Raw genomic sequence first — 57,115 nt, forward strand, 5'->3', positions numbered from 1 at the left:
AATCGTTCCACTATTTTTTATTTCTTCCAACAAAACCGATAGCGAATTTTCTTGCCTCCCCTTTGATTCATACTCATTTCTATGTCCGACACCAAATGCATATTTTACAGGAAGAAAATTACCATTCTTTATTAACCCAGGTTCAACCATCCAAGAATAGTTGATTTCATTTTTTTCATTACTTCTATCATTAATAATCCATATTTTTTGATCTTTATCAATGATTTGAAAACTGGCTACAAATTTCTTTGAATCTACGCCAACCAAACATTCTGGCTCTCGATTTTCAATATCTTTGGCGTACGATGAAGAAAAATTCAAACAAATAGCAAATACATAAAATAAATATTTCATCGTCGAGTGCCTCTTGTTCTAGTCCTGATTTTTTGCATCATTTCCAATATATCGTCCGTATCTGCTGTAGGAGCGGTGCCTGGCCCGGTGGGGTCGCTCTTCAGTCGGGATTTATTGCATTTTTCGCCAACTGGCAAAGGCATTGATTTAGGAGTGGAAGGAATACTATCGTGGCTTCTTGTCAGTGGATTTGAGGGATAGGTGAAGAAATTTACCCCACCCATCAACCCGATCGGATCCTGATTCACATAAATCCCCACCACCGGATCGTAATACCGATGCCGGTTGTAATACAGCCCCGTTTCCCTGTCATGGTGCTGCCCCGGCAGCCGGATCGCCTGGTGCAGGCCCTGCGGGTTGTACTCCTGCAGCACATTGCCCCAGGGGTCCAGCTTTACGGCCCAGGCCACCTGGCCGGTCTGGTCCGTCAGGGCCATTGGCGTGCCCAGTGGGTCGCAGTGGTAGTGGGATGGCGATGCGCTGTTGCCGCTCCTGTTCCTGCAGTTTTGCCTGCATGCCGCTCAGTAGGCGTGTGGCCCCCTCGGCCTGTTCGCCTAGGATCGCCTGGGCGCTGGGCTGCAGGCTGTGCGCATGGCGCTCAGCATAAAATCGCCCCATCTGGCACATTCAAATTGGTTTATTTTTTATTTCAAATATGACAAAAATCATAGACGAAATGATGCCAGCAAAAAAACCAAATATCAGATAATAAAAATCGAGAAGATCAATTGCCAAGGATAAATTGAAAAATAATTTCTTAATTGTGATGACTGCAAGTGCTCCAATAGTTGCAGAGATACAGAAATAGAAAAATATGCCGTATTTGTTTTTTAAATGCCCAAGAAATAATTGAAACAAAAAATTAAGAGGCAGCGAAATTAGAAAAACGAATAAGAAAAAATAAACATAAAGCGATTTATAATCTTTATCCGTCATTAACCCCGTAAAGAGAAATCCAATAATTACAGATGAAACGATGCTTGGCTGTATTAACTTAATCATTTGCAGCTTTCCGCATATTCGAAGACATTTTTATCAACTTGGCCCCAAAGTGTGTCTGCAAGTGCACTGTTTATTCCACCCATAGGACCAACACCTTCCCCGAACGTATGCACTGTCACCTCAGTTGCGCTTTCTGAGACCCAACGGCGTACTATTCCTGGGTAGAGTAGGTGCGAATTTTCCGTAACGTTAACGACCATTGTACGATCTGAATTAACTACATGGCTCACGGGGCCCACAGGAATTGCGAAACCGCGCTGGCCGTTTTGTATAGGCTCCCCTTTTGCACCTGGAGCTGGATAACGCATTAGTCCTTCGGATACGTTTTTAAGAGTGCAGCCACTTGTACTCTTCTTGCAAGAATTCCTCGTGTTGTAACTGTGAAAGTCGTTGTTGCCTTCATCAAAAAGCATTACTCCGTTACTGTCTTCGCCTAGCAATCCGGGGTAGCTCTTTCTATTGTTGCTTAAATAGCCCCGTTGCGCCATTGTTCCTGGCTCAAGACCAAGCGGGTCGGCCAAATTAACCGGCGAATTTCTAACATATCCGTAGGGGTTAGTCCCACCCATCAAACCAATCGGATCCTGATTGATATAACTCCCAACCACCGGATCGTAATACCGATGCCGGTTGTAATACAGCCCCGTTTCCCTGTCATGGTGCTGCCCCGGCAGCCGGATCGCCTGGTGCAGGCCCTGCGGGTTGTACTCCTGCAGCACATTGCCCCAGGGGTCCAGCTTCGCGGCCCAGGCCACTTGGCCGGTCTGGTCCGTCAGCGCCATGGGCGTGCCCAGGTGGTCGCAGTGGTAGTGGTGGATGGCGATGCGGGCGTGCTGTTCTTTTTCCTGTTCCTGCAGCTTTGCCTGCATGCCGTTGAGTAGGCGTGTAGTGCTGTCTGCCTGTTCGCCCAGCATGGCCTGGGCACTGGGCGGCAGGCCATGGTCCAGGGTATGGCGCAGGTGGCGGGCGGCGTCTTGTTGCATGTCGCGCGGCATGGCGCTGAGCATGGTTTGCATGAGGGCCAGGGCCGGCGTGTGGTTGGGGTCGTCCTGGTCGGGCAAGCCTGCGGTGATGGCCTGCACCAGCAGGTGGGGCTCGCTTTGCGGGTCGCCGCTGGCCGTGGTGCTCAGGCGCACCAGGGGGGTGAAGCTGCCCGGTTCGTAGATGGTGTGCTCTATGTGGCGCGCGTCGTCGCCATGCTGCAGGCGTTCGGTGTGGATGAGGCGGTCGCCGTCCCAGCCGTAGTAGTGGGTGTGGGTGGATTCTGTGGAGTCCGCGCTTTCGACCTGCTGCTTGAGCCTGCGGCCCAGGGCGTCGTAGGTGTAGCGGCTGTGGTGGCGCAGTTGCTCGGCGTTGCCCTGGATCTGGCTGCTGCGCACCGCTATGAGCTGGTGGGCTCCGTCGTAGTGCAGTTGCTGCTGGCTGTGGTCTGCCTGCATTTGCGCGATGCGGTTGCCGCAGGGGTCGTAGCGCCAGACGCAGTCTTCGGTGAAGCCGATGCGGTTGTCTTCCCAGCGCTGCACGGGGCCTTGCCGCTGGCCTGCAAGGTGGGCCAGGCCCATGAGGTTGAAGTCGGTGTGCCGCCAGTGGGCGTGGACCTGGGCGGCCCAGTTGTCCTGGGTGTTCGTCTGGCACGGTGCACCGGGTGCTGGCAGGCGGTTGCCTGCAGGGTCGATCTGCCAGCGGGTGGTGGTCTGGGGGTCCTGGCTGTCGGTGGCCGCTCTGAGGCGCCCGGCGCTGTCGTAGCCGTAGCGCAGCAGTTGTGCGGCCTGGCCCGGGGCGCCGGCCTGTTCGATGGCAACGAGCTGGCCCAGGCTGTCGCAGTGGTAGCGACGGCCGAGGATCTGGCCTATGAGGGGCTGGACCAGGTGGTCCCTGCCTTCCGTGCTTTGCAGGCCCGTGGTGCCAAGGGCCGTGAGGCGGCCCAGGCTGTCCCATTGGCGTTGCACCTGCAGGGGGTTGTGTGCGTCTGCTGCAGAGGTGGGTGAGTGCAGGCTGCGGCGGACTTCGCGGTGCAGGTTGTCGCGCTCGAAGTCGATGAGGCTGGCTCCGTTGAGCTGCAGTCCGTGCACATGGCCTGAGCCGTAGGTGAGCCAGGCGATCTCCCCCAGGCCTTGCAGCTGGCTGTGCTGGCGTGCGCCCAGCGCGTCCAGGCTGTGGGCGATGCGGTGTTCGTATTCGATCTGCTCTGCGCCCCCGTTGCCGCCCCCGTCCTTGCCTGGGCGGTACAGCTGCTGCACTTCTGCGGTGATGCGGCCCAGGGCGTCGCGCTCCAGTGCTATGCGGCTTTGCAGTTGGATGGTGTTCTCTGCGGTGTTCTCGCCGGTGTGCTGCCATACGCTGGCCGCCGTGAGGCGCCCGGCGGCATCCCATTCGTAGCGGTGGGTTTGTGCGGGCGCATGGGGCGTGGCGGGCAGCTGGCGTTCGGCGAGGCGCCCGCCTTCGTCCCAGCGGTAGTGGCTGCTGCTTTGCTGTGCGGCGTTGCCGTCCGTGGCTTCGAGGAGCTGGCCTGCCGCGTCCCAGCGGTAGCGCTGCAGCCGTTGGTCAAACCCTTCTTCCTGCACGAGCCGGTCCAGTGCGTCCCAGGCAAAGCGGCTTTGCGCTCCGTTCTCGTTGACGAGGCGCAGGAGGCGGCCGGCGCTGTCGTATTCGAAGGCCAGGGTGAGGCCGCCATGTGTTCGCTGGACCAGCCTGCCCCAGAGGTCGTAACGCAGGTGGATGCTGGGGTCGGCGGTCTGGGTTTCGCTGGAGGTGCCGGCAGGCTGGGCCGGATCGATGCGCGTGAGGTGGCCTGCACTGTCGTAGTGGTAGCGCTCGATCTGGCCGTTGGGCAGTTCGCTGGCCACGATGCGGCCCTGGCCATCGCGCTGGTGGCGTTGGCGCTGGCCCAGGGCGTTGTCCACTTCGATGAGCGCGCCCCAGCGGTCGTAGTGGTAGTGCGTGCTGTGGCCCGAGCAGTCGGTGTAGCTGAGCAGTTGGCCCGCGTCGCTCCAGGCCAGCTGTTTGCTGCCACCCTGGGCGTCTTCGATGCGCCGGGGGCTGTCGCAGGTGAGCGGCGCTTCCTGGGGGTCGGGGTAGTGGTAGCGCTCGGTGCTGCCATCGGCCTGGGTGATCTGGATGAGACGGCCCCAGGCGTCGTATTGGTAGCCGGTGGTGGCGCCTGCCGTGTCGGTCGCGCTGAGCAGGCGGCCGGTGGCTTCGTCGTGTTCCTGTTGGGTGCTGCGCCCGTCGGGCAGTTGCACGCCGAGGAGCCGGCCCTGGCCGTCGCGCCTGAGGTGGACGCTGCGCCCCAGCGGGTCGGTGCGCGAAGCCAGCCGGCCGAAGCTGTCGTAGGCCTGCAGCCAGCGGCTGCCATCGGCCTTGTGGTGGGCAACGAGGCGCGACAGGCCCGCCTCGCCTTCGAAGTAGTAGGTCTCGATGCGATCCAGGCTGTCGCTGACGCGGGTGGCGGCGCGCGGCTGGCCGTCGGGGTCCGGGGGCTGGGCGAGGTAGTCGAAGCGGTAGGACAGGCCTTCCTGGTTGCTGTGCTCGATGACGCGGGCACCGGGCTGGGCGCTCTCGTAGCGGTAGCGGTGCCAGGGGCCGCTGGCATGGCGGTGGGCGCTGATGCGGTGGTGGTCCCATTCGAATTCGCGCACGAGCTGGCCTGCGCGGTCGTGGACGGTGATGAGGTCGCCTGCGTTGCTGTAGCCGTAGCGCACGAGGGCGATGGGGGTGGACAGGGGATGCAACGGGTCCTGCACCAGATCCACGCCTGTGACCCGCCAGCCGTCGTCGGTTCCCCACAAACCCAGCGCATCCCTGCCGCCATGGATGCGCTGGTGCAGCAGCCGGTAGCGGCGGCCTGTGCCGTCGCTCAGCGAGACCAGGCGCCCTGCGGGCACAGCCTCTTTGCTGGCACTGTGGCCGGCCTCGGGCGTGGTGCCGTCGCTGTAGTGGTAGAGCTGGCGGCGCCCGAAGCGGTCGATCTGGGCCATGAGGAGCCAGGGACCGTCGACAGGTCCACCGGGCGCAGGACCAAAGCCCCAGAGTGTGTCGCCATCGCCGCTGACCGCGAGGATGGCTTGCGGGTTGCGCACCAGCGCCTGCTCCACATGGCTCCAGCGTGGGTTCGCCGCCCAGGGGGCGGTACCGCCGTCCGGCTCCGTGCTGCCGCCGCGCAGCAGCCAGATGTCTTCGCTGGCACTGTGCAGCTGGCCGCCCGGCACCAGAGGCTGGTCGAAGGTGATGACGCGGCCGCTGGCATCCAGCAGCAAGGTGGCCTCTTCCTGCAGGCGGATGCTGAGCTCCTGCAGCAGGTGCCAGCCATGGCCCAGCAGGCCGCAGGCAGCGCCGTGCTCGGGGTTGACGTAGCTGCTGTACTGGCGCTGCCAGGCCACAGGCAGCGCAGCCGATGGCAGGGCGAAGTCCAGGTCTTGTGCGCCCAACAGGACCTTGGCGCCCAGCTGGGGGTTGACGGGGGAACTGACGGTGATGCCACCTGGGCAGACGGAGCAGGCCAGGCCCCCCTGGCTGCCGATGAGCACGGTGAGCGAGCCGGTGACGATCTTGCCCTTGACGACGCTGTCGGTGATACGGGCTGCGGGTTGGCCACTCATGCGAGGCTGCTCCTGGAGAGGTGAGAGAGAACGGGACGGCGGATGCGGGGAATGCAGGGGCTGCAGGACATGCGGGCCTCAGCAGTTGAGCCGGTCCGTGGGCGAGAGAATCTGGATGTCGCCGGGCGTGATGCGGATGGTGCTTTCGCCGCAGGTCAGCAGGATTTCCTGCTGGGCTTCGAGCCGGATCTTGGCGGCGTTGAGCTCAATGCTTTGCCCATCCATGGTGAGCTGGGAGGCCTTGCCGCCTCCACCGCTGCCGCTGTCACCACCGCCACCGCCACCGCCACCGGGCGCCGTGATGTTCATGGCCATGCCGCCTCCCGCGCCACCACCGCTGCCGCCACCACCTCCGCCACCACCGCCCACGGTCAGCGAGTACTGCGAGCCCACTTCCGTGCTTTGCTTGCTGCCGACCTTGACCTGGCGCTCCTGCCCCACGGTGAGGTTCTGGCTCATGCCGACCGTGGTCTGCATGGCCACACCGATGTTCTCCATGTAGTTGACGCCGATGTTCATCATCTTCATCACACCCACGTTCTGCATGTAGGCCATGCCTATGGTCTGGGTCTTGAGCAGGCCGACCGTGACGTGCCAGTTCTGGCCTATCTTGTCGGTCTCGGTCTTGCCGATGGTCTTGCTGCGGTTCTTGCCGATGGAGATGTTCTCGTCGATGCCGACGTCTTCATTGCGGTTGTCGCCGATGCTGATCTTCTCGTTGTGGTCCACCCGCTCCGTGCGGTTGTTGTGCACGGTGATGGTCTCGTCGCGGTCCACGGTCTCCGTGCGGTCGCGGTGGATGACGTTGGTTTCGTCACGGTCCACCGTCTTGCGCCGGTCATTGCCCACCCATTTGTCCTCGTCGTTCTCGACTTCGGTGAGCTGGTCCTTTTGCGCGTGCAGCCACAGCTGTTCGGCGCCGGCCTTGTCCTCGAAGCGGATGGCGTTGGCGTCGCCCGGGCCGTTCTTCATGCCCGCGCCTGCGGCACCGCCCTTGCTCGATCTGGTCTTGATGCCCGATTGCGTGGCGTTGGCCGGCAGCGCCCAGGGCGGCATGTTGGCCGCGTTGTAGACGCAGCCCGTGACGATGGGGTAGTCCGGGTCGCCGTTGAGGAAGTCCACCACCACCTCGTGCCCTATGCGCGGGATGGAGATGGCGCCAAAGCCCGGGCCGGCCCAGTTGGTGGCCACGCGGATCCAGCAGCTGGAGTTCTCGTTCATGCCGCCCAGCCGGTCCCAGTGGAACTGCACCTTGATGCGGCCGTATTCGTCGGTCCAGATTTCTTCTCCGGCCGGGCCCACGACGACGGCAGTCTGCGGGCCGGTGGTGCGCGGCTTGGGCGTGGTGCGCGCGGGCGTGTAGGCAAGACTCGTGGGCTGAGCCTGCAACTCGTAGCGCTGGAAGGAGCCGTCTTCCGCGGCGCTGCCCTTGGCGCCCGGAGCCACGGCACTGACGCGGGGGTTCTCCTTCAAGTGGTAGCTCAGGCCCGTGATCAGGTACTGCTGGTTCTGGTCGCCGCGCGGGTAGTTGTAGAGGCTGAAGGTGTAGCCCGTGGCCAACGCCCGGTGGCAGGACTGGCCCCGCACCCGGCTTTGGCCCGTGAGGCTTTCCTTCAGGCGCACGCGGATGTAGTCCTCACCGTCGCTCAGCTGGGTGTAGCCGCCCGGCCATTCGTAGATTTCGTGGCCGTCATGGGCGTGGCCCGGTGGGTCGCGCCGCAGGTGGGTGAGGTCGGCCCGGGGTTTCTTGAAGTCGTAGTCGTCGCTGTAATGGCGGCCCGATTTGATTTCCTGCTCCAGCTGCCAGGCGTGGATGTTTTCCTGATCGCCTGCGGCGGCTTTTTCCGGGGGATAAAAGGGAATGGAGGCGCCCCCGGGCAATACGCTGTGCGAGGCAATGATGTCGTCGCACAGCACCAGGGTGTGCTGGCCTGAGGCATGCTCGAAGAAGTAGTAAATGCCTTCGTGCTCCATCAATCGCGATACGAAGTCGCAATCGCTTTCGTTGTATTGAACGCAGTAGTCCCAGCTGCGATACGCACGCGTGAGTTTCTTTTGCAGGGGATGGCCATAGACGCCCAATACCTGCTCGATGATGTCGGGCACGGTCTGGTTCTGGAAGATGCGAAAGTCGCTCTTGCGCGTGGCCAGCCACAGCCAGGGGCTCAGGCGCGCCTTGTAGGCGTAGTGGCGGTGGTCCTGGCCCTGCATGCCGAAGCGGGTGACGATGCCGTCAATGAAGCGCCTGCCGCCGCCCTGGGTTTCTATTTCTATGGTGGCGTTTTTGCCCAATAGGGCCTTGGGATCGATGCTTTCGCTTTCGCTGAGCATTTCCACATCGAGGCTGAAGAGCTGGCTGATGTTTTCCTGGCCGCGCAATTCACGGAAATGCAGCTGCTCGCCCAATGGCGTGTGTATGGTGACTCGGCGTGTCATAGTGCGCGCCGCCCTGGGGGCGGCCTCCCTGCTCTTGGTGAGCGGGGATCATAGACAAGCCGATGGCCATAGGGCAATCAAATGCAGGGCCGGATACATCCTGTAAATGTAAGCAATTGCCTATCTTGGATACAGGCCTGTATTTGAATGGCATGCCACCCATTGATCTTCAATGCCATTCAACCCTCCATCGCGCCTTGAATTTCGCCTTGAACCGCGAATGCATTGCGCGTGCTCACACTCCCAAATACCGTTCCCACAGCGCTCGATCCCCATCCAGCGCGGCCGAGTCTCCGCTCCACACGACCTTGCCGCGCTCCAGGATGAGGTGGCGGTCAGCCAGGCCCAGCAGGCGCTCCACGTATTTGTCGATGACCAGGATGGTCTGGCCGGCGGCACGCAGCTGGGCCAGGCAGGACCAGATCTCTTCACGGATGCGGGGGGCCAGGCCCTCGGTGGCTTCGTCCAGGATCAACAGGCGCGGGTTGGTGACCAGGGCGCGGCCTATGGCCAGCATTTGCTGCTCGCCGCCTGACAGCTGGTTGCCCATGTTGGCGGCACGCTCGCCCAGGCGGGGAAACAGCGCGAACACGCGCTCGGGCGTCCAGGGCTCGGCCGCACCGGGGCTGCCCGAATTGCGATGGGCCACAAAGGCCGTCAGGTGCTCACGCACCGTGAGGTTGGGAAAGCACTGGCGGCCTTCGGGCACGATGGCCACGCCGGCGCGGGCGATGCGGTCGGTGGCCCAGCCGGCGATGTCCTGCCCGGCAAACACCATCCGGCCGGCGCGCAGGGGTAGCTGGCCCAGCAGCGTGCGAAGCAGCGTGGTCTTGCCCATGCCGTTGCGGCCCAGCAGGGTGACGACCTGGCCTGCCTCGATGCGGAGATCCACGCCGAACAGCACCTGGCTGGGTCCGTAGCCGCTTTGCACGGCCTGCATTTCGAGCATCACGCGCCCTCCTTCACTTCTTCGTCGCCCAGGTAGGCCTGGCGCACGTCGGCGTTGCCACGTATCTCGTCGGGCGTGCCGGTGGCGATGATGCGGCCGTAGACCAGCACGGAGATGCGGTCGGCCAGGCGGAACACGGCCTGCATGTCGTGCTCCACCAGCAGCATGGCGGCACGGCCGCGCAGGGATTCGATCAGCTCGGTCAGGCGCAGTGTTTCATCAGGCCCCATGCCGGCCATGGGTTCGTCCAGCAGCAGCACGCCGGGGCGCGCGGCCAGGGCCAGCGCAAACTCCAGCTTGCGCTGCTCGCCATGCGGCAGCGTGCCTGCGGGGCGCTGCAGCAGGCTGGCGTCAATGGCGCATTCGCGCGCCAGCTCGCGGGCCTGCTCGTAGAGCGCGGTCTCGGCCGCGCGCGAGCGCCAGAAGCTAAAGCTGCTGCCCGCATGCGCCTGCACGGCCAGCACCAGGTTGTCCAGCACGCTGGACTGCTTGAAGATGTTGGTGATCTGGAAAGACCGCGACAGCCCCGCCGCCACGCGCTGGTGGGCGTTGAGCGCGCTCACATCGCGCCCGGCCAGTGCCAGGGTGCCGGCGTCGGCCGCCAGCGTGCCGGACAGCAGATGGATGAGCGTGGACTTGCCCGCGCCATTGGGGCCGATCAGCGCATGGATCTCGCCAGGCGCCAGCGACAACGAGACATGGTCGGTAGCCAGCAGCGCGCCAAAGCGGCGCACCAGGCCCTTGGCTTCCAGGGCCGGGGTGGGAATGGAGATAGGGTTGGCCGCGCCCCTCATGCCTGCCTCCCGCGTGCGGGCCACAGGCCCATCAGGCCGCGCGGCGCACCGAACACCACGCACAGCAGCAGCAGGCCCAGCGGCAGGTGCCAGTACTCGGTCCACATGCGAAGCACTTCCTCCAGGGTCAGCATGACGACGGCGCCGGCCACGCCGCCCCAGCGCAGGCCCACGCCCCCTACCAGCACCATGATCAGCAGGTTGGCCGACTGGGTCCAGTGCATGAGGCTGGGGGAGATGAACAGGTTGTGGTTGGCCAGCAGCGCGCCCGCCAGCCCGGCCACGGCGCCGCTGAGCACAAAGGCTGCCAGCTTGATGCGATAGACCGGGTAGCCCAGCGACTCCATGCGCGACTCGTTCTCGCGCACGCCCTGCAGCGCCTTGCCGAAGCGCGAATCCACCAGCCGCCCGAACACGGCCATCAGCACCGCGAACAGCACCAGCACCACGTAGTAGAAAGAGACATCGTGGCCCAGGTCCAGCCCGGGCAGCACGGAATGGCCGGGCAGGTTGAGCCCGTCCTCGCCGCCGTACTGGCGCAGCGAGATGAAGATGTAGAACAGCATCTGCGCAAAGGCCAGCGTGATCATGATGAAGTACACGCCGCGCGTGCGCAGCGACACGGCGCCCGTGGCGGCGGCCAGCAGCCCGGCCAGCAGCGCGGCGGCCGGCCAGGCCACCAGGGCCGAGGTCACGCCGTTCATCGCCAGGATGCCCACCGCATAGGCCCCCGCACCGAAGAAGGCCGCATGCCCCAGCGCCACCATGCCGCCATAGCCCAGGATGAGGTTCAAGCTGGTGGCGGCTAGCGCGTAGATCAGCACGCGGCGCACGAAGGAGATGTAGAAGTCCAGCCCCAGCGCCGGAGCCACCAGCGGGAAAATCGCCAGCGCCAGCAGCGCCAGCACGGTCCAGAAGAACCGGGCCTGGAACCTGCCTTGTAATGTGCTGTGTTCCATGCTCAGCCTCGCGCGGGGAAAAGGCCGGAAGGCCGGTACACCAGCACCACCGCCATCAGCACATAGATGGAAATCGCCGCCAGCGTGGGCCCCACGCTGGATGCCACGGCCGGGGAGAACACCTGGCGCAGCAGCATGGGCAGAAAGGCCCGCCCCGCCGTGTCCACCATGCCCACCAGCAAGGCGCCAACCAGGGCGCCGCGTATGGAGCCTATGCCGCCGATGACGATGCACACCAGCACCAGGATGAGGATCTCTTCCCCCATGCCGACCTGCACCGAAGTGATGGGCCCCAGCAGCGCCCCCGCCACCGCCGCCAGCATGGCGCCCAGCGTGAACACGCCCAGGAACAGCAGCGGCACGCGCACGCCCATCAGCGTGGCCATCTGACGGTTGGAGGCGCCTGCCCGCACCAGCACGCCGGCGCGCGTGCGCGTCACGAACCAGTACAGGCCCAGCGCGGCAGCCAGGCCGAAGACGATGATCATCAGCCGGTAGGCCGGGTACATGAGATCGGGCAGCAACTGCACGGGCCCGGACAGCGCGGCCGGCATGTTGAGCATCACCGGCGCCGGGCCCCAGACCATCTTGACCAGGTCATTGGCAATGAGGATGACGGCATAGCTGCCCAGCACCTGGGCCAGATGGTCACGCACGGCCAGACGGCGTATCAGCACCAGCTCCAGCACCACACCCGCCACGCCCGTGGCCACGGCAGCCACCAGCACGGCCGCGGTGAACGAGCCCGTGCGCTGCATGGTCTCGGCCGCCACATAGGCGCCCGCCATGTACAGCGAGCCATGGGCCAGGTTCATGATGTCCATGATGCCGAACACCAGGGTCAGCCCGGCCGCGATCAGAAACAGCATCAGCCCGAACTGCAGGCCATTCAGCAATTGCTCCAAGAGCAGCGTCCACGTCATCCACACGCCCCCTGCCGCAGGCGCAGTGGCCCGCGCGCGGTCAACAAATCATCCGGCTTTGAAAATCAAGATCAAGGCACGCCGCGCCCGACGGGGGCGCGGCGGCGGGGTCACATCTTGCAGTCGTTGACGTAGACGTCTTGATATTTATCGAACACCTTGCCCACCAGCTTGTTGGTGATGCGGCCGCTGCCGTCCTTCTCGATCACGCGCTGGTAGTAGGCCTGGATGGGATAGTGGTTCTTGCCGTACGTGAAGGGGCCGCGCACCGAGGCGTAGTCGGCCTTCTCCAGCGCCTTGACAATGGCCTGGCGGTCCGAGGCCTTGCCGCCGGCCTGCTTGACCGCCGCATCCATGGCCATGATCACGTCATACGCCTGGGCCGCGTAGACCGAGGGGTTGCGGCCCTTGTACTCCTTGCGGAAGGCCTCGACGAAGGCCTTGTTCTGCGGCACGTCCAGGTCATGCGCCCACTGCGCGGTGTTGACCATGCCCAGCATGGGCTCGCCCACGGCCTGGATCACGTCCTCGTCGGCCGAGAAGCCCGGGCCGATCAGCTTGACGCTTTGCGACAGCCCGGTGGACACGAACTGCTTGACGAAGTTGATGCCCATGCCGCCCGGCAGGAAGATGTAGACCGCATCGGGCTTGGCCGCGCGGATCTGGGCCAGTTCGGCCGCGTAGTCGATCTGGCCCAGCTTGGTGTAGACCTCTTCGCCGGGCGCGGTCTTGTAGCCGCGCTTGAAGCCGACCAGCGCATCCTTGCCCGCCGGATAGTCGGGCGCCATGATGAACATCTTCTTGAAGCCACGGTCGGCGGCCAGCTTGCCGGCTGCCTCGTGGAAGGCATCGTTCTGGTAGGAGGTGCCGAACCAGAACGCATTGCACTGCGCGCCCGCGAACTGGCTGGGGCCGGGGTTGTTGGACAGGTAGGGCACCTTGGCGCCGAACAGCGCCGGGCCCACGGCCAGGGCCACGTTGGAGCCGATGGGACCGGTGAAGAAATCCACCTTGTCGCGCTGTATGTAGCGCGTGACCAGCTGGCGCGCCTGGTCGGGATTGCCGCCCATGTCGGTCTGCAGGAACTCGGCCGGCTGGCCGCCCAGCTTGCTGCCCAGTTGCTTGATGGCGAGGTTGAAGCCGTCACGCGCCTCGGCGCCCAGCGCGGCAAACGGCCCGGAAATATCGTTGGCGATACCGACCTTGATGGTGTCCGCCTGCGCGAGCGCGGGAACAAAGGCAGGGGCCAGGGCCGCTGCGGCCAGGAAGGGGGTGAGGAAACGCATGCTGCTGTGCTCCTTGCGCGGGCCGCGCGGATGGCAATCGGTGGTGAGGCAGTCTTCCGTCACGCTGGACGGGAAACTCTGTAAGGGCTGGAACGGTTGGCGCAGGTCTTAGTTTAGGTTTAAAGTATTTTGCAGAACAAGTCTGGGACTTGTACCAATACCTGCCATACAAACCATTTCGCGCCATCTCCGTTCCAATGCCCGCACTCTACCGTCACTACGACCGCGCCGGACTCGATGTCCAGTACAACGCCCGCGCGACGGTACCCGACATCACCCCCATCATCAAGGCCTATGCCGACGACAGCCGGGCCGCGCGCCAAAGCCTGCCCTGCGCGCTGAACGTGGCCTACGGCGATCATGCCGATGAGCTGCTGGACATTTTCCCGGCAGCAACCGGGGCGGCAGGCGCCCCTGTTCTCTTCTTCATCCACGGCGGCTACTGGCGGCTGCTGTCCAAGGACGACTCCAGCAGCATGGCGCCCACCTTCACGCACGCCGGCGCCGTGGTGGTGGCACTGAACTACTCGCTGGCGCCCGCCGTCACGCTGGACCGCATCGTGGACCAGACACGCCGCGCCCTGGCCTGGGTGCATGCCCACATCGCCCGCTACGGCGGCGACCCGGGCCGCATCCATGTCTGCGGCAGCTCGGCCGGGGGCCACTTGGCGGGCATGCTGCTGGCCGCCGGCTGGCATGCGGACTACGGCGTGCCCGAAGACGTGGTGCGCGGCGCCGCACCGCTGTCGGGCCTGTTCGACCTGCGCCCGCTGGTGCACACCCACATCAACGAATGGATGCGCCTGAGCGAGCAGGACGCCATTCGCAACAGCCCCGCCCTCCTGCCGCACGGCGCGGCCTGCCCGCTCATCGTCAGCTACGGCGAGAGCGAAACCGATGAATTCAAGCGTCAGAGCGACGACTACCTGGCCGCCTGGAACCTGCGCCGTGGCCCCGGTCCATCGTCAGGCCAGTACGTGGCCATGCCCGGCACCAACCATTTCGACATCGTGCTCACCCTGAACGACCCGGCCAGCCCGCTGACGCGCGCCATCCTCGCGCAGATGGGCTTGAGCGCCCCCACACCGCAGAACCAGCCATGACCCACGCCCCCGACCTGGAGTCGCGCGCCGCGCCCGACGACCACCATGCGCTGCGCCTGTGGCTGCGCATGCTCACTTGCTGCAACCTCATCGAAGGCGAGATCCGCAACCGCCTGCGCAGCGAATTCGACACCACCCTGCCCCGCTTCGACCTCATGGCCCAGCTGCAGCGCGCGCCCGAGGGCATGAAGATGGGCGAGCTGTCGCGCCACATGATGGTGACCAACGGCAACATCACCGGCATCACCGACCAGTTGGAGAAAGAAGGCCTGGTGGTGCGCACCAAGGTGGAGTCCGACCGGCGCAGCTCCGTGCTGCACCTCACCCCGCTGGGCCGCAAGACCTTTGCGCGCATGGCCAAGGCGCATGAATCCTGGGTCATGGGCATGTTCGGCGACATGCCGCAGGCCAGCCGCAACGACCTGTACCAGGCGCTGGGCGACCTCAAGCAGCAGGTGGTGGCCCACCGCTCGCCCATGGACTGAGCGCGCGCAGACCCAACCCCATTCAGCCCTGCACGCAGTTGCGCCCTGCGGCCTTGGCGCGGTACAGCGCACGGTCGGCCGCCTCCACCAGCGACACGGCGGCACCTTGGGTGGAGCCCTGCGTGGTGCCTTGTGTAGCGCCTTGGGTCGCGCCAGCCTCATCGCCCTGCGCCGTGGCCACGCCAATGCTGGCCGTCACATGGCCAAAACGGCTGATGCGGTGCTCCAGAGCCAGGCCCTCGATGCGCGCGCGCAGCCGCTCGGCCACCTGCTGCGCGCCGGCCTTGTCGGTATTGGGCAGCACCACGGCCAGCTCTTCCCCGCCATAACGCGCCGCCATGTCGCCGGGCCGTTGCACCGCCTGGGCCAGCGCGCTGCACACGGCCTGCAGGCAGGCATCGCCCGCCACATGGCCGTAGGCATCGTTGTAGCCCTTGAAGTAGTCCAGGTCGATCAGCAGCAGCGACAGCGGCGTGCCCTCGCGCGCAGCGCGACGGGCCTCGCGCTCCAGCACCTCGTCAAAGCGGCGGCGGTTGGCCAGGCCCGTCAACTGGTCCTGGGCGGCCAGCACTTCCAGCCGGCGATTGGCGTCCAGCAATTCCTCGCGCGCGCTGACCAGGGAGCATTCGGCGCGCGAACGCAGCCGCATCGCGGCCGTCAAGCGCCAGCCGATCAACGCAATCGCCAGAAACAGCCCCAGCACCACGGCTAGCGTCAGCAGCGCCTGGCGCCGCCAGGAGCTCAACGCCTCATCGCGGCCCAGGGCCACCGTGGTCACCAGCGGATAGCGCTCGCTGCGCAGAAAGGCGTAGATTCTTTCCGTGCCATCCAGGGCCGAGCGGAACGACGCCGTGCCCGACATCGCCCCCACGTAGTGGCGCAGGAAATTGGGCGACTGCGAGAAGTCCCGCCCCAGGTCCTGCTCGCGGAACGGGTGGCGCACCAGCAACTGCCCGCCCGGCGTGCTCAGCGCAATGGCCCCCTTCTCGCCAATATCGATCTTGCCGAACAGCCGCAGGAAATTCTCCACACCCAGCGCCACCACCACCGCGCCTGCAAACTGGCCCTCGGCGTCCGTATAGCGCCGGCTGATGGTGATCACCCATTCGCCCGTGGAGCGGCTGCGGATCGGCGGCCCGATGTAGATGCCTGACGATGCGTCGTCACGGTGGTGCGTGAAGTAGTCCCGGCCGGAGCTTTCCGATCCTTCGGGGAACGCCCCCTTGGACGACATCAGCCAATAGCCCTGCGCATCCACGATCAGCAGCTCGTTGAGCTGGTTCAGCAGCTGCTCCTGCCGGTTGACCAGATACAGCACCCGCTCCAGGAGCGCGGGGCTGGAGCCATCCACCTCCAGCCGCTCGGCAATGCCCAGCAGCAGCATGGAGCTTTGGGTGATCACGCCCTCGGCATAGGTGTTCAGTGTCTGGGCCAGGTTGCGGTTGCTGGTATCGACCTCGGCCAGCGTGCGCTGGCGCGCCGCCACCAATTGCCAGACCGTGGCCGCAGAAACCGACACGAACACCACCGCCAGCAACCAGGCCACCAGGCGGGCATCACGCTTCACGGGCCGGCCTCTGCCCCCGCACCAGGCCTTTGTCCACCAATCCCTCTCCATCACATGCACCTGCGCCATCTCGGCAGTCCTGCTGCCGTCCGATCTTGGGTTTTCTGCGTCCGGCTCAGCACCTGGGCAGCGTCTTTGCGCGGGCGCTTCCGACCTTGACCCAAGTCAAGCCGGAAAAACCCGCGAACCCCGTATTGTCCCCGGCTTCGGAAAAATCGGCCCGACGGGTTGGGATTGGGGGGTGCTGCCGGCTGGGTAGGCAACGTATTTGCGATAACATTTCGCCGTCCCTCAGCGGACACGGGCTTGGCGGCCCGGACACAGGCGCAGCAGCCGCCACCCTCTTGATGGTGTGCGGCTTTCAGTTTTCCCAGTGCTGCGCTGGACATGGCTTCATTTCAACGCAGCCATGCGAAACATCCATGCACAGGAGCCGCCATTGACCGACACCACCCTCCCCCGCACAGCGCATGCTGGCGCGCCAGTTCTCATTCCTGTCTCAAGGCACCAGCAGGCCGTGCTGGCTCATCGCTGAAAGGGACAGGCATGTACTACCCGATTGCCGAGGAAGAGCTGCAAGTGGTTCAGGACTGCATGCAGCAGATATCGCTGCTTGTGGACTTGGGCTGCGGGATTTCTGCCGTGCAAACCACGGTCGGGACTGAAGCGTTGTTGAGCTTCTTGATTGCACAGCGGGAGGCGCTGCAGGGGGCTGTTGAGGCGGTGCAGGCCCGGGAGGTCATGAGGGGGCCTGCGGGTTAGGCAGGGCCGCTTGAAGGGGCGGAGCGCGTTCAGCCAAGTGCAGACATTCGCACACCGACTGATGCGCCTGAAACCCCTCAATCCTTGAGCAAGCGCGCCTTCACCGTTCGCCCCTTGATCTTCCCGCTATTGAGCCTGGCAACCACGTCATGCGCAATCTTGCGGTCCACGGCCACATAGGTTGCGAACTCGTTGATGTCGATCTTGCCCACTTGCTCGCGGGTGTAGCCCAGGTCTGCGGTGAGCGCACCCAGCACGTCGCCCGGGCGGATCTTGTCCTTGCGGCTGGCATTGATGTGGATGGTGGCCTTGGATGGCAGGAGCCGGCCGCCGGGAGCCGGTGTCAGCTCGTCCAGCGGGTACCAGACGGATGGGCTGCCCTGCATCTGTTCGATGTTTCCGACCGCGCCCATTTCGTCCATCGTCGCAAGACTCAGGGCCAAACCTTTCTGGCCGGCGCGGCCTGTGCGGCCGATGCGGTGCACGTGCACTTCAGGGTCGGGCGTGATGTCCACGTTGATGACGGCGCCCAGATTGGTCACATCCAGCCCGCGAGCCGCCACATCGGTGGCGACCAGCACGGAGCAACTGCCGTTCACGAAGCGCACCAGCACCTGGTCACGATCACGCTGCTCCAGATCGCCGTGCAGCTCCAGCGCGCTGTAGCCCTGGGCCTGCAGCAGCTCGGCAAGGGCCCGGCAGCGCGCCTTGGTATTGCAGAAGGCCAGCGTGCTTTCGGGCCGGAAATGCTCCAGCAGGCGAGCCACCGAAGGCAAGCGTTCTTCCTTGTCCACCTCGTACCAGCGCTGCTCGATCTGCTCGCCGCTGTGCTGTGCGGCGACCTTGACCGTGACCGGGTCACGCATGAAGCGCGCGGCCAGCTTGGCGATGCCTTCAGGGTAGGTGGCGGAGAACAGCAAGGTCTGGCGCTGTGGGGGGCACTGCTTGGCGACTTTGGCGATGTCATCGACGAAACCCATGTCGAGCATGCGATCCGCTTCGTCAAGCACCAAGGTGTTCAGCGAATCAAGGTTCAGATTGCCCCGATCCAGGTGATCGATCACACGGCCGGGCGTGCCCACGATCACGTGCGCGCCGTTCTCCAGGCTCGCGTTCTGGCCGCGCAGCGGAACGCCGCCGGACAGGGTCACCACCTTGACGTTGTCTTCCGCACGCGCCAGTCGACGAATCTCGGTCGTCACCTGATCGGCCAGCTCGCGGGTGGGGCAGAGCACCAGGCCTTGCACCGAGAAATTGCGCGTATCCAGCTTGGCCAGCAGCGCCAGGGCAAAGGCTGCGGTCTTGCCGCTGCCGGTCTTGGCCTGAGCGATCACATCCTTGCCTTCAAGCGCAGGGGGCAGGCTGGCGAGCTGGATCGCCGTCATTTCAAGGTAGCCGAGCCGCTCAAGATTGGCGAGCGTTGCAGGCGAAAGCGCAAGTTTGTCGAAGGAATTGGGGGAAGCCGAGGGAGGAGTCATGGAGGCATTTTAAAGTTGGCGATTTCAAGACCGAAGCGCAACACATGCCAGCATGTGCAAGAAGACGGCCAGCGGGGGTGTTGAAGCCATGGATAGCACGAGATCTGCCATTGAGGCTGTCGACGATGGCGTCCAGGTCGTCCTGGCTGCACACGCTTAGATCAGTGCCCTTGGGCAGGTACTGGCGCAGCAGGCGTTGATGTTCTCACAGGTGCCGCATTGCCAAGCGCTGTGCGGATAGCAGAAGGGCACCCTTACGCCTCACCCACGTGGCTTGCTCATCTCCTTGTTCTGGTCGTACGTGAAGCTCTTGCGCATCGGGTCCGCGACATAGGATGCGCTCTCAAGCTGGCACGTATCCGGCTCGCGATGGGTGGCGCCCAATGCTGACTGTCGGCTTCCCGGTGCAGTCAAGAATTCACCCTCCCGGCCACAGCCATCCATACGCCCGGGCCGGTAAAATCGGGCCTGTAGCGGACGCCTGCTCTTAGCCTCCAGCTAGCAAGTAGCTATCAAACAAGAAAACCGAGGAAATATGCGACGTAGCTTGTACACGCTAGCCTTTCTATGCCTTTTTATGGGGGCAACTAGCGTAAGTGCTGAAGTTGTCGAGCTTCAGAATGTGAAGATTGAAGTACCCACCGGCTGGACCACGATGCCTTCCGCCAGTACTCGCTCAATTCGGCTAAGAGGACCAGGTGGCAAGGTTGAGATTACCGTTGTCGTTCACAACCATGGCGCGTCGTCGGATGGTGATATCGAGCAACTTGCCAAGCGTTTTTTGGAAGCCGAAACACAAGCTTTCGCAAGGACTGCAAGGGAAAGCGGCCTGTCAGTTTCACATCAGACTGCGAACGTCGGCAAGGAAGCCAGCCGGTGGCAACTGAAAAGCTCGCGCGGCCTGAGTAACGGCATGGAGCTTCGTGGGATTACTACCTTTGAAGCGGGTCGCGCCATCTCCATCGGTGCCGAATCGAAAAGCGCCGGACAATCCGAATTGGACATTGCAGTTCGGCTTGTAGCGAGCCAGATTGGCACTTGAGCGATAGCTTGGCGACGCCGAAAAGCACCGCAAACCCCTCGGTTGAACGGCGGCTTCCGAGAGCATCAGACAGTCGCTATGGGTCGAAACCACCAGTACAGATGGCGGGAAAGCGGTCGAGGGCGTAGCAAATGCCAGAGCGTGTTATGCACTTTCAAGTACCCGCATTGGCTCTGCGCGCAGAGCCAGCCCGAAGGGAAAGCCGGGGGCACCTAGCCGGGCAAGGGGCCAGGCTTTCGCGGGCACCTAAAAGTTCACAACACGCTCTAAGTCACTGAAGCCCTGTGACCAACGTACACCGGACAGCCATCGTTGCAGCAAATCCGGCCCACGAGCTGAACAGCCGCTCCTGGCGAGCAGCCTGAATGCACTTGGCCGCATCCATCGCCAGCAACCGCTGCAAAGCCGACGCCGGGAACCTCCCAATGAACGCCCGAAAAGGGTCGATACGAGCCAACTGGGACACGCGGAATCGGTCCTTCAAGCTGATACGCGGCGAACCGAGCAATCGACTGGCTACTCCCAAGGATGAAGCGGTCGTTCAAGACCGTCGTATGCGCCTGGCGAACTCATCTGCACCATTCGAGACCGCTCGCATGTCTTGGAGAAGTGGGCCGCCACGGCGCCTTCGGCAGAATGGCGTCTTGCAACAGAAGCGAAGCTGCCCATACGAAGATGACCAACTGCCTATACGAAGTTCCAGTACGTGTGCTCAATCACGAAGGCTGCGGGCTGCCAGAAGAGTTTGCGGGTGCTGTGATCACTTGCTATGTATCAGCATCTGACCCATTGTCGGCGGTCAAGCGCGCCAAGCTAGCAGTCGAGAAGCTCAGCTATGTATTCGATGACTTGGCATCTGACCAAATTCGAGAGCTGGACATCGGCGGATGGGACAAGTACGTTCGTCAAGCTTGGCCTGAAGCCGTTGCCGATATGCCGCTGCAGAGCGAGCTTCCAGCCCTTGTCGAGCGTGGCGTTGTCCTCTTGGGTCCAGCAATAGGATTCTTGAATCGTTAGGGACGGTCTGCACAACACACGCATTAACGAACGGATGCGCTGAACTCATTGCTCCGCAATACGGCCGAAGCCTGCTCCTTCTCATTTCACGTGCCTGCATCACCGGATTGGCGACCCGCTTGACCTGACCGCGCCACTGGTGCCGCGCACCGGATGAACCCAGCCAGATTCAACGTCCACTCTGATGTGGCACTTCATGCCGAAGTAACACCGCTGCCCTTTGTGGCGTTGCTTCATCTGCGGGTCGCTTTCGCCACTGCTGTTCTTGGTCGAACTGGGCGCGGCAAACCGGTCAACGCAACACACTCATCAAACATCTCAGCAGATGTTCTGAACCCCAGCGTCTTCCTGGGACGCTGGTTCAACTGCCTTGCAATCGCATCTGGTAACGGTGCATGCGGGCCCTCAATGTGTTCAGGTCCCAGACGCACTTTCGGGCGCGTCAGCCTCGGCAAGAAGGAACACCTTTGTACCAATAGGAACGTCTTCCTTCCGAAAGTCCTTCGGAAGAAGAATGGGGGCCGTGATGACAGCGGGGCGTGGTCGAGGCCCAAAGTTCAGCATCTCCAGCCCGCAGATGTGCGTATCCTGCACAGTTCCATCTGCCAGTTCCAGACGAATCGGCGTTCCAACCTTCACGGATGGCCCACCGGTTGCCGCAGCAGGGCCAGGTACCAGGATGCACCCACGTCCTGTGATCTGGAAGGCATCTTCAACGATGAATAGAAGGTTCACGGCCTTCGATGGTACGCGTGAAACTCGCACTAAGCGCTTGCTTCCTGTACGAAGCTGCTTGCAGAGGCTGGAAGCGGACCGCGAGCCAGCTTTACCGTGCGATGGGCGATGGGCTCAGGCCATCGCTCACATCACTCAGCGCCGGCCTTGAGCGTTCAGGTAGACAATCCATGAGTCTAAGTTCGGCGTCTAAAAGTCCATCACAGCAACGGAGCCACCAAACGGATAAGGTTCCACCTCACGATTACCAAGACGCCGGAAGACAAACCAATGATTGCCAACATTTTTCTCATCAGCATCATCGTTGTTGCCTTGGTTTTATTTTCCAGAGATCGCTACAACCACCGACGCGCTCTCAAGGTTGAGACAAGTTGGACATGCTTTCGATGTGGTGTCGAGCTTGGCCCCATGCAATCCGTTTTCATCAAAGTCGCCGGGGCAACCGCAGGAACCAAGGCCAGAGTCTGCGAGCGCTGCGCAAAGCGCGACGTTCACATTTGGTGGACTATCGCAGCAGCATTGGGAATGCTGTTCGTCATCACGGTTTTCTTTTTGCTTGCCTAAAATTCGCTGAATTCCGAGGCTGCTGCACGGCAGGCTTTGGCGTGAGACACGCGCAAGACTGCCCAGGGTCGGACACAGACTGCAATGCCCGAGCCTGCGGCAACTCGGAAATCTCTGCCGTGTAATGTGGAGAGCGCCGTTCCTGGCCCATGCTCCAGGACTGTGTTGCCCAGCTTGCCCCGTGCGGGCCACACGCACGGCGCCCTTCCCAAAGCGGCTATTGATAGTGTCCATGGCACGCATCACCCTGCTGCGGACCCAGACGAGACCCATGCGTCTTGGCCCAACGCTGTGTTTCTGCATGCCGCCCCTGCAACGCCTAACATCTTGACACGCTTTAGGACTGCAAAGTGTCCACTCACATCCGAAAACCTTGGAACACTCTGCGCCACGCGCCGAAGAGCGAGGCAGTTCGTTGCCACGCCCCGGCCGCCGCCTGAAAGCACGCAATGCACCCCACACCACAGGCTGCAGCCTCCACGCTGCAGCCGCCCGACCGCGCGCCCGCGAACTCCTTGCCTGCCTGCGCAGAGCCCGGCCATCTCGGCCACGAAGCCAGGAGTTCCTTGATGCCCCCCGCCATGGCCGCCTCCCTGGCGGCCGCCCTGCTGGTGGCCTGCGGGGGCGGTGGGGGCGATACGGCACCCGGTACCGGCAATGGAGGCAACGGCGGCACGGGCACCGGCCCTGGCGGCGGAACCGGTACCGGTACGGGCACCACGGCCACCCCCGCCAGCGACGAGGAAGCCGCGCGTTTCCTGCTGCAGGCGCAGTTCTCGGCCACCGACGAGGAGATCGCAGCGCTGCGCGCCAAGGGCTACGGTCCCTGGCTGGCCGAGCAGTTCGCGCTGCCCGTGGACACCACGGGCACGGCCTGGCTGACGCAGCGCGGCTACGGCGTGGCAGAGGCCGGCACGCGCTACGACAACGTCTCGTATCCCTCCGACTTCATGCTCTGGAGCCAGCTTTTCACGGAGCGCGACGCCGTGCGCAAGCGTGTGGCATTGGCGCTGTCGGAGATCATGGTCGTGTCCACCACGGGGCTGGAGCAGCCCTGGAGCATCTTCCTGGCCTCCGGCTACTGGGATCTGCTGAACCAGCATGCCTTCGGCAACTTCCGCACACTGTTGGAGGCCGTTACGCTCAGCCCGGCCATGGGCATCTACCTGAGCACGCGCGGCAACCAGAAGGAAGACGCCCGCAGCGGCCGCCAGCCCGACGAGAACTACGCCCGCGAGGTGATGCAGCTGTTCACCATCGGCCTCTACCGCCTCAACCCCGACGGCACCGAGCAGCGCGACGGCAGCGGCAACCGCATCGACACCTATTCGGCAGCCGACGTGAGCAACCTGGCGCGCGTCTTCACCGGCTACGACTACGACACCAGCAAGAACCAGCCCACCAACCTGAGCGGCAGCACGGTGACGGGGCTGCAGCAGGCGCTGCTGCCCATGGCCTTCAACGCCGCGCGCCATTCCACGCTGGCCGCCACTTTCCTGGGCACCACCGTGGCTGCGGGCACGTCGGGGCCAGCGGCGCTGAAGGCGGCGCTGGACACGCTGTTCAACCACCCCAACGTCGGGCCCTTCATCGGGCGACAGCTGATCCAGCGCCTGGTCACCAGCAACCCCAGCCCCGCCTATGTGGGGCGCGTGGCCGCCGCCTTCGCCGACAACGGCAGCGGCACGCGGGGCGACCTGCGCGCCGTGATCGCCACCGTGCTGCTGGACCCGGAGGCGCGCGGCGCGGCAGGGCTTGCCAGCCCCCAGTACGGCCGCCTGCGCGAGCCCATGGTGCGCTTCGTGCAATGGGGCCGCACCTTCGGGCTGCGGTCGGCACGCGGCACCTGGAAGATCGACAACCTGAGCGACCCGGCCACCCGCCTGGGCCAGAGCCCGCTGCGCTCGGGCTCGGTGTTCAACTTCTTCCGCCCGGGCTACGTGCCGCCCTCCACGCCCCTGGCCACGACGGGGCAGGTGGCGCCGGAGTTCCAGATCGTCACCGAAACCAGCGTGAGCGGCTACCTGAACTTCATGCAGAACGTGATCCGCTTCGGCTACTACGTGAACGCGCCAGACCTGCCCCAGGGCGGCAGCAGCGCGGCCAACGGCTTCGACATCACCTGCAGCTACGCCAACCTGCTGCCCCTGGTGGCCGACGCCGCCGCGCTGGTGCGCAAGGTGGCGCTGCTGCTGTCGGCAGGGCAGGTATCGGCCGCCACACAGGCGCGCATCGTGGCAGCGCTCAATGCCACGCCGGTGACGGCCACCAGCAACGCCGCCACCCAGCTCAACCGCGTGGCAGCCGCCGTGCTGCTGGTGATGGCCAGCCCCGAATATCTGGTGCAGAAGTGACCGAACAAGCGACCGAACAGGTGACCGTCTGCAAAGCAAAGCGATATCGCCATGAATTTCATCGACCCCGCCCGCCACACGCGCCGCGCATTCCTGCGCCGCAGCACGCAACTGGCCGCCGCCGGTACCGCCCTGCCCTTCGCCCTGAATCTTGCCGCGCTGGGCGAGGCCGCCGCCTTCGAGGCGAACGACTACAAGGCGCTGGTCTGCGTCTTCCTCTACGGCGGCTGCGACTACGCCAACACCGTCGTGCCCTACGACAGCACCCGCTACGGGCAGTACTCCACCATCCGCGGCGGCAACAGCGACGGCACGGCCGGTGGCATTGCCCTGGCCCGCGCAGCGCTGGGCAATACGCTGCTGCAACCCCGCACGGCGCTGGCCGGTGGCATGCAGTACGCGCTGCACCCGTCCATGACGGGCCTGGCCGGCCTCTTCAACGCGGGCCGCGCGGCGGTGCAGCTGAACGTCGGCCCGCTGCTGGTGCCGCTCACGCGGGCCCAATATGCCACCGGCGACCGGCGCAGCTACCCGCTGCCGCCCAAGCTTTTCTCGCACAACGACCAGCAGTCGGTCTGGCAGTCGCAGGGCGCCGAAGGCTCCACCGTGGGCTGGGGCGGCAACCTGGGCGACCTGGCGCTGTCGTCCAACGCCACGTCGCTCTTCACCTGCATCTCGGCCACGGGCAACGCCGTGTTTCTCTCGGGCGACCAGGCGCTGCAGTACCAGATCAGCCCGGGCGGCGCCGTGCCCATCAACGCCGTCAAGGGCGCCAACGTCTATGGATCGACCGCCGTGCGCGGCCTGCTGAGCGAGCTGGTGCAGACGGCCGGCAGCCACGCAATGGAGGCCGAGTACGCCCGCGTCACGCAGCGCTCCATCAGTGCCGAGGGGCAGATCTCTTCGGCCCTCTCCAGCGGCAGCCTGTCCACCGCCTTCCCTGCCAGCAACCCGCTGGCCGACCAGCTCAAGGTGGTGGCCCGGCTCATCGCCGGACGCAACGCGCTGGGCACGCGCCGGCAGGTGTTCTTCGTCTCACTGGGCGGGTTCGACCTGCACGACAACCTGATCGCCAACCAGCCGCAGCTGCTCGACAAGGTAAGCAGCGCCATGACGGCCTTCTACAACGCCACGGCCGAACTCGGCGTAGCCGACAAGGTCACGGCCTTCACCGCGTCGGACTTCGGCCGCACGCTGACTTCCAACGGCGACGGCTCGGACCATGGCTGGGGCAGCCACCACTTCGTCGTGGGCGGCGCGGTGCGTGGCGCGTCCTTCTATGGCGCGCCACCGCCCATCAGCGTGGGCAACGGCAGCGGCAGCGAAGACCAGTGGCATGTCGGCCAGGGGCGCCTGTTGCCCAGCACCGCCGTGGACCAGTACGCCGCCACCCTGGCGCGCTGGTTCGGCGTGGCGAATACCGAGCTGGCGGGGGTGCTGCCGCACATCGGCAACTTCGGCGGCTCGGCGTATCCCATCGATCTGGGGTTCATGGGCTGAAGCCTTGCTTTTGCGATCGCGGGCTTTGTGGTCAAGGCACGAATGATCAGCCGGGGCCGTCGCTCGCTGCGGCGAGAAGCGGCACCAGTACATCACCAATCGGTGTCGGAACTCCGCGCGCCCGGCCGCGGCGCGCGATGACACCGTTGCGGATATCCCATTCGAGCGGCCGGCCTGCTTCACGATCCGCCAGTATGGACGTACCCAGGTCGGCCGGGAATGCCTGGAACTTGTCGAGGATCGCCTGGGGGACCTCATCGCCCAGTTCAGCACCTTCGGCGCGTGCGACGGCCAGGCACTCCCTCAAATAGTCCAGAGTGAGTGTCGAAATGTCGTGCCGGCCGAACATGCCTGAGCGGCGATGCGTGAGTGCCATGAGCCCGGCCGCTGCGTTCTGCAGCAGCTTTTGCCACGCCAGGGATTTGAAATTCGAAACCAGGTCTACCGAGCATCGGGTGCCTTGCAGTGCCTGCGCGACCACGAGGGCAGCGGCCTCGTCAGGCAGGCTGATCCGGGCGTCGCTGCGCAGGAGCACCGACCCGTCGGGTTGCGCCTGTGCAGGGAACCACACGACTGCGGGAACGATTCGCCCCTGTGGGCACAGCGGAGTGACACTCTCCACCTGCTCAACCCCGTTTTGCAGGACACATACCACGGTTTGCGGACCGCTCAACGCCGCCAGCCAATGCGCAACCGCAGCAGTTTGAGTCGCCTTGACCGCGAGAAAAATGAGGTCCATCGGACCTTCGACCTGGGCCGGATCCGTTCTGACCGGGCCGGGAACCACGATGCGAAGACCGCTGCCGTGCAGCGTCAGGCTGTCGCGCGGCATACGACCGCACAGCAACGGCGTGCGACCGACTTCATGCAGCGCAGCAGCAACCGTTGTCCCGATTGCCCCGGGCCCCAGCACCGCGATGCGTGGATGGGTTGGTTGATTCACTGAAACGAGCTCCTTGATTTTGGTGCGCAGCGGCAACTCGGGCACCATTGAAAGCGGTGATTATGATGTTCCGCGCAGTGGAGGGGCAAGTCGGCGGGCCTTGCCTTTTGGAATGCAATATGAGTTGACATATATTGCAGTATTCCTCAACGACTGGCGCATATCCGGCTTTGCGATTCCGTGCCTTTGGGCAAATTGCTCCACTTCCGTCGTGTCAAAACGGGTTGTCTGGATAAAATCCAGGGCCTCGGCGCTGGTATTCAAAAACCTCGCCATGGGACGAATACCCAAAAGCCATTTCAGCAATCTCAGCGGAATATGATGCCCGGGCGCCTTCAGCCCAAGAGATTGGGCCACCTGCTTCAGGAGTTCCTGCAAGCCGGGGCTCTGGGCATCGAGGGCCAGCAGTTCCTGGCCCACCATGGAAGGATCAAAGGCGCAAGCCGCCACCAACTCGACCAGATAATCCACAGTGACCAGTGGCAACCAGTGCGCGGCAGTACCGGGTACTGCAGCCAGCTTTCCCTGCACCAGATTGCGTATCAGATCCACCAGTGGCTGGCCATCCGCTATATGCCCCGTGCGGCTATGACCGCAAACCGTGGCGGGGTGTACAACGATCATCTCTCCACCCTTGGCATTCATGAAGCTGAGGGTCGCGAAGTGCGCCTCCAGTTTGCTCGCCTCGTAAGCACCGACTTGGCGATAGATGGCAGGCCAATCCGTCAGCTCCGGATGGCCGGGATCAATCCCTATGCGTTGCAGATGTTCATTGTTTTTCAGCATGTAGCCACCAATCATCACCAACCGGCTCTCTTGCTCGGCCGCCAACTGCGCCACACGCCTTGCCCCTTCCACATTCACTGCACGTGCATGCTCCATCGAAAGGCCCCAGGCGAAGTGGGCTCCCAGATGGAATACGACCTTGGCCTGCCTCAGGACCTCTCTATCCGCATGGCTCAGACCGAGGTTTTCTTGCTCCAGATCGCCGGCTACGGCAAAGACGCGGGCTGCGACGCCACCCAAACCATCGACCTGCTGGCGCAGTTCAGCGAGGCGCTCCGGGCGACGCATCAGTACCCGAATGGTGTGACCTTTCGCGCTCAGGTACGACAGCAAATGCTGGCCGATGAAGCCCGTCCCTCCCGTAACAAAGCACTCCACGCTCATTTTTCTGCTCCTTGGCACGATGAAAAAACCAAGTGTAGACTGTCGACTCAACTCTACAGTCAAGCGATTTTTTCCATGAATATCGGGGAACTTGAGGTCCGCAGCGGCGCCACGCGCCATACCTTGCGCTATTACGAGAAAATCGGCCTTATTTCACCCTTGCGGCGAACCAACAATTATCGCGTTTACACACCGCAAACCCTGCAAGACCTGGACTTTATCCAGCGGGCACAAAGCATGGGATTTTCTCTTGGGGAAATAGGCGAAATTCTGAATGCTCAGAGAAACAAGTCAATAGATTGCGCCGGGGGTGCAAGACTGATTGAAAAGAAGATGGCGGAAATCAAAAAGAAAATCACTGACCTCAAAAGCATTTATCGGTATTTGGATGCGGAGCGCGCAAACCTTGAAGCCAGTGCGGCCAGGCAACTTGAGCTTCAGCGACTCAATGACTCCTCCAATTAATTGGACAGGAATCGGAGAATGAATGTCACCACCTTGCTGGTGCCGCTGTGTGCGGTGAGCCAACTGACGCGCCGGCTAATTCCGGTCGGAATGGCCTTTGTGGACATCGGCTATCGGCATGTCCTGGCACTGTCCACAACCTGCCAGTGCCGCCTCGTCCTGTAGGTCACCTTCTGGTCCAAATAGGCATCACCTACGTCGTGCGAATTCCACCGGTTGATGCGAAGGAAGAATCCCATGATGAATACTCGAAATCTTGTCGGACGTAATGGGTTGCGGATGTGTGCTGTGGCCGCACTGTTCACAGTGTCGTCCATTCTTGCTGTGGTGGCGGCTGCCGAGGATGCTCGGACCCGGCGGTTGACACTTTGGGAGGCGGTTGATGCTCTTGCCGCGCAAGTGCCATTCAGCCAGCGAAATATCGAGGCAACCCTTTCCCTTCCACTTCGTGAACGTGACGTGCCGGGCAACCCGCTGTCGAATTTTTTCGAGGGTGCAGGGCTTCGCCTTCGTGACAGCCAGCTGGTTTTGAACGTGGATTTGCGAGTGAGGAAAGACGATCCGCGGTTTGCCGTGTTGGTTCTGGACATCGCAGGCGGCTGCGTCAGGATTGCCGACGTGCGTGCTCGTTACGGAACGTTGGAAATTACCGGCTCCCCTCGTGGGCATTCACTGGAGGAGTCGACTTGGTTTTCGTCGGCTCAGCGATGGGGCGAGCTTTCGTTTGGCTTCAAGGAACGCAATCCCGACTGCCTGGCGCAGATAGTGCTTAAAGCGACAAAGCCCGCCTGAGGACGCATGCCGAACGTAGCAAGGCAGCCAAGACCAGTCACTCTCCCGCACGGCAGAATCTAGCTCGATGACAAGAGCCAGACCCCGAAAAATCCCGCTGGCCACCCTCGAAGAGGCAGCGCGGCTCGCAACCCGAACTGCGCTTGAGCCATTCATGCGCATTCCCGACGGTGTCGAGCTGACGTTGGGAACGTTCTGGGAGGAAGATGAGGTTGTTTTCGAGCTGTACATCGCGAAGGACCAACCCAGGGACGCGGTGGTGCTCACGCAGGCTCGTGTGAATCAGTATGACGGGCAGGTGCGGTCCGTCCGCGTTTTTGAGGAAGCAATGGCAATCATGGCGGCGAAGCGGAAGGCAAAGACTTAAGTCGTCCAGCAGCAGTCGCACCGTGCCATGCCCACAACGCACGTCATTGCAGATGACGCTGCAATCTGAAAAGGATTCGCGTAACTCACCCTTCCCACTCGGATGCGCAGGCCACCTTGCCGGTCGGTGAATTTCGCAGACGGTTCAGGAAATCCAACTGGCCTCTGGCCGTTTGACTCCCCTTTGCGACGGCTTGCCGCAGCCAGTGAACTGCTTCGCAGCGATTCGCTTTCACCGCGGTACCGTACAAGGTTGGGCCTGCCATAAGAACCCATGCCAGCGTTTCCTGCGCTTGTGCCTCGCCATCACGGGCCGCCTGGCGCAGCAACGCGAGCATGGGGGCGTAATCACGTGCCGTCTGGGCTTCCAAGGCCAGTTGATATCGCTGTTCGGCGGTGGTTGCCATGTCGAAGGGCAATGGTGTCGCCTGCGCCAGCGCGCCAGCCAGAGCCGCCGCGATGAACAAGCCATTCCCTGCATGTCGTGCCAGTGCGGCCATCAGACGGAATTTGAATCGCATTTTTGTCTCCACTTGAACTGAGTGCAGCCATCGTCGTAGCAATCCCGATTACTGAAAATGCGGAATTTTCGAAGGCGCCCTCAGGACCACCCAGAGGCTGATTCAAGCTGACGTATCGACCTAGTAAAGAACCTGCACAGGATGGACCTCACCGGGTTTTGAGGAGGCTTTAACTCTCAAGAACAAGCGCCCCACACCAGACATCCCCTTGATCAATCTCCCCCCAGGTGGCGCATGATCACCCTGGCGGCCGCGCTGCCCTGCACTCGCCGGTACGCAAGACACAACCACCCCACGGAGCCAAGCATGACCAAGTCCCTCTTCATCAGTCTCCCCGTGACCGACCTCGGCGCCTCCACCGCCTTCTACAAGGCGCTGGGCTTCAGCCAGAACCCGCAGTTCAGCAGTGAGGATGGTTCCGCCATGGTCTGGAGCGAGGCGATCCAGGTCATGCTGGTCACGCATGCCAAGTGGCGCACCTTCACGCAGCGCCCGCTGCCACCGGCCGGCTCCTGCGGATTGATGCTGTCACTGGCCCTTGAGAGCCGCGCCGCCGTGGATGCGATGAACGAGGCCGCTGCGGCCCATGGCGGGCAGGCCGACGTGAATCCGATGGAGGACCACGGCTTCATGTACACGCGCGATCTGGCCGATCCTGATGGACACATGTGGGCGGCGCTGTGGATGGACCCGGCGGCCATGCCTGCATCCGCTGGGTGAGCGAGGCTGAACGCGGCTGGACGCAACTTCAGGCTTGCCGCGCAGATAGCCCGGAATTCGGCGGTGCATTCTGCGGTGCGGCGGTGATGCGCGGATACTGTCCCGTCCCCCACTGCGGAGCAAAGCATGCGATTGCCGAAGTCTGGACTCATCCCCTGGTTGCTCATGGTTGCAACCCCTGTGTTGGCGCAGATCAATGCGGGAACGCTGCCTGCCACTGCATCGCCTCCGTTCAAGGTCACCAAGGTCGCGCAATTCGATCTGCCCTGGCGCATCGCATTCCTGCCGGACGGGCGCATGCTGGTCACCGAGAAGGTTGGCAAGCTGTTTCTCGCGGCCCAGGACGGGCAAAAGCTCGAAGTCACCGGCGTGCCGCCCGTGCTGCATGAAAACCAGAACGGCCTGCTCGGTGTCTACCTGGCCCCTTCGTATGCGAGCGACGGGGCCATCTACCTGACCTATTCGGAGCCCGGAGAGATCCGCGGCACGTCGAGCCTGGCGCTTGCGCGCGCCACGCTCAGGATCGGTGCCGGCACCGATGCGCTGGAAGACCTCAAGGTCATCTGGCGCGACCCCGTCAAGGGCAAGGGCGGGCAGGTGGGTGCCGCCGTGGCTTTTTCGCCGGACCAGAAGTTTCTGTTCCTCACGGCAGGGGACCGGCAGCGCTTCACGCCTGCCCAGGACCCGAATCAGCCGGCCGGCAAGATCCTGCGGCTGACCTTGGACGGCAAGCCCGCGCCCGGCAATCCGATGGAGGGGCAGACCGGCGCAACGTCGGTTCCTGTGATCGATCCGCCCAAGGACACAGAGGCCGCCAAGACTGCGCCGGTGTTGCGCACGTTTGTCTTTGACGGTCCGAATCTGACGCCGTCCGAGACCTGGTCCACGGGGCATCGCACGCCCTACGGCCTGGCATTCGCGCCGGATGGGCGTCTTTGGGAGCTTGAGCATGGGCCTCGCGGCGGCGATGAGCTCAACCTGATCGAGCCGGGCAAGAACTATGGCTGGCCGCTGGTCTCCTATGCGGTGAACTACAACGGCGTGCCCATTGCCAGCCCGGATACGCGAACGGACCTCACCAAGCCCGCGATCTACTGGACGCCTGTCTTCGCGCCGGGCAGCCTGATGTTCTACAGCGGCGAGATGTTTCCGCAGTGGAAGGGCTCAGCGTTTGCGTCCGGCCTGCTGACCCGCGCCCTGCACCGGATCGAGGTGAACGGCGCGAGCGCCACGCCTGCCGAGCATTGGACGGTAGGCTTTCGCGTCCGCGACGTGGCGCAGGCGCCGGATGGTGCGCTGTGGCTGATCGAGGACGACCGCAAGGGCGGTCTGTATCGGCTCACACCGAAGTAGGCAGCTGGGGGATGGTTGCCGCGCTGGGCACGGCCTGCGGGCGCCCGGCGCTGGCAGCGCCACCTGCCATCAAAGGCTCAGGTCCATGCCCAGCATGGTGGCCAGGCCGAAGGTGAAGAGCAGCACGCACAGCAGCAGCAGCGTGAAGACGGCAACGATCTTGCCACTGGCAACGAGCAGCTCGCGCCTGCTCGCCCCCTTCTTCTTGCCCTGGTCGTAATGCCACTTGATGGCGAAGAACATGGCCGTGCCGAACACGAGCACCTTGAAGGTGACGAAGACTATGGGGACCCAATCGATCATTTTGAGAGCTTCCAGCCAATGACTTGGCACTGTCCATGGTGAGGAGCCTCCCTCCCGGACATGGGAGGCGAGAGCGTCAGCGACGGCCATGCAAGCACGGTACTTCCACACCTTGTGGCGCATACTACCCAAAAGCAATTTCCATACATGAACCCATACGTTGCCGCTTAAATCCATGCAAGATGAGCCTTTGCCCCTCTGGTTGCCGCAACTGGCCGTGCAGGGCGGCCCCCGATTCCTGCAGATCGCCGATGCCTTGCAGGCAGCCTTGGCAGACGGATCGCTGAAGCCCGGTGACCGCCTGCCCCCACAACGCCGGCTGGCGGCCCAGCTGGATGTGGACCTGACGACGGTCACGCGCGCCTACGATGAAGCCAGGCGCCGCCAGCTGCTGGAGGGACGCGGCGCCAGAGGCACCTATGTCGCGGCGCCCAAGGTGGAGCTCAACGCCGTGCTGGACCTGAGCATGAACACCCCGCCACCGCCGGCTGGCGTGGACCTGGACGACATGTTGAAGCAGGGCCTGTCGCAAGTGCTGATGGGTGCGGATGCCCAGTTGCTGATGACCTACCACCTGGGTGGGGGAAGCGACTCCGACCGCAAGGCGGGCGCCAGGTGGCTGCAGCCCATGTTCGGAGATGTGGATGCACGGCAGTTGGTGGTCTGCCCGGGCGCGCAGGCGGCGATTGCCGCCCTGGTGCTTGCGCTGACGGAGCCTGGCGATGTGATCCTGACCGAGCCCACCAGCTATCCCGGCCTGCGTGCCGCAGCGGCCCAGTTCGGCCGGCGCATCATTGCGGTGCAAGCGGACAGCCAGGGGATCATGCCCGAGCGGCTTGAGCAGGCATGCCGACAGCACAGGCCCGGGCTGGTCTACCTGAACCCCACGCTGCAGAACCCGACCGCCATCACGCTTGCCGAGGACCGGCGCCAAGAGATCGCCAGCATCGCAAAGCGCTGCCATGTGCGCATCGTCGAGGACGATCCCTACTGGCTGCTGGCCGATGCCCCGCCGCCGCCGATCGCCAGGTTTGCCCCGGAGCAGGTGTACTACATCTCCACCCTCTCCAAATGCCTGACGCCCGGTTTGCGGGTGGCCTTCGTGCTCCTGCCTGACCCGCACGAGCGCCAGCGTTTCCTGGTCGCGCTGAGATCGTTTGCGCTGATGGCCACGCCGCTGACGGCCGCCCTGGCCACGCAGTGGATCCTCGACGGCTCGGCCGGAAAATTGATGGAAGGTGTGCGCAAGGAGGCGCGCCTGCGCCACCGGATGGCCAGGGATGTGCTGGCCGGTCGGTACAGCGGCGCGGGAGACGGCCTGCATGTATGGCTGGAGCTGCCGAGTTACTGGAGCCCGTCGCAGCTTGCGCGTGCCGCCGACAGCGAGGGCATCGCCGTCACGCCGGCGCAGGCCTTCGCCACCGGCAGCGAATCAGTGAATGCCATCCGCATCTCCCTGGGCAGCATCAAGGACCGTGGGCGCCTGCAGGCGGGCCTTCAGCGGCTGTCGCATCTGCTTGCGCGCCTGCCCGAGTCGTTCAGCGCCGCCGTGGTTTAGCGGTTCAGCGCGTATCGAGGCGTGAGGCGTGAGGCGTTGCGCCGATGGGTTGCCACAACGGCTCAAGGCGCCCGGCAACCCGGGGGGTGCACGCCTTTGAAAGCAGGCCTTGGCATGGCTCGCTGGCCGTTCAAGGCTCCAGAGCAAAGTCCACCGCCGCCTGCGCATGCAGGGCGGTGGTATCCAGCACGGGCACAGGGCAATGCTCCTGCTGCACCAGCAGGCTGATTTCCGTGCAGCCCAGCACCATGGCCTGCGCACCCTGCCCGGCCAGCTGCGCCATGATGCGCTGATACGTGCGCCGCGACTCTTCAAGAATCCGGCCTGTGCACAGTTCCTCGTAGATGATGCGGTGCACCTCGGCGCGGTCTGCCTCCTGCGGCAACAGCACCTCCAGACCCTGCTGCTGCAGCCGCTCGCGCATGAAGGGCTGCTCCATGGTGAAGCGTGTGCCCAGCAGCCCCAGCTTCCGGTAGCCGCGTGTGCGGGCTGCGTTGGCTACCGGGTCGGCAATGTGAAGAAAAGGGATGCGCACCGCTGCCGCAATGCGGTCTGCCAGCTTGTGCATGGTGTTGGTGCACAGCAGCACGCCGTCCGCCCCGCCCTGCTGCAGCCGCCGCGCGGCATCCTCCAGCAAGGCGGCGGCGTCGTCCCATCGGCCTTCATGCTGGGCCTGCTCGATGGGGCCAAAATCCACGCTGTACATGAGCAGTTTTGCGGAGCGCAGCGGACCCAGCCTGTCACGCACGCCTTGATTGATGAGCCGGTAGTACTCGGCGCTGGACTCCCAGCTCATGCCACCGATGAGACCGATGACGCGGTGAATTTCCGTGGGGTTTGAGTTCATGCCCGCAGTGTGGGCAGCGGCCGATTTCGCGTCTATCAGGAAATTTCAGTTCAGGAATGCAAGGCAAGGCAAGGGCCATACAAGGCAATACAGCGATGACAGATCACGAACCACCGGGCTTCGAGGTGCAGCTGCTGGGCCGCACGCCCTACAGCAGCCATGACCCGACCCGCCTGCATTCGCTGGGCATCGCGCTGGAGCGCCAGCAGGGCGTGCATGCCATTGCCAGCGATCGCCGCGTCGACTTCGATACCTGGCCCGGGACGGTGGCATGCACGCCGCCGGGCGTCGACGTGTTTTCCGAATCGGCCACGGGCGGCGAGTACCTGGTGGTTCGCTGCACCCAGGCGCATTGGGAACAATGGCTCAGCGAGGGAGCGTCTGCAACCCAGGCACGGCGCGTTGTGACGCCCGGGCAGCGCAGCGCCTTGCAGATTGCGCACCAACTGCGCCAGCTGCTGCTGAGCACCGAACCGGACACGCTGGCCATCGAGCAGGCCGCGCTGTGCTTCATGGCCCGGCAATGCCATGCGTCCACCGCCCGCGTCGAGGCCTTGCGCCCCGTGTACCGCCCTGTCCTGGAGCGCATGGCGGCCGAGTTTGCGCAGCCGTTGAGCATTGCCCAGCTGGCCCGGATGGTCCAGCGCACGCCGCTGCAGTTTCTGCGCGAGTTTTCCCAGCTGCTGGGAATGACGCCGCATGCCTTTCTTGTGGAAACCCGCGTACAGGCGGCCCGCTCCATGATGCGGGCAGACGCCCATTCCCTGGCGGGTATCGCCCACGATTGCGGCTTCAGCCATCAGTCGCACATGGGCGTCGCTTTCCGCAAGACTCTGGGACTGACTCCCCGCCAGTACCTGGCCCGCATGCGTCACACGGGCAAGCAATGACCGATGGAGCACCTGAGACAGCCACAGCCATAGCCACAGCCAGGACATAGGGCTTGACGGGCTTTCCAGGGAGTGCCGGGCCCTTTCAGCTGCCCGTGTTGGATTTTCATAACTATTGTCAATCCGAACAGACGGACTCGACCTGCGCACTTCAACCGCGCATACTTAAGTCTGTTCTTCTCACTACTGCTTTGGGTTGCAAACGGGGTTGCCACTGAGATTGCAACTGGAGATGCGATTGGGATTTTCTATCGCGCGGCAACCACGATTTGCCGTGTATCGGTCAATGGAGCGGGTTAATGATAATTCATTCCTTTTATCAATTCATATCGCACCGCTTGGCCATCGCACTCGGAACCGAGGATAGCCAGCCCGCAGGCAGCGTGTGAATTCAATGTGCGTACACATCTGATAGAGCAGATCAACGAAATGACCCTTCGTAAATCCACATTCGCACCTTTGAGCAGAATTTTCGCTTTTGCCATTGAACTGGATGGAGTCGACCGTGTTCTGTCTGTCGTTCGTCGGCATCTCGGCATGGATGTCGCCTTTGTAGCCCGATTCCGGGAAGAAGATCGGGTGCTGGAGCATGTGGACGAGAGCACTGCCGGAGTGATTTTCCAGCATCAGAAGATTCCATTGAGCGAGGGCTATTGCCAGAAAGTGGTCAATGGCGAGTTGCCGGAGTTGATTCCCGACACCTCCCTGTTGGCCGCGGCCCAGGAGATACCGGAAACGCACACCATTCCTATCGGCTCGCACCTGAGCGTTCCCATCCGCCTGAATGACAACCAATTGTTCGGCACCTTGTGCTGCTTCAGCCACCAGCCCAATCCTGCGCTGAATGCGCACGATATGTCACTGCTGCGGGCATTCTCCGATTTATTGGGACTTCATTTCAGTGCGACTTCTGCCGTCCGGCATGCAAGAGACAAAGTGACGCACGAAATTCGACTTGCAATGCAAGGCAATGCGCTGCGCCCCGTATTTCAGCCCGTATACACCATCGCGACCGGCAAGCTGCATGGTTTCGAATGTCTGTCACGCTTTGACCTGGAGCCACGTCGCCCGCCCGACCAGTGGTTCAAGGCAGCGCACGAGGTGGGGCTGGGGCTGGAGCTGGAGCGCCATGCGATCGACACAGCGCTTGGCGCGCTTGGCAGCCTGCCCACCGACTGGCTGCTCGCCGTCAACTGCTCGCCGCAGCTGATCCAGTCGGGGCAGTTGCCCAGGCTTCTGGGTTCAGACCGGGATCTCTCGCGCGTGACGCTGGAAATCACGGAGCATGCCGCCGTGGATGACTACAGGGCTTTGGCCGATGCACTGGCGCCGCTGCGGCGCCGGGGCGCGACCTTGGCAGTCGACGATGCGGGGGCCGGCTACTCCAGCATGCGGCACATCCTGCATCTGCAACCAGACATGATCAAGCTGGACATGAGCATCACGCACGATGTCGATACCGACCGCAGCCGCCGTGCGCTGGCCAAGGGCCTCACGAGCTTCGCGCACGAGATAGGAAGCGTGGTGGTTGCCGAGGGTGTGGAGACAGCCGAGGAATTCAACACTCTGGCGAGCCTGGGCGTGGATTTGGCCCAGGGCTACTTTTTTGCCAAGCCGATAGGGCCGCAAGAGGCGCTGGCAATGGGCGCTGCAATATAGACCACGATCTTCCAGCAGGCATCCTCGTCTGGCTGCCGGCCGCCTGTTGGCCGAAACCGCCGAAGGCAGTACCCAGCCACCAATTGACCGAAATCAAGCGCCACCGGCAATTGCGCCCGGCCGCCACGCACCCGGCGCATAATCTTTCGCATTCTTTCCCCCAGCCCATCCGCCATTGCAGGTCTGCATGCGGCAGGCGCGCCCAGCGGCCATCGCGGCGCTCCAGCATTTCCCCAGACTTCCAGCAAGTGCCTCTTGGCAGGCGGCCATGGGCATGCCTACGGTGAACCCAGATGGAAGTTTTGCAGCAACTCGAACCCCTCATGCGCGAGATCATCGCGCCCCAGGCCGCGCAGATTGACGAGCAGGCGCGCTACCCGCGCGCAGCGCTGGATGCGCTGGCCGCAGCCGGCCTGCTGGGCCTGATCAGCGCCAGCGAGGTGGGTGGGCGGGGCAAGGGCCTGGCCGAGGCGGTACAGGTGATCGAGCGCATTGCCCAGGACTGCCCCTGCACGGCCATGGTGCTGACCATGCACTACTGCGGCGTGGCACTGATCGAGCCCTTTGCCGATGACGCGGTGCGCCGCGACATTGCCGCCGGCCGCCACATCACCACGCTGGCCGTGTCCGAGGCGGGATCGCGCAGCCATATCTGGGCGCCCACGGGCACGGCCACCGCCGCTGAAGATGTCATCCACCTGAATGCGCTCAAGAGCATGATCACCTCGGCCGGCGAGGCCGATTCCTATGTCTGGATCTCGCGCGCCACGCAGGGCGAGGGCAATACGCTATGGCTGGTGGACAGCCGCCTGCCGGGGCTGTCCATTCCCGGGCGCTTCAACGGCATGGGGCTGCGCGGCAATGCCTCCTCGCCCATCGAGGCGCGCGATGTGGGCGTGCCGCGCGCCCGCATGCTGGGCGCCGATGGCGAGGGCGAGGCCGTGAAGGGCCGCCACCTGATGCCGTTTTTCCCCACGCTGATCGCCACCACCTCCATCGGCCTGATGCAGGGCGCACTGCGCCGCGCCGTGGCCCATGTGGCGGGCACGCGCTTTGCGGAAAGCGGCAGCTCGCTGGCCGACCTGCCCACCATCCGCGCCTACCTGGCCCGCGCCCAGCTGCGCCTGGAGCAGGCGCGCCTGCTGCGCGAAGACACCGTGGCCGCCGTGCAGGCCGCCCGCCCCGACACGCGCACGCGCCTGCTGCAGACCAAGGCCGCCGCCGCCGAAGCCGCGCTGGAGGTGACCGACATTGCCATGCGCGTGTGCGGCGGCGCCGCCTTCCGCAAGGAGCTGGGCATAGAGCGCCTGTTCCGCGATGCGCGTGCCGCCTCGGTCATGGCGCCCACCACCGACGTGATCTACGACATGCTCGGCAAGGCCATGTGCGAAGCCGCTGCCTGAACCTGCGCCGCAGATCCTGTCGATAGCCTCAATCCCCTTCCCCATCCAGCAAAGGACTTCCGAATGACGACAACCGCCCCTGTGATCAAGCTCGGCGCCGTGGCCTACGCCCCCAAGGTGATCACCATCTGGGAAGGCTTCAAGGCGTATTTCATCGAGCGCGGCTACTACTTCGACTACGTGCTCTATTCCAACTACGAGTCGCTGACCGAGGCGCTGATCGCAGGCGATGTGCACCTGGCCTGGAACTCGCCGCTGGCCTTTGTGCGCGCCGACCGCATGGCCCGCGCGCGCGGCCTGCGCGTGGAATCCATCGCCATGCGCGATACCGATCTGGACCTGCATTCGCTGCTGGTCGTGCCCGCCGACAGCCCCATCCAGAACGTGCAGGACCTGCGCGGCAAGACCGTGGGCTTCGGTGCGGTGGACTCGCCCCAGGCCACGCTGATCCCGCTGGACCATCTGCGCCAGGAAGGGCTGGTGGCCGGGCGCGACTACACGGCACGCCGCTTTGACGTGCTGGGCGGCAAGCACGGCGACCACATTGGCGGCGAGCGCCTGGCCGCCGCCGCCATGGTGGCCGGCGAGATACAGGCTTCATGGATGGTGGGTAAGAACTACCTGGCCTTTGCGCGCGAAGGCACGCTGCCGGCAGGCGGCACGCGCGTGCTGGCCACCTCGGGCGCGTTCGACCACTGCAACATGACGGCCGGCCCGCACATCGATGCGGAACGCGCCGCCGCCTTCCGCGACATCCTGCTGGCCATGTCCTGGGACGACGCGGCCGTGCGCCCGCTGCTGGAGCTGGAAGGCCTGAAGGTCTGGCACCCAGGCCGCGGCACGGGCTACAGCCTGCTGGAGCGCGCGGTGACGGACGAGGCCTTCTACGACGCCGAAGGCCGCATCACCGTGCAGGACTACCGTTACTGACACGCGCCATGGCCATGCCTGATTCCGACAGCGGCACCCTGCCCGCCTCCACCCTGCCTGTCATCGACCTGCAGGGCCTGGGCTTCGATGCCGGTGCCCATCTTCTGGTCAAGCACGCGCTGGCCGCCCTGCCCGTGGGCGGGCAGCTGCGCGTGACCGGCAGCGCGCCGGGCTGGCAGGCCCAGCTGTCGGGCTGGTGCAGCGACCAAGGCCACGGCCTGCGCTGGGAGGACGGCGCGGGTGCAGCACAGGCCATGGCCATCGTGGCGCGCGGCAGCGCGCAGTCCGGGCGCTGGCGTGGCGCGGCGCAGACGGGCCGCAGCGATGCACGCGCGGGCGGCGATGCCGTGGCCGCGCAGGCCCAGCCTTTCTGGGGCCTGGCCGCGCGTGGCGCGCAGGTGGAAGCCGGGGCGCCGGCCTTCCATTTCCGGCTCAGCGACAAGCTGCAGGTCTGGACCGACAGCGCCGCCGACCTCTACGCCCAGGCCGTGGCCGCGCAGTGGAATGCCGATACCGACATCGACTGGTGCGATGCACCCGAGCTCCCCGCACCCGTGGAAGACGCCATCGTCCAGCTCATGACCTACATGGTGGAGAACGAGAACGCGGCCCTGCTGGTGCCTGCGCGCTTTCTGGGCCAGCTGCACCCGCACTACCGCGAGCTGCAGGCGGCGCTGGCCATCCAGGTGGCCGACGAGGCGCGGCACATCGATGTCTTCACGCGCCGCATCCGCCGCCACGGCCGCGAGCCCGCCCTGTCCACGGCGGGCGGCCAGGCCTCGCTCAAGAGCCTGCTGGACGAGACGGATTTTTCCGTGGCGGGCTTTTTGCTGTCGGTGCTGGGCGAAGGCACCTTCGTGCACCTGCTGCAGTTCCTGCAGACCGAGGCGCCCGACCCCCTCACACGCCAGATCTGCCGCCTGGCCGCGCGCGACGAGGCGCGCCATGTGGCCCTGGGCATGTCCCACCTGCTGTACCGCCTGCAGCACGAGCCCGGCTTCCAGCACCAGCTGGCCCAGGCCGTGGAGCAGCGCTTCGACAACCTGGCCGGCACCTCGGGCCTGAACGAGGAAGTCTTCGACGCCCTGATCCTCATCGCCGCCGGCGCCCTCACCCCCGAAGCCCTGGCCCGCGGCGCCGCCCGCGTGCAGCAGCTCATGCGCGACATGGCCGACGGCCGGTTTTCCAAGCTGCTGCGGCTGGGGTTTGAGCGTGGGCATGCGGAGCGGCTGGCTTCGCTGCATACGCGCAATTTCATGTAGGCACGAGAAACGGACCCGATGCCCGGTGCCCGATCGCCACAGGAACAGCGCCGGTCAATCCACGATCAATTTGCTGTTGTTCAGCAGCTGCGTGATGATCTGCTCGTCCGTGGTGGCGCCGGAGTACAGCGCCTGCAGATTCACGCCTTCCAGGATGATCTGCTGTGTCTCGGCCGATGCCGAGTAGCCTGCACCCACCGCATGGGAGTCTGCACCGAAGCCGCCCGTGTGGCTGACATGGACCCATGTATCGCCTCCCGTGATCTCGAAGTGCAGGTAGTTGGCCAGGTTGCCTGCGGCATTGCTGGGGCCTGCGGATTCACCCTGCAGCAGGTCGCGCAGGTCCAGTACATCACCGCCTGCGCCGTTGGTTCCCGCTGCCGCCGTGGAGAAGTTCTGGATTCGGTCCAAGGCCGGCGTTCCCGCCGCCCCCTGATCTCCCAGCGACCAGACAAAGACATCCACAAAGCTCTCGCCCGCATCGCCGCCTATCAACAGGTCGTCGCCGGAGCCTCCGATCAGCCGGTCCGTGCCCGATCCCGCGTTGAGGGTGTCGTTGCCGCTGCCGCCGATCAGCACATCGGAGCCCGAGCCCGCCGACAGGTTGTCGTCGCCAGCGCCCCCGAAAACGATGTTGTTTCCGCTGCCGGCGTTGATGGTGTTGGCGCCGTTGCCACCGGTGATGTATTCGTTGGCCGAGTTGCCCGTATGGTTGCCGCTCTCGGTCGTGGTGATATCCACGGTCGTATATGAGGCCTTGAGCGTGACCACGGTGGATGTCGATGCCGTGAAGCCGCCGCTGACCTCCGTCGCCGTGACCTGGACCGTGAGATGCGTGGCGTTCGTGGTGTAGCTGCCAGGCAGATTCAGGATGAGATTGGGCAGGTCGGCCTCGGTGAATTGCCAGACACCACCACCCAGGTTCGTACCCGCATTGAAGGACAGATTGGTGGGCAGTCCACTGATCCTGATCGACAGGGTTTCCGAGCCATCCGTATCCACCAGCTTCGTGGTTATCGGAAACCTGACGCTGGTCCCGCCTGTCCCGTGTGCGATGGCCAGCAGGGACTTCAGGACAACGACCGAAGGAGCGCTGGCCGCCCCAACCGACAGATTGACCGTGCCAATACTGGTGCCGCCGCGTCCATCGCTGACGTCGTAGAGAAAGCTGGCCGGTCCTTCGTAGCCTGCAGCGGGCGTGAACAGCACCCCGCCCGCCTGCAATGCAAGGCTGCCATTGACCGGCGAATGAGCCAAGGTGATGGTCAGGCTGTCGCCGTCGGCATCCGTGTCATTGGCCAGCAGCGTGGCAAAGCTGATGCTCAGCGGGATGTCCGTGGCAACCATCAATTGATCTGCCACGGCAACCGGTGCATCGTTCACGGGAGTGACCGTGATGGAAACGGTGGCGATGTTTCCCATGGCCTGCCCGTCGCTGGCACGGTAGGTGAAGCTATCGGAAGTCGTCTCGCTGCCGTTGTGGATATAGGTGAAGGTGCCATTGCCGTTCAGCGTCAGGGACCCGTTCGCCGGACCCGTCACCAGCACCGCGACGAGCGGATTGCCGTCAGGGTCCGTGTCGTTGGCCAGCACGCTGGTTGCACCGCTGGCAAGGACCGTGGCCACAGCGCCCTCGGCCACCACTATCGCATCGGAGACAGACACTGGCGGTTGATTGCCGGAGGGCGCAGCAGCAACCGTCACCGACACACTGGCCGTGGCAGAACCGCCCCTGCCGTCGCCAATGGTGTAGGTGAAGCTGTCGCTGCCGGTGAAGTTGGCGTTCGGCGTGTAGACCGGATTGCCCGTGACGGCATCCACGACCACGGAACCGTGGGTGCCCTGGGTGATGCCGTAAACGGTCAGGCTGTCCCCATCCGCATCGCTGTCGTTCCCGCGCACGGCGATGGTGACGGATGTATCGGCATCGGTGGTGGCCGTATCGTTGCCGGCCACGGGCACCCGGTTCACGAAAACACTCAGCGTGCTGGACGCGCCGGTCTGCACGGTGTAGCCGATGGCCAGCGGATGGCCGCCGCTGTAGTTCGCATCCGCCTGGAAAGTGAAGCTGCCGTCTGCCTGCAGCGCGAAGGTCCCGCGCCCCGCCACGTTCCGGGAGCTGCCGGCCGCCACGGTCTGGCCTTCATAGGTGAAGCTGGCGACCACGAGCGCCCCATCGGCATCGGAATCGTTGGACAGCACATTGCCCGTGCGCTGCCCGGCCGTGTCCACCTGCACGCTGTCGGGCGCAAGCACGCTGGCATGGCTGCCGCGCACGGTTTCCGCCGCCGCGGCGCACAGTTGCGCCACGTCCACCCAGCATGAATCGCCCGCCTCCAGCGCGGCGCCGACTGCGCAGGCGCTGCCGGGACGCGGGGCCGTCGATGGAATCGCGCCCGGCACGCCCAGCGGAAAGCAGGTGTTCCACACAGGGTCCGTGATGCCGGTGACTTTCAGCCGCACCGACGTCTGGTTGCGATAGACCACGGGCAGGAATCCCTGCGGTGCGCCATCGGCACCCAGCGCTGTCGCCTGCACGGGAACGGTGAGCGTCTCGCCTGCGGCCTGGTTGAAGGCTTCCTGCAATTCCTGAATCTGGGCCTGCACCCGCTCGCCCCAGACCGCCGTGGCTGCGGTCACGACAACAGCACCGCCCATGGCCCAGGCACGCAGGCCGACCAGGGAGATCCGCCCTTTTTGTACACCCCGCACAAGGTAGGCCCCCAAGGCCAACGCCAGCAGCGCAAGAGCGCCAGGGTGGTCCACAGGAATCGCCGCCGGCGCCACGGCTGCCAGCGGTGCCACCGTGATGCTCTGGGCCTGGGCGGCCGGTAAGGCACAGGCCACGGCCAAGGCGCCCAACGCCTGTGCGAGCCCCGTGCCACGGGCAAGGAATTGGAAAAGTTGCAGCATGGGTCTGGCCTGGAAGAAAAGATCCGAAGATCCGAACAGGCGGGGAACGCTCCCCGCCGCTGCCTTCAGGCAGGCCACAAATGACTGCTCTGCTGACAATTTCTTACTCTAGACGATGGTCTGCGCAGCGCATATCCCTGAAAGCAGGTAATTGGCAGCTGAGAAGCCCTCCTGGCACACGCCACTTGAAGGCCGTTGGCGTATTGCGTGGGTTGAACAGCCAGGGGGCGGTGTTGCCGGCCAGCACGGCTGCGTCGGTGTCGCTGTGCAGGGTCTGGGTGTTGTCTGTCCCGCGAATCTCGAAGCTGCGGCGGGCATGCAGGCCGTCCCACTGGATACGTTCATAGGCCAGCGGGCTGTAGGTGGCCGCGCTGCCTTGCGTGGCCTTGTTCAGGCCCGCGTTGCTGAGGAATTTTCTGCGCGCAGGTTGCCTGCGTTGTAGCGGTACTGGGCCAGGGTCTGCGCACCGCTGCCGTGGTCCTGGTCCACGCGGATGAGCTGGTCCTGGGCGTTCCAATGGTAGCTGGTGGTGGAGGTGACGGCACCCTTTGTCTGCGCCTGCGTGAGGCGGTTGCCGTTGGCGTCGTAGGTGTAGCTGGCGCTGGCTGCGCCGCTGATCTCGGTGCTGCTGGTTTCGCCTGCCCCGCTCTGGCTGGTGCGGCGATTGAGGGCGTCGTACTGGATGGTGGTGCTGCTGCCACCCGGGGCAGAGGCAGTGACTGCGGTATCGCCGCATCTCGTTCACTGAATATCAGTGCATCCTAGCCATGAATTTCAATTAATTCCTTCAAATATTTTTCCATAGCAACGAAATGTATGGCTGTTGCAAAAGGTCGCTTTGGATCCTGTTTTGAGTTTTCTCTAATTAAAGAGGGAATCTCCTCGTTAAGCCAGAGTTCTCGATGTGGATATATAGCATATTTTTCCCCTTCAATATCCTCAATTAACATGTGGCCACGCCAAGCATCCTCATATAGCCTATTTGAAATCAGAGAGATGAATATAATAGCCTCATCCCCAATAGACAATTGGGCATCCCCCCACGTCCCAGGAGAGCAGACAAAATCAATTTCCCTTCCCAAAGCAGATAAATCAATTCCTTTCTGCGTCGATAATATCTCCACCACTATCGCCTTCAATACTTGAGGCTCTGGGGAACTGATAACACGAGCCACTATGACATCATGCTTTTTTACCTTACTTACCAAAAAATCTTGATTTCTCATTCCGGCTTCCATGGCATACCCAATTTCTCCAATAATGGCATGTAGTTTCTCATATTACCCGTCGCCTCTGGTATAGGTATACCAATACTCATTGGAAATGTCGCACAATTGAATGTGCATGAATTTTTCCCGGGGAAACCATACATAGCATTATTCATCGGACTATTTATTCCGATTGCATTATGCGCTGATTTTATCATATCAAATTGCTCATGAGACATAGGAATCCTATGTTCTATTACCGCCCGAGGAACACCACCTCGGCTAGCAGCGCTGCTGTTAGCAATTGATCGGAAAATAGCCGTGTCATCCGTGATAACTCCGGGATAACTTGCACCATTTCTTAGCAACTGCACCGCTTCAAAAGCAGAGATGCCATCAGGCATTTTTGGCCCAAATCCATAAATGGTTTTTCCTCCATCAAATGAATAACCAACATGCCCGGTTACAACATAAGGATGAGGCGCATCTACAGCCATCAAATCTCTAGTAGAGCCTGCACCTCGAAAGCCAAAAAGGCTGACTGTTGGAACCTCTGTGTTTGAGGGCACTTCGCTTGCTGAGCTGTGTGTCCGAGCATCATTCCTCACAGCCTGAGCAGTCTTGCTCACCGACTTCCATTCCCCAGCCGCCCGAAGCCTTGGCCCTTCGGCTACCAGTGTCGGCGTTGTGTCGCTCACCTCTGGCCGGACTTTTGCCGCTTCTATGGTCGGCGTCTTCGCCGCCAGCACAGGCTCCGTGGTTTGGAGTTCCTTTGCCAGTGCTCTTGCTACCGTCCTCCGATCCAGGCTGCTTTTGATGGCATTTGCCAGAGGTACCGATCCGGCCCCCAACGCACCACCCACGGCCGCCGAAGTTGCCGTTTGCTGCAGGTCATAGCCGCTCTGGATGCCACCACCCATGTGCGCCGCCTGTGTGGCAGCATCGCCTGCCGCGCCGCTGCTGGCTCCTACAACAGCAGCCACTGCTACTCGTCCTGCGGTGCTGCTGGCTGCGCCCACCAAGGCACCTCCAGCAGCTCCAGTAGCCACGTTCAGTCCCGCCACGGCCAGGCCGCCGCCCACGCCTGCACCCCAATACTGGCCTTGGCTGATCTTGCCTTCGTCGTAGGCATCTCGCATGGGGTCGTGCACGCTGGCAAAGCCCAGCGTGGAGGCCACGTATAGGCCTTTGCCCAGGGCGTAGAGGGCGCAGGTGAAGCGGCCACATCCTTCTGCAGCGTTGTCGATCAGGGTGGAGGTCGACTGCTCCCCATTCGGATCCACATACCGATACGGGTTGTACCTGCCGTACTGGTAAGCACCCCAGGTAATCGGCAGCCTCGCCTCACCCTCCACCGGGTCACGGCTGATGAACTGGCCGCTGGCCGGGTCGTAGTAGCGTGCCCTGGCGTACAGCAGGCCCGTTTCCGGGTCTGCGTAGTAGCTTCCGAAGCTGTGGCCGTTGCTCTTGAGGCCTACGCCCGCGTTGCCGCTGGCTTTGCTGTCCACGCTGCCGTAGGCGCCGTACAGCAGCAGGCTTTCGGCCTTGGCCGTGCCGCCTTCGCTGGCAACGGTGGCCACCAGGTTGCCGTTGCTGTCCGCATGCAGTTGCGTGGTGCTGCTGGTGCTGCCCAGGCCGTTGGCGTATTGCGTGCGGTTGAACAGCCAGGGGGCGGTGTTGCCAGCCAGCACGGCTGCGTCGGTGTCGCTGTGCAGGGTCTGGGTGTTGTCTGTCCCGCGAATCTCGAAGCTGCGGCGGGCGTGCAGTCCATCCCACTGGATGCGCTCATACGCCAGCGGGCTGTAGGTGGCCGTGCGGCCTTGCGTGGCTTTGTTCAGGCCCGCGTTGCTGAGGAATTTTTCTGCACGCAGGTTGCCTGCGTTGTAGCGGTATTGCCGTGATCCTTATCTACGCTGACTAGCTGGTCAGGGCCGCTGTCGCGATAGTTCAGCGTAGTTGCAGCACCAGTGTCCAGATTCTGTGGCTTTTGCCAGCACTCGATTTACCCCTCTACTTCCTCAAAGGTAGCAAATCTCGACCATCAATTTCATAAATATCGGTACTGAAAACAACTGAGAAATTTTCAGAATTTATGTCAACAACAGCCTTAAAAATAACAAAAACCTCATTTGACGCATTAGATATAATATAACGCTTCGCACCAGTATCAGGATCGGTTTTGACGAGAATATATCCACCATTCCTCTCTTCCCAAGAGTCTCCCGCGCCTAGTACTGACGAAGGAATTCCTGTAAAACAAAATTCCCAAACTCCTTCACTTTTTTTGCAACCTCCATAGTTAGTAGAAGTTCTAAACCAAGAAGGCCAAGTCTCTTTTGGATAAATTCTCAGAAAACCTTCAAAGAACAGTTGAGAAGCCTTATCAAATTCACTAGTCAAATTATCTTTCTTCACTCTAATTTCCCCCATAGATTCTTGACCATTGCTTACGCATAATTTCAGACTGAATGATTGCGTCGTCTGATGGAAGCTGACCGAACGTATGATGCCCGCCGTCACCCCATATAGCGCTACGCTGCTGCCCCATCTGTTGAAGGTCAGCACAGCGAACCCTATGGCATAACCAGCAATCTTGGTCCCGCAGTCACGCCAGCGGTCGCACTCTCCATTGGGGTCGGTATACCGATACGGGTTGTACCTGCCGTACTGGTACGCACCCCAGGTGATCGGAAGCCTCGCCTCTCCCTCCACCGGGTCACGGCTGATGAACTGGCCGCTGGCCGGGTCGTAGTAGCGTGCCCTGGCGTACAGCAGGCCCGTTTCCGGGTCTGCGTAGTAGCTTCCGAAGCTGTGGCCGTTGCTCTTGAGGCCTACGCCCGCGTTGCCGCTGGCTTTGCTGTCCACGCTGCCGTAGGCGCCGTACAGCAGCAGGCTTTCGGCCTTGGCCGTGCCGCCTTCGCTGGCAACGGTGGCCACCAGGTTGCCGTTGCTGTCCGCATGCAGTTGCGTGGTGCTGCTGGTGCTGCCCAGGCCGTTGGCGTATTGCGTGCGGTTGAACAGCCAGGGGGCGGTGTTGCCAGCCAGCACGGCTGCGTCGGTGTCGCTGTGCAGGGTCTGGGTGTTGTCTGTCCCGCGAATCTCGAAGCTGCGGCGGGCATGCAGGCCGTCCCACTGGATGCGCTCATAGGCAAGCGGGCTGTAGGTGGCCGCACTGCCTTGCGTGGCCTTGTTCAGGCCCGCGTTGCTGAGGAATTTTTCTGCGCGCAGGTTGCCTGCGTTGTAGCGGTACTGGGCCAGGGTCTGCGCACCGCTGCCTTGGTCCTGGTCCACGCGGATGAGCTGGTCCTGGGCGTTCCAGTGGTAGCTGGTGGTGGAGGTGACGGCACCCTTGGTCTGCGCCTGCGTGAGGCGGTTGCCGTTGGCGTCGTAGGTGTAGCTGGTGCTGGCCGCGCCGCTGACCTGCACGAGCTGGTCACGGCCGTTGTAGCGGTAGTCCAGCGTGCCTTCAGGTGCGGAGGCACCGGTTTCCAGGCCGTTGGTGCTGCCGACAGGCGGACCCGTGGCACCGACGGTGGCGACCACGTTCTGCTGAATGCGCCGGCCTCCCGCATCCAGTTGCCAGGTGGTGCGGCGCTCGGGCGTGGTGTGGCTGGTCAGGCGGTCCTGGGCGTCGTAGGTCCAGCTTTCCACGCGGGTGCGGTTGTGGCTGGCGCTGTTGCTGCCTCCGGGCAGATGGGCGCTTAGGGCCGCGCTGCGATTGGCGGCAGACAGGGATTCCGTTCTGCTGCTGCCGACGCGGTTGCCGTTGACGTCGTAGGTGTAGGCGGTGTCCAGGATGGTGTTGCCTGCGCCTGCCGTGGCCTGGGTGCTGCTGGTTTCGCCAGCCACGCGACCGGCCTTGTCGTAGCGGGTGCTGGTGCTGCTGCCATCGGGGTGCAGCAACTGGGTGACACGGCTGGATTTGTCGTAGCTGATGCGGGTGGTGCCGCCTGCCCCGCTCTGGCTGGTGCGGCGGTTCAGGGCGTCGTACTCGATGGTGGTGACGCTGCCGCCCGGGGCGGATGCCGTGGCGGCCGTGGTGCCGATGCGGTTGCCCTGGGGGTCGTAGCTGTGCGTGAGGCTGTTGCCCCAGGCGTCGGTGGCCTTGACGGGCCGGTTGAAGGCGTCGTAAGTGGTGGTTTCGGTACGCGTGCCCTGGCTGTCTGCCTGTGCCTGTGCCTGGGCGGCAGCTGGGGCCAGCTCACGGCCGGGCGCCACTACACCACGCTGCACACCTCGCTGGCCAGCTATGCGCTCACCGGCCTGATCTGGGGCAACGCGGCCAACTATTTCCGCGACGGCACGGTGCTGCGCGCCAGCAATTCGCTGCGCTACCAGTCGCCGAACATGGGCGGCTTCACGGTGCGCGGCATGTATTCGTTCGGCGAGGCGGCGGGCTCCAGCGTGGCCAGCCTGTACGGCGGCTCCGTGGACTATGCGGCCGGGCCCTGGGCACTGGGTGCATCGTGGATGCAGCGGCGCACCACGGCCGTGAATACCGACCGCTATGCGCTGCTGGGCGCGGCCTATGACTTCGGCGTGGCGCGCGCCGCGCTGCTGCTGTCCACGCGGCGCGACGACCTGCCTGCCGCCACCAGCGGCCAGGGCCGTTTCTACGAGGCCAGCGTGACCGTGCCCATGGGCATGGCGGGGCAGTGGCTGCTGTCCTATGGTGCCTACCATGGACAGGCTCGCGCCCAGAGCGATGCGCGTGCGCTGAGCGTGCGCTACGACCACTCGCTGTCCAAGCGCACCAAGCTCTATGCGGGCGTGGGCCGCATCCACAACGAGGCGGGTGCCGCCTTCACCATCAACACCGCCAGCAATGCGGGGCCGGTGGTCCAGGCAGGCAGCCGGCCCAGCTCGGTGGTGCTGGGCATATCGCACGCGTTCTGATTGCCGGGGGCAGGCGCGGCCAGCGCCTGCCATGCCGACAGGACGGCCCGGCTGGAGTCTGGCTGTTGTAACAACCCCATGAAATCCAGGGAATATTCGCCTATTTGAATGGATTTTTCCAATCAGAAAAAGTCTGTCCAATCAGCGAATTAGGCGATTTGCAAGAGAGAAAGTTTCGCAAAAAGACAAGTGCCTGCGTGATCCGGCAAGAAAAATAAAATCCAAATGTAAACAATTGTTTATCTGGCCTGTAAGATTCTTCCAGTCAATCAGTGTTTCCCCAGGAGGGTGTTGTGAAGCACCTTGCCGATGCATTCATCGGGAAAATGCATCTCACCCGCCTGGCCATTGATTTTTTCATATAAGAATTCTTACTCATTCAATCTTTTGACGCACCACATCCACGGCCACCAAGATGAGAGCGCATCCAGATTATGGAGAATAATATCCGCCCATCACCAGCAAGCCGATACTGGATATAACAAAATCAGTCGAGCCGAGGAATTGCTACAGGCCTGCAAATGGCCAGAGCCTTCCATATATCCCTTGCTGGTGCTCAGATATGTGCAGGAAGCACAGGCCATTTTCGAGCTGCACCGCATGCCCGACCGCGTGGTTTCATGCCGCATTGCAGCCGCCTTCATCCATTGCCAGCTGGGTGAAGAGCGCAATGCGATTGCACTGGCCACTGCGGCAATGGCCAATCCCGCGCTGCTGCAGCCGGAATCCATGGCCTGCGCCACCTATGTGAGGGCGCTGGCGCACAGCCGGCTGGGCGAGCTCGATACCGCCTTGCAATTGATCGAAGGCAAGGACCATGATTTCGCATTGATGGCGCCGGGCATCACGCCCTGGCTGTCCGCCCTGATCAATTGGGCCAGAGCGCAGATTCTGTGGAAGATCTATCTCTACAAAAATCACCAGAATCTGTGGTGCGGGCCGCCCCCGGATTCAGGCCTGGTCCAGCTCGGTGCCGCGGCACCCGACAGCGCCGACCTGCAGGCGCTGCTGGAGCGGGTCGGCCGCCAGCTGCCAACGGGCCTGGCCTGGCCCTACAGCGATTTGCTGCAGCTCTCGGTCAAAGGGCTGGATGCGGGCCGCCGCGAAGCCGCTGGCGTGATCCGTGCCATTGAACGCATCGGCGTCCGCCACCAGATCAAGAACCCGCCGATTGCCGGCTGGGCCTGGCTGAGCAGCGCACTGGTGCACTGCAGCAAGCGCCAATATGCCCAGGCCCTGCAGGCGGTGATGCTGGCAAAGTCCACGGCCCAGACCTACCAGCTCGAAGGCCTGTGCCGCAATGCCCTGGTCTACGAGTACCACATACAGGAAACGCAGGGCGATTTTGCAGGCGCGCTGTCCACGCTGAAGGCGCTGAACATCATGCGGCTCAAGAGCATGGCCATCAGCCCCTATCTGGAGAAATCCAGATTCACGGCCATGGACGAGGCACGGCTGCACGATCTGGAACCCGCCTATGTCAAGCGCGCCCTCCAATACATACAAGAAAACCTGGACAAGAAACTACCGATCCAGACCATTGCCGACCATTGCCGCGTCAGCCGGCGCACTTTGGAGGTTTCCTTTCGCAACAGCCGGTCGTGCAGTATCGGTGAATATATAAGGCAAAGCCGTATCCATCTTGCGGCCGAATCGCTGCTGACCACCGACCAGAGCATAGGACAGATTTCCTCGCAGCTTGGTTATTCCTCGCTCTCATCATTTTCCAGAGATTTCTCCGGACATTATGGAATACCGCCGTCTGTCTGGGTGCGCCATCATCGATTGGCGTGATCCGGATTTTTATGCAATGCGGCCCGATTGCGTGGCACGCAGCCATATTGAATACTGAAAGGAATACGCATGAAATACCTGAAAAACATGAAGACGGGCTCCATGTTGGGTCTGGGTTTTTCGATTCTGATTGCCATCGCGCTGTCGATTGCGCTGTATGGCCGCGCCCAGCTGGTACAGGCCTCCGATGATGTGGCCTACCTGGCCGACAAGCGGATCACCAGCCTGCTCCGGCTGGTGGAGATCAAGGGCTCGGTGGAGTTCATCTTTCGCGGCGTGCGCAGCATGGCGTTGATGGAGGACGCCGGGGAAAAGAAGCTGGCCAAGGCCGCACTGGATGCACAGCGCCAGAAGATCGGACAGCTGATGGAGAAATTCCGCGAAGGCCTGAGCACACCGCAGGGCGTTGCCCTGTACGACAACATGAAGAACGCGCGCATTGCCTATCTGCCGCTGCTCGACCAATTCATGGAGGCGGCCACGCGCCACGACCTGCAGGCCGTCTCGGCCATGCTTGGCGAAAGCGGGGAGTTCCGCAAACGCCAGGACGCGTTCTTCAACTCCATCAATGACATCCTGGCCCACCAGCAGGTGCGCGCCACGGAAACGGCGCAGGCCTCCGAGGACAAATCCCTGGCTGCCGGGCGGCTGATGCTGTCCCTGGCGCTGGCCGCACTGGCCATAGGCGCGCTGGTGGGCTGGGCCATCACGCGGCGCATCACGGGCCTGCTGGGCGGGGAGCCCGCCTACGCGGCGCAGATCACGCAGGAAGTCGCCAGGGGCAACCTGGCGGTGGCCGTGGCGCTGCGGCCCGGTGACACCACCAGCCTGCTGGCTGCGCTGAACTCCATGCGCGCCAGCCTGGCAGACATCGTCAGCCAAGTGCGCCACAGCAGCGAATCGATTGCCACGGGCGCCAGCCAGATCGCCTCGGGCAACGCCGACCTGAGCGCGCGCACGGAGGAGCAGGCCGCCAACCTGGAGGAAACGGCCGCCTCCATGGAGCAGATGACCGCCACCATCCAGCAGAATGTGGACACGGTGCGCAGTGCCTCGGGCCTGGCCCAGTCGGCCAGCGCCACGGCCGTGCACGGCGGCGAGGTGGTGCATGGCGTGGTCAGCACCATGGAGGACATCACGCACAGCTCGCGCAAGATCGAGGAAATCATCGGCGTGATCGACGCCATTGCGTTCCAGACCAACATCCTCGCGCTCAACGCCGCCGTGGAGGCCGCGCGTGCCGGGGAACAGGGCAAGGGCTTTGCAGTGGTCGCCTCGGAGGTGCGCTCGCTGGCCCAGCGCTGCGCCAACGCGGCCAAGGAGATCAAGGGCCTGATCAGCGAGAGCGTGGGCAAGGTCGCCGCCGGCTCCCGCCAGGTGGCCGAGGCCGGCAGCACCATGAACGACATCGTCACCCAGACGCACCGCGTGGCCGAACTGATCTCCGACATCGGTGCCGCCACGCAGGAGCAGTCCCAGGGCGTGACCCAGGTCAGCGACGCCGTGCAGCAGCTCGACCAGGTGACGCAGCAAAACGCCTCCCTGGTGGAAGAGTCTGCCGCCGCTGCCGACAGCCTGAACAAGCAGGCGGCGCAGCTGGTGCAACTGGTCAGCGTGTTCCGCCTGGATGAAAGCGAGGCCCGGGCACAGGCCGTGTCCGCGCCGGTGGCAGCGGCCGTGTCGGCGCGCGCACAGACCGCCAGGCCGTCTCCCGCGCTGGCCCCAGCCGTGCCCCGTACCAAGCCCCTGCGTGCGGCAGCGGCGGCGGCCTCCAGTGCACCTATGGCGCTGCCTGCCAGGACCACAGCACCCCGCCGCGCCACGGCGGCCGAGATGGCGGAGGAGTGGGAGCAGTTCTAGAACAGGCTCAGCGCATCACCAGGCCGCCATCGACGAACAGTACCTGTCCCGTCATGAAGCCGCTCAGTTCCGAGGCCAGGAACAGCACCGGCCCCGCCACGTCTTCGGGGCTTGCCAGGCGGCGCAGCGGCGTGGCGGCCATCAGCGATTCTCGGAAGGACTCGCGCGTGTCCTGCGTGCCCTGCGTGGGATAGACCAGGCCCGGCGCGACGCAGTTGACACGTATGCCCACGGGCCCCAGCTCGCTGGCCAGGTTGCGGCTGAAGGCCACCAGCGAGGCCTTGGCCGTGGTGTAGTCGTGGTAGGGCACGACGGGGTGCTCCACCAGGTTGCTGGCGATGTTGACGATGCTGCCCCGCGCGCGCTGGCGCATCTGCGGCAGCACGGCGCGGCAGACGTTGAAGGCCGCGCCCACGGCACCGTCGTACTGGGCCTGGTAGTCGCTCCATTGCAGGTCGTCGAAGCGGCGGCGGCGCTCGGGGTCGAAGGCGTAGGGTTTGAAGGCGTTGTTGACCACGATGTCGATGGCGCCCGCCTCACGCGCAATGGCCTCGGTCATGGCCTGGACGGCGGGCTGCGAGCCCACATCGGCCTTGATGGCCCAGGCATCGCCTCCGGCCTGCTTGCCCGCAGCCTGGCAGGCCGCCACGGTCTGCGCGGCGGCAGCATCGTTGGACAGGTGGTTGACCGCCACGAGGGCGCCCTCGCGCGCAAAGGCGGTGGCAATGGCCGCGCCTATGCCGCGGCCGGCGCCGGTGACCAGCACCACCTTGCCTTGCAGTCCCAGGGAAGACGGCTGTGCCATCTCATGCCCCGGGCAGCAGGCTGGTGTCCACCACGTCGGACACCTTGATCTGCCTTTGCACCATGCCCAGCGCGCGGTAGGCGTCGGCGCCCTTTTGCAGGGCGGCCAGGTCGAAGCTGCCCAGCGGCTTGCCGGCCTGCAGCGGCTGCGAAGACGCATTGCGCAGGCGGATCACGTCCAGGTTGATATCGCGCTGCGTGCCGTCGATGGCGTGCTTGCCGGCCAGCGTGGCGGCCTCCTCAGGGTTGGCCATCATCCAGGCGGCGCTGTCGCGGTAGCCCTTGAGGAAGGCGCGCAGCAGGTCCTTCTTGTCACGCAGCGTGTCCTCGCGCACCACGAACATGTCGCTGGAGATGTTCAGGTGGTCGCGCACCTGCATCACATCGACCTCGCCAATGCCTTTGCGCAGGCCCACGGCCAGGCCGGTGTCGGTGGCGGCCGTGGCATCGACCTGGCCCTGCATCAGCGGCGCGAAGTTGAGCAGGCCGGTGACGACGATGGTCACGTCCGATTCCTTGAGGCCGGCCTGGTGCAGCATCACCAGCAGGTTCTGGCGCGTGCCGCTGGACAGGCTGTAGACGCCGATCTTCTTGCCCTTGAGGTCCGCCGGCTTGCGGATGCCCGCCGACTTGAGCGAGACCACGTTGAACACGTTCTGCGGGTAGATGTCGTAGATGGCGACCAGCTTCTCGCCCTTGTCCAGCGCCATGAAGAAGGAGCCGGGGTCGGTGAAGGCCACATCGGCCTGGCCGCTGAGCATGTTGCGGATGGCGTCGCCGCCGCCTGCGCCGGGCAGGTAGGCCAGCTCCACGCCCTGGGCCTTGAAGAAGCCCTTGTCGGGCTCGGCCAGGATGTTGGTGATCTCGCTGATGGGCTTGCTCCATCCGGCCAGGCGGATCTTGCCCTGGGCGGGCGCGGCGGCTGCCGAGGTGCCGGCCAGAGCCAAGCCTGCCAAGCCAGCGGTGGCGCCCAGCAGGCTGCGGCGGGTGAGGAAGGGGGATTGCGGAGTGTGCATGGCGCTTGGGGAAAAGGTTTCGGAAGTGTTCAGGGTGGTCAGGCGGCGCGCGAGCGCAGCAGCCGGCGCTCCAGCACCAGGCAGGCCTGGTACAGCAGCAGGCCCATGGCGGCGATCAGCACCAGGGCCGCAAACATGAGGGTGGTGTCCATCATTCCCTGGGCGGCAATGACCACGGCGCCCAGGCCGCGGCTGGCGCCCATGAATTCGGCCACCACGGCGCCGACCAGGGCCAGCACCACGGCCACGCGCAGGCCCGCAAGAATGGCGGGCAGACCCGTGGGCAGCTTCAGGCGCAGCAGCGTCTGCAGCCGCGTGGCGCCCAGCATGCGAAACAGCTGCAGCCGCTGGGCATCGACCTGGCGCAGGCCGGTCAAGGTGTTTTCCATCAGCGGGAAAAAGCAGATCAGCGCCGTGATCAGCACCGTGGGCAGCATGCCGAAGCCGAACCACAGCACGAACAGCGGCGCCAGCGCCAGCTTGGGCACGACCTGGCTGACCACCACATAGGGCTTGAGCACACGCTCGAGCAGCTCGGATTCAGCCAGGGCCATGCCCGCCAGCAGGCCGATCGCGCTGCCGGCCGCCAGCCCCAGCAGCAGGGCCTGGAGCGTCGCCCGGATGTGCGGCCAGAAATAGCCCGTGGCCAGCCCCGTCCACAGCGATGCCGCAATGGCCGAGGGCGCCGGCAGCACCAGGGCGGACAGGCCCCATTGCCGCACCAGCAGCTCCCACAGGCCCAGCAGGACCAGCGCCAGCGCGGCGGCCAGCAGGCGGGCATGGAACAAGGACACCGTCATGCCGCCGTCCTGTCCATGGCTGCGCGCACGCGGGCGCAGTGCTCGTTGAACGCCGGCCCGTGGCGCATGGCCTGGGTGCGCGGCGCGGGCAGATCGACCGCCATGTCGGCCACGATGCGCCCGCCGTGCATGAGGGCGATGCGGTCGCCCAGGTAGACGGCCTCGTTGATGTCGTGGGTGACGAAGAGCACCGTGGTGCCGCGCTCGCGGCAGGTGCGCAGCAGGTCGTCCTGCAGCTCGGCGCGCGTGATGGCGTCCAGCGCGGCAAAGGGCTCGTCCAGCAGCAGCAGGGGCGGATCGAGCACCAGCGCCCGTGCCAGCGCCACGCGGCTTTGCTGCCCGCCCGAGAGATGGCGCGGATGGCGCTGCGCGTGGCTGGCCAGGCCCAGTTGCTCCAGCAGCGCCAGGGCGCGTTGCTCGTCCTGCGGCGCGGGGCGCCTTTGCAGCGACACGGGCAGCAGCACATTGCCCAGCGCCGTATGCCACTCCAGCAGCGTGGGCGCCTGGAACATGAAGCCCAGTTGCGGGCCGGGCTCGGCCAGCTCGGCGCCACGCAGCAGAATGCGGCCCGACTGCGGCCTGAGCAGCCCCGCCGCCAGCTTGAGCAAGGTGGTCTTGCCGCAGCCGCTGCTTCCCAGCAGGCAGTGGATCTCACCGGCCTGCACGCGCCAGTCCACGCCGTCCACCACCGGCGGGCGGCCCGGGTAGCTGAACACCACCTGTTCGATATCGAG

General features: G+C 63.8%; 46 protein-coding genes and 5 pseudogenes (2 of these 51 cut by a window edge). 23 read left to right on the forward strand and 28 right to left on the reverse strand.

What is annotated here, in order from left to right; all coding sequences use genetic code 11:
* The 9 genes and pseudogenes from DA1_RS30350 to DA1_RS11020 all read right to left on the reverse strand — a co-directional run.
* A protein-coding gene (locus tag DA1_RS30350) for a hypothetical protein (RefSeq protein ID WP_155294307.1) crosses the window boundary here: on the reverse strand, positions 1-354 show its 5' portion. 225 nt of this gene lie to the left of the window's left edge; the window shows 354 of its 579 coding nt (coding positions 1-354); the start codon lies at positions 352-354; the stop codon falls past the left edge of the window.
* Positions 355-536: 182 nt separating this feature from the next.
* A pseudogene (locus DA1_RS31520) lies at positions 537-942 on the reverse strand (RHS repeat-associated core domain-containing protein); the annotation flags it as partial.
* A gap of 410 nt (positions 943-1,352) precedes the next feature.
* Positions 1,353-5,954, reverse strand: a complete 4,602-nt coding sequence (locus DA1_RS10990) for an RHS repeat-associated core domain-containing protein (protein ID WP_080736939.1) — start codon at positions 5,952-5,954, stop codon at positions 1,353-1,355.
* Between the two features lie 78 nt (positions 5,955-6,032).
* On the reverse strand, positions 6,033-8,390 hold the full coding sequence (locus tag DA1_RS10995) for a type VI secretion system Vgr family protein (RefSeq protein WP_034395600.1): 2,358 nt from the start codon (positions 8,388-8,390) through the stop codon (positions 6,033-6,035).
* 235 nt (positions 8,391-8,625) lie between these two features.
* Entirely contained in the window at positions 8,626-9,339 is a 714-nt protein-coding gene (locus DA1_RS11000; RefSeq protein ID WP_034395598.1) for an ABC transporter ATP-binding protein, read from the reverse strand.
* Positions 9,339-10,133, reverse strand: coding sequence for an ABC transporter ATP-binding protein (locus DA1_RS11005; RefSeq protein ID WP_034395595.1), 795 nt, complete (start codon positions 10,131-10,133; stop codon positions 9,339-9,341). The genes DA1_RS11000 and DA1_RS11005 overlap by 1 nt, the downstream gene beginning before the upstream one ends.
* Entirely contained in the window at positions 10,130-11,092 is a 963-nt protein-coding gene (locus DA1_RS11010) for a branched-chain amino acid ABC transporter permease (protein ID WP_034395592.1), read from the reverse strand. Before DA1_RS11010 ends, DA1_RS11005 begins: the two co-directional genes overlap by 4 nt.
* Before the next feature lie 2 nt (positions 11,093-11,094).
* Positions 11,095-12,015: a branched-chain amino acid ABC transporter permease gene (locus DA1_RS11015; RefSeq protein ID WP_013801787.1), complete on the reverse strand. Its 921-nt coding sequence runs from the start codon at positions 12,013-12,015 to the stop codon at positions 11,095-11,097.
* A gap of 110 nt (positions 12,016-12,125) precedes the next feature.
* Positions 12,126-13,301: an ABC transporter substrate-binding protein gene (locus tag DA1_RS11020; RefSeq protein ID WP_013801786.1), complete on the reverse strand. Its 1,176-nt coding sequence runs from the start codon at positions 13,299-13,301 to the stop codon at positions 12,126-12,128.
* Positions 13,302-13,498: 197 nt separating this feature from the next.
* Here DA1_RS11020 and DA1_RS11025 point away from each other — a divergent pair, with 197 nt between their 5' ends.
* Complete coding sequence (locus tag DA1_RS11025; RefSeq protein WP_034395588.1) at positions 13,499-14,404, forward strand: alpha/beta hydrolase; 906 nt, start codon at positions 13,499-13,501, stop codon at positions 14,402-14,404.
* Positions 14,401-14,889 (forward strand): MarR family winged helix-turn-helix transcriptional regulator, encoded by a 489-nt coding sequence (locus tag DA1_RS11030; protein WP_034395585.1) that lies wholly within the window; start codon positions 14,401-14,403, stop codon positions 14,887-14,889. Before DA1_RS11025 ends, DA1_RS11030 begins: the two co-directional genes overlap by 4 nt.
* A gap of 22 nt (positions 14,890-14,911) precedes the next feature.
* Here the strand turns inward: DA1_RS11030 and DA1_RS11035 are convergent, their stop codons facing one another.
* Positions 14,912-16,525 (reverse strand): sensor domain-containing diguanylate cyclase, encoded by a 1,614-nt coding sequence (locus DA1_RS11035; RefSeq protein WP_034395583.1) that lies wholly within the window; start codon positions 16,523-16,525, stop codon positions 14,912-14,914.
* Between the two features lie 477 nt (positions 16,526-17,002).
* Here DA1_RS11035 and DA1_RS11040 point away from each other — a divergent pair, with 477 nt between their 5' ends.
* Complete coding sequence (locus DA1_RS11040) at positions 17,003-17,218, forward strand: hypothetical protein (RefSeq protein WP_034395578.1); 216 nt, start codon at positions 17,003-17,005, stop codon at positions 17,216-17,218.
* 77 nt (positions 17,219-17,295) lie between these two features.
* Here the strand turns inward: DA1_RS11040 and dbpA are convergent, their stop codons facing one another.
* On the reverse strand, positions 17,296-18,696 hold the full coding sequence (dbpA, locus tag DA1_RS11045; protein WP_034395575.1) for an ATP-dependent RNA helicase DbpA: 1,401 nt from the start codon (positions 18,694-18,696) through the stop codon (positions 17,296-17,298).
* A gap of 13 nt (positions 18,697-18,709) precedes the next feature.
* Positions 18,710-19,017 (reverse strand): annotated as a pseudogene (locus DA1_RS31525) (transposase); the annotation flags it as partial.
* Positions 19,018-19,243: 226 nt separating this feature from the next.
* Here DA1_RS31525 and DA1_RS30355 point away from each other — a divergent pair.
* Together DA1_RS30355 and DA1_RS30360 are read left to right on the forward strand one after the other, a co-directional pair.
* Entirely contained in the window at positions 19,244-19,738 is a 495-nt protein-coding gene (locus DA1_RS30355; protein ID WP_155294306.1) for a hypothetical protein, read from the forward strand.
* 675 nt (positions 19,739-20,413) lie between these two features.
* Positions 20,414-20,755, forward strand: a complete 342-nt coding sequence (locus DA1_RS30360; protein WP_155294305.1) for a hypothetical protein — start codon at positions 20,414-20,416, stop codon at positions 20,753-20,755.
* Between the two features lie 126 nt (positions 20,756-20,881).
* Here DA1_RS30360 and DA1_RS29590 read toward each other — a convergent pair.
* Positions 20,882-21,040: pseudogene (locus DA1_RS29590) on the reverse strand (IS5/IS1182 family transposase); the annotation flags it as partial.
* Positions 21,041-21,760: 720 nt separating this feature from the next.
* Here DA1_RS29590 and DA1_RS30365 point away from each other — a divergent pair.
* Positions 21,761-22,054 (forward strand): hypothetical protein, encoded by a 294-nt coding sequence (locus tag DA1_RS30365; RefSeq protein ID WP_155737650.1) that lies wholly within the window; start codon positions 21,761-21,763, stop codon positions 22,052-22,054.
* Here the strand turns inward: DA1_RS30365 and DA1_RS31530 are convergent.
* Positions 22,029-22,211 (reverse strand): annotated as a pseudogene (locus tag DA1_RS31530) (DUF4113 domain-containing protein); the annotation flags it as partial. The gene DA1_RS30365 and the pseudogene DA1_RS31530 sit on opposite strands and share 26 nt — an antisense overlap.
* A gap of 26 nt (positions 22,212-22,237) precedes the next feature.
* A pseudogene (locus DA1_RS31535) lies at positions 22,238-22,357 on the reverse strand (DUF4113 domain-containing protein); the annotation flags it as partial.
* A gap of 146 nt (positions 22,358-22,503) precedes the next feature.
* Between DA1_RS31535 and DA1_RS11060 the strand changes: the two are divergent.
* A complete protein-coding gene (locus DA1_RS11060; protein ID WP_034395569.1) occupies positions 22,504-24,408 on the forward strand; it encodes a DUF1800 domain-containing protein in 1,905 nt (634 codons plus the stop codon).
* Positions 24,409-24,459: 51 nt separating this feature from the next.
* Complete coding sequence (locus tag DA1_RS11065) at positions 24,460-25,908, forward strand: DUF1501 domain-containing protein (RefSeq protein ID WP_034395566.1); 1,449 nt, start codon at positions 24,460-24,462, stop codon at positions 25,906-25,908.
* Between the two features lie 46 nt (positions 25,909-25,954).
* Here the strand turns inward: DA1_RS11065 and DA1_RS11070 are convergent, their stop codons facing one another.
* Both DA1_RS11070 and DA1_RS29605 read right to left on the reverse strand, forming a co-directional pair.
* On the reverse strand, positions 25,955-26,899 hold the full coding sequence (locus DA1_RS11070) for an oxidoreductase (RefSeq protein ID WP_230590907.1): 945 nt from the start codon (positions 26,897-26,899) through the stop codon (positions 25,955-25,957).
* 12 nt (positions 26,900-26,911) lie between these two features.
* On the reverse strand, positions 26,912-28,021 hold the full coding sequence (locus tag DA1_RS29605; protein WP_080736936.1) for an SDR family oxidoreductase: 1,110 nt from the start codon (positions 28,019-28,021) through the stop codon (positions 26,912-26,914).
* A gap of 75 nt (positions 28,022-28,096) precedes the next feature.
* On the opposite strand from DA1_RS29605, the gene DA1_RS11075 reads away from it, so the two are divergent.
* From DA1_RS11075 to DA1_RS11085, 4 genes are all read left to right on the forward strand, one after another.
* Positions 28,097-28,486 carry a MerR family transcriptional regulator gene (locus tag DA1_RS11075; protein WP_034398808.1) on the forward strand — a complete coding sequence of 130 codons (390 nt, stop codon included), beginning with the start codon at positions 28,097-28,099 and terminating at the stop codon, positions 28,484-28,486.
* A gap of 18 nt (positions 28,487-28,504) precedes the next feature.
* Positions 28,505-28,651, forward strand: a complete 147-nt coding sequence (locus DA1_RS30375; protein WP_230590906.1) for a hypothetical protein — start codon at positions 28,505-28,507, stop codon at positions 28,649-28,651.
* Positions 28,652-28,723: 72 nt separating this feature from the next.
* On the forward strand, positions 28,724-29,278 hold the full coding sequence (locus DA1_RS11080) for a hypothetical protein (RefSeq protein WP_155294302.1): 555 nt from the start codon (positions 28,724-28,726) through the stop codon (positions 29,276-29,278).
* A gap of 154 nt (positions 29,279-29,432) precedes the next feature.
* On the forward strand, positions 29,433-29,645 hold the full coding sequence (locus DA1_RS11085) for a hypothetical protein (protein WP_051940928.1): 213 nt from the start codon (positions 29,433-29,435) through the stop codon (positions 29,643-29,645).
* Between the two features lie 85 nt (positions 29,646-29,730).
* On the opposite strand, the gene DA1_RS11090 is transcribed toward DA1_RS11085, so the two are convergent.
* Positions 29,731-30,165, reverse strand: coding sequence for an SEL1-like repeat protein (locus DA1_RS11090; RefSeq protein ID WP_034395563.1), 435 nt, complete (start codon positions 30,163-30,165; stop codon positions 29,731-29,733).
* 306 nt (positions 30,166-30,471) lie between these two features.
* Here DA1_RS11090 and DA1_RS11095 point away from each other — a divergent pair, with 306 nt between their 5' ends.
* Both DA1_RS11095 and DA1_RS11100 read left to right on the forward strand, forming a co-directional pair.
* Positions 30,472-30,885, forward strand: a complete 414-nt coding sequence (locus DA1_RS11095; RefSeq protein WP_034395560.1) for a VOC family protein — start codon at positions 30,472-30,474, stop codon at positions 30,883-30,885.
* A 126-nt stretch (positions 30,886-31,011) separates the two neighbouring features.
* Entirely contained in the window at positions 31,012-32,238 is a 1,227-nt protein-coding gene (locus tag DA1_RS11100; RefSeq protein ID WP_034395557.1) for a PQQ-dependent sugar dehydrogenase, read from the forward strand.
* Positions 32,239-32,307: 69 nt separating this feature from the next.
* On the opposite strand, the gene DA1_RS11105 is transcribed toward DA1_RS11100, so the two are convergent.
* On the reverse strand, positions 32,308-32,541 hold the full coding sequence (locus DA1_RS11105) for a hypothetical protein (RefSeq protein ID WP_034395554.1): 234 nt from the start codon (positions 32,539-32,541) through the stop codon (positions 32,308-32,310).
* Between the two features lie 175 nt (positions 32,542-32,716).
* Between DA1_RS11105 and DA1_RS11110 the strand changes: the two genes are divergently transcribed.
* A complete protein-coding gene (locus tag DA1_RS11110) occupies positions 32,717-34,099 on the forward strand; it encodes an aminotransferase-like domain-containing protein (protein ID WP_034395551.1) in 1,383 nt (460 codons plus the stop codon).
* Positions 34,100-34,229: 130 nt separating this feature from the next.
* Here DA1_RS11110 and DA1_RS11115 read toward each other — a convergent pair whose 3' ends face one another.
* Positions 34,230-34,946 (reverse strand): aspartate/glutamate racemase family protein, encoded by a 717-nt coding sequence (locus DA1_RS11115; RefSeq protein ID WP_034395547.1) that lies wholly within the window; start codon positions 34,944-34,946, stop codon positions 34,230-34,232.
* Between the two features lie 95 nt (positions 34,947-35,041).
* On the opposite strand from DA1_RS11115, the gene DA1_RS11120 reads away from it, so the two are divergent.
* The 5 genes from DA1_RS11120 to DA1_RS11140 all read left to right on the forward strand — a co-directional run bounded on the left by DA1_RS11120 (position 35,042) and on the right by DA1_RS11140 (position 41,090).
* Complete coding sequence (locus tag DA1_RS11120; RefSeq protein WP_034395544.1) at positions 35,042-35,836, forward strand: AraC family transcriptional regulator; 795 nt, start codon at positions 35,042-35,044, stop codon at positions 35,834-35,836.
* Positions 35,837-36,265: 429 nt separating this feature from the next.
* Positions 36,266-37,495: a sensor domain-containing phosphodiesterase gene (locus DA1_RS11125; protein WP_034398803.1), complete on the forward strand. Its 1,230-nt coding sequence runs from the start codon at positions 36,266-36,268 to the stop codon at positions 37,493-37,495.
* 293 nt (positions 37,496-37,788) lie between these two features.
* Entirely contained in the window at positions 37,789-38,898 is a 1,110-nt protein-coding gene (locus tag DA1_RS11130; protein ID WP_080736935.1) for an acyl-CoA dehydrogenase family protein, read from the forward strand.
* 63 nt (positions 38,899-38,961) lie between these two features.
* Entirely contained in the window at positions 38,962-39,828 is an 867-nt protein-coding gene (locus DA1_RS11135; protein ID WP_034395538.1) for a phosphate/phosphite/phosphonate ABC transporter substrate-binding protein, read from the forward strand.
* Positions 39,829-39,836: 8 nt separating this feature from the next.
* A complete protein-coding gene (locus DA1_RS11140) occupies positions 39,837-41,090 on the forward strand; it encodes a ferritin-like domain-containing protein (protein ID WP_034395535.1) in 1,254 nt (417 codons plus the stop codon).
* 54 nt (positions 41,091-41,144) lie between these two features.
* Here the strand turns inward: DA1_RS11140 and DA1_RS11145 are convergent, their stop codons facing one another.
* The 4 genes from DA1_RS11145 to DA1_RS11150 all read right to left on the reverse strand — a co-directional run bounded on the left by DA1_RS11145 (position 41,145) and on the right by DA1_RS11150 (position 49,114).
* Complete coding sequence (locus DA1_RS11145) at positions 41,145-44,003, reverse strand: midcut-by-XrtH protein (RefSeq protein ID WP_034395532.1); 2,859 nt, start codon at positions 44,001-44,003, stop codon at positions 41,145-41,147.
* A 761-nt stretch (positions 44,004-44,764) separates the two neighbouring features.
* Positions 44,765-45,241 carry a hypothetical protein gene (locus DA1_RS30380; protein WP_155737651.1) on the reverse strand — a complete coding sequence of 159 codons (477 nt, stop codon included), beginning with the start codon at positions 45,239-45,241 and terminating at the stop codon, positions 44,765-44,767.
* Positions 45,226-46,902: an RHS repeat-associated core domain-containing protein gene (locus DA1_RS29610; protein WP_081232005.1), complete on the reverse strand. Its 1,677-nt coding sequence runs from the start codon at positions 46,900-46,902 to the stop codon at positions 45,226-45,228. The genes DA1_RS30380 and DA1_RS29610 overlap by 16 nt, the downstream gene beginning before the upstream one ends.
* A gap of 319 nt (positions 46,903-47,221) precedes the next feature.
* A complete protein-coding gene (locus DA1_RS11150) occupies positions 47,222-49,114 on the reverse strand; it encodes an RHS repeat-associated core domain-containing protein (protein WP_062794119.1) in 1,893 nt (630 codons plus the stop codon).
* A 168-nt stretch (positions 49,115-49,282) separates the two neighbouring features.
* On the opposite strand from DA1_RS11150, the gene DA1_RS11155 reads away from it, so the two are divergent.
* From DA1_RS11155 to DA1_RS11165, 3 genes are all read left to right on the forward strand, one after another.
* The gene (locus DA1_RS11155; RefSeq protein WP_232625581.1) at positions 49,283-50,107 is read left to right on the forward strand and encodes a porin; all 825 of its coding nucleotides are present in this window, start codon (positions 49,283-49,285) and stop codon (positions 50,105-50,107) included.
* Between the two features lie 309 nt (positions 50,108-50,416).
* Positions 50,417-51,901 carry a helix-turn-helix domain-containing protein gene (locus tag DA1_RS11160; protein ID WP_230590902.1) on the forward strand — a complete coding sequence of 495 codons (1,485 nt, stop codon included), beginning with the start codon at positions 50,417-50,419 and terminating at the stop codon, positions 51,899-51,901.
* A 69-nt stretch (positions 51,902-51,970) separates the two neighbouring features.
* Positions 51,971-53,761, forward strand: a complete 1,791-nt coding sequence (locus tag DA1_RS11165; protein ID WP_034395526.1) for a methyl-accepting chemotaxis protein — start codon at positions 51,971-51,973, stop codon at positions 53,759-53,761.
* A gap of 7 nt (positions 53,762-53,768) precedes the next feature.
* Here the strand turns inward: DA1_RS11165 and DA1_RS11170 are convergent, their stop codons facing one another.
* The 4 genes in view from DA1_RS11170 to DA1_RS11185 are tightly spaced (at most 38 nt apart) and all read right to left on the reverse strand, a layout consistent with a single transcriptional unit that may run on beyond the window.
* On the reverse strand, positions 53,769-54,566 hold the full coding sequence (locus DA1_RS11170; protein WP_034395522.1) for an SDR family oxidoreductase: 798 nt from the start codon (positions 54,564-54,566) through the stop codon (positions 53,769-53,771).
* Position 54,567: 1 nt separating this feature from the next.
* Entirely contained in the window at positions 54,568-55,581 is a 1,014-nt protein-coding gene (locus DA1_RS11175; protein ID WP_034395520.1) for an ABC transporter substrate-binding protein, read from the reverse strand.
* A gap of 38 nt (positions 55,582-55,619) precedes the next feature.
* Positions 55,620-56,381 carry an ABC transporter permease gene (locus DA1_RS11180; RefSeq protein WP_012206326.1) on the reverse strand — a complete coding sequence of 254 codons (762 nt, stop codon included), beginning with the start codon at positions 56,379-56,381 and terminating at the stop codon, positions 55,620-55,622.
* On the reverse strand, positions 56,378-57,115 hold the 3' portion of the coding sequence (locus DA1_RS11185; RefSeq protein ID WP_034398795.1) for an ABC transporter ATP-binding protein. 39 nt of this gene lie beyond the right edge of the window; 738 of the gene's 777 nt are visible here — the last part of the coding sequence; the start codon falls outside the window, past its right edge; the stop codon is at positions 56,378-56,380. Before DA1_RS11185 ends, DA1_RS11180 begins: the two co-directional genes overlap by 4 nt.

The sequence above is a fragment of the Delftia acidovorans NBRC 14950 genome, from assembly GCF_001598795.1.
Classification (GTDB): Bacteria; Pseudomonadota; Gammaproteobacteria; order Burkholderiales; family Burkholderiaceae_C; genus Comamonas; species Comamonas acidovorans.

Bases quoted from the DNA above. Each gene is read 5' to 3' on its own strand.
- DA1_RS11035 (WP_034395583.1), bottom strand. From the start codon at position 16,525: ATGGCGCAGGTGCATGTGATGGAGAGGGATTGGTGGACAAAGGCCTGG.
- DA1_RS30375 (WP_230590906.1), top strand. From the start codon at position 28,505: ATGAATGTCACCACCTTGCTGGTGCCGCTGTGTGCGGTGAGCCAACTG.
- DA1_RS11115 (WP_034395547.1), bottom strand. From the start codon at position 34,946: ATGAACTCAAACCCCACGGAAATTCACCGCGTCATCGGTCTCATCGGT.
- DA1_RS30360 (WP_155294305.1), top strand. From the start codon at position 20,414: ATGACCAACTGCCTATACGAAGTTCCAGTACGTGTGCTCAATCACGAA.
- DA1_RS11110 (WP_034395551.1), top strand. From the start codon at position 32,717: ATGCAAGATGAGCCTTTGCCCCTCTGGTTGCCGCAACTGGCCGTGCAG.
- DA1_RS29605 (WP_080736936.1), bottom strand. From the start codon at position 28,021: ATGAGCGTGGAGTGCTTTGTTACGGGAGGGACGGGCTTCATCGGCCAG.
- DA1_RS30380 (WP_155737651.1), bottom strand. From the start codon at position 45,241: ATGGAAGCCGGAATGAGAAATCAAGATTTTTTGGTAAGTAAGGTAAAA.
- DA1_RS11075 (WP_034398808.1), top strand. From the start codon at position 28,097: ATGAATATCGGGGAACTTGAGGTCCGCAGCGGCGCCACGCGCCATACC.
- DA1_RS30365 (WP_155737650.1), top strand. From the start codon at position 21,761: ATGATTGCCAACATTTTTCTCATCAGCATCATCGTTGTTGCCTTGGTT.
- DA1_RS11060 (WP_034395569.1), top strand. From the start codon at position 22,504: ATGCACCCCACACCACAGGCTGCAGCCTCCACGCTGCAGCCGCCCGAC.
- DA1_RS11160 (WP_230590902.1), top strand. From the start codon at position 50,417: ATGCATTCATCGGGAAAATGCATCTCACCCGCCTGGCCATTGATTTTT.
- DA1_RS11070 (WP_230590907.1), bottom strand. From the start codon at position 26,899: ATGGTGCCCGAGTTGCCGCTGCGCACCAAAATCAAGGAGCTCGTTTCA.
- DA1_RS10990 (WP_080736939.1), bottom strand. From the start codon at position 5,954: ATGAGTGGCCAACCCGCAGCCCGTATCACCGACAGCGTCGTCAAGGGC.
- DA1_RS11040 (WP_034395578.1), top strand. From the start codon at position 17,003: ATGTACTACCCGATTGCCGAGGAAGAGCTGCAAGTGGTTCAGGACTGC.
- DA1_RS11140 (WP_034395535.1), top strand. From the start codon at position 39,837: ATGGCCATGCCTGATTCCGACAGCGGCACCCTGCCCGCCTCCACCCTG.
- DA1_RS11020 (WP_013801786.1), bottom strand. From the start codon at position 13,301: ATGCGTTTCCTCACCCCCTTCCTGGCCGCAGCGGCCCTGGCCCCTGCC.
- DA1_RS11130 (WP_080736935.1), top strand. From the start codon at position 37,789: ATGGAAGTTTTGCAGCAACTCGAACCCCTCATGCGCGAGATCATCGCG.
- DA1_RS11080 (WP_155294302.1), top strand. From the start codon at position 28,724: ATGATGAATACTCGAAATCTTGTCGGACGTAATGGGTTGCGGATGTGT.
- DA1_RS11125 (WP_034398803.1), top strand. From the start codon at position 36,266: ATGACCCTTCGTAAATCCACATTCGCACCTTTGAGCAGAATTTTCGCT.
- DA1_RS11090 (WP_034395563.1), bottom strand. From the start codon at position 30,165: ATGCGATTCAAATTCCGTCTGATGGCCGCACTGGCACGACATGCAGGG.
- DA1_RS11000 (WP_034395598.1), bottom strand. From the start codon at position 9,339: ATGCTCGAAATGCAGGCCGTGCAAAGCGGCTACGGACCCAGCCAGGTG.
- DA1_RS11065 (WP_034395566.1), top strand. From the start codon at position 24,460: ATGAATTTCATCGACCCCGCCCGCCACACGCGCCGCGCATTCCTGCGC.
- DA1_RS11010 (WP_034395592.1), bottom strand. From the start codon at position 11,092: ATGGAACACAGCACATTACAAGGCAGGTTCCAGGCCCGGTTCTTCTGG.
- DA1_RS10995 (WP_034395600.1), bottom strand. From the start codon at position 8,390: ATGACACGCCGAGTCACCATACACACGCCATTGGGCGAGCAGCTGCAT.
- DA1_RS11120 (WP_034395544.1), top strand. From the start codon at position 35,042: ATGACAGATCACGAACCACCGGGCTTCGAGGTGCAGCTGCTGGGCCGC.
- dbpA (WP_034395575.1), bottom strand. From the start codon at position 18,696: ATGACTCCTCCCTCGGCTTCCCCCAATTCCTTCGACAAACTTGCGCTT.
- DA1_RS11135 (WP_034395538.1), top strand. From the start codon at position 38,962: ATGACGACAACCGCCCCTGTGATCAAGCTCGGCGCCGTGGCCTACGCC.
- DA1_RS11085 (WP_051940928.1), top strand. From the start codon at position 29,433: ATGCGCATTCCCGACGGTGTCGAGCTGACGTTGGGAACGTTCTGGGAG.
- DA1_RS11175 (WP_034395520.1), bottom strand. From the start codon at position 55,581: ATGCACACTCCGCAATCCCCCTTCCTCACCCGCCGCAGCCTGCTGGGC.
- DA1_RS11025 (WP_034395588.1), top strand. From the start codon at position 13,499: ATGCCCGCACTCTACCGTCACTACGACCGCGCCGGACTCGATGTCCAG.
- DA1_RS11145 (WP_034395532.1), bottom strand. From the start codon at position 44,003: ATGCTGCAACTTTTCCAATTCCTTGCCCGTGGCACGGGGCTCGCACAG.
- DA1_RS11095 (WP_034395560.1), top strand. From the start codon at position 30,472: ATGACCAAGTCCCTCTTCATCAGTCTCCCCGTGACCGACCTCGGCGCC.
- DA1_RS11005 (WP_034395595.1), bottom strand. From the start codon at position 10,133: ATGAGGGGCGCGGCCAACCCTATCTCCATTCCCACCCCGGCCCTGGAA.
- DA1_RS11030 (WP_034395585.1), top strand. From the start codon at position 14,401: ATGACCCACGCCCCCGACCTGGAGTCGCGCGCCGCGCCCGACGACCAC.
- DA1_RS11100 (WP_034395557.1), top strand. From the start codon at position 31,012: ATGCGATTGCCGAAGTCTGGACTCATCCCCTGGTTGCTCATGGTTGCA.
- DA1_RS11165 (WP_034395526.1), top strand. From the start codon at position 51,971: ATGAAATACCTGAAAAACATGAAGACGGGCTCCATGTTGGGTCTGGGT.
- DA1_RS11105 (WP_034395554.1), bottom strand. From the start codon at position 32,541: ATGATCGATTGGGTCCCCATAGTCTTCGTCACCTTCAAGGTGCTCGTG.
- DA1_RS11015 (WP_013801787.1), bottom strand. From the start codon at position 12,015: ATGACGTGGACGCTGCTCTTGGAGCAATTGCTGAATGGCCTGCAGTTC.
- DA1_RS11170 (WP_034395522.1), bottom strand. From the start codon at position 54,566: ATGGCACAGCCGTCTTCCCTGGGACTGCAAGGCAAGGTGGTGCTGGTC.
- DA1_RS11180 (WP_012206326.1), bottom strand. From the start codon at position 56,381: ATGACGGTGTCCTTGTTCCATGCCCGCCTGCTGGCCGCCGCGCTGGCG.